Source organism: Streptomyces sp. NPDC049541, assembly GCF_044465725.1.
In the GTDB taxonomy this organism is placed as follows: Bacteria; Actinomycetota; Actinomycetes; order Streptomycetales; family Streptomycetaceae; genus Streptomyces.
Genome location: NZ_JBITLY010000015.1, coordinates 1 through 42,318, shown reverse-complemented (window position 1 = coordinate 42,318; position 42,318 = coordinate 1). Strand labels below are relative to the sequence as shown.

General features: G+C 72.0%; 45 protein-coding genes. 28 read left to right on the top strand and 17 right to left on the bottom strand.

All coding sequences use genetic code 11. From position 1 onward, the window contains the following. Nucleotides 1-16 precede the first annotated feature (16 nt). From ACIBW9_RS37725 to ACIBW9_RS37715, 3 genes are read right to left on the bottom strand one after another with little or no spacing between them, the layout of a single operon-like run. Complete coding sequence (locus ACIBW9_RS37725; protein WP_398961879.1) at nucleotides 17-151, bottom strand: hypothetical protein; 135 nt, start codon at nucleotides 149-151, stop codon at nucleotides 17-19. After that, a complete protein-coding gene (locus ACIBW9_RS37720) occupies nucleotides 151-1,242 on the bottom strand; it encodes an enolase C-terminal domain-like protein (RefSeq protein WP_398961877.1) in 1,092 nt (363 codons plus the stop codon). Before ACIBW9_RS37720 ends, ACIBW9_RS37725 begins: the two co-directional genes overlap by 1 nt. A gap of 10 nt (nucleotides 1,243-1,252) precedes the next feature. Next, the gene (locus ACIBW9_RS37715) at nucleotides 1,253-2,212 is read right to left on the bottom strand and encodes an LLM class F420-dependent oxidoreductase (protein ID WP_398961875.1); all 960 of its coding nucleotides are present in this window, start codon (nucleotides 2,210-2,212) and stop codon (nucleotides 1,253-1,255) included. 151 nt (nucleotides 2,213-2,363) lie between these two features. Here ACIBW9_RS37715 and ACIBW9_RS37710 point away from each other — a divergent pair, with 151 nt between their 5' ends. The 13 genes from ACIBW9_RS37710 to ACIBW9_RS37650 are packed head-to-tail and all read left to right on the top strand — an operon-like array spanning nucleotide 2,364 to nucleotide 12,119. After that, nucleotides 2,364-3,995 (top strand): NAD(P)/FAD-dependent oxidoreductase, encoded by a 1,632-nt coding sequence (locus tag ACIBW9_RS37710; protein WP_398961872.1) that lies wholly within the window; start codon nucleotides 2,364-2,366, stop codon nucleotides 3,993-3,995. After that, the gene (locus ACIBW9_RS37705; protein WP_398961869.1) at nucleotides 3,992-5,848 is read left to right on the top strand and encodes a transketolase; all 1,857 of its coding nucleotides are present in this window, start codon (nucleotides 3,992-3,994) and stop codon (nucleotides 5,846-5,848) included. The genes ACIBW9_RS37710 and ACIBW9_RS37705 overlap by 4 nt, the downstream gene beginning before the upstream one ends. Beyond that, nucleotides 5,845-6,783, top strand: coding sequence for a non-homologous end-joining DNA ligase (ligD, locus tag ACIBW9_RS37700; protein WP_398961866.1), 939 nt, complete (start codon nucleotides 5,845-5,847; stop codon nucleotides 6,781-6,783). Before ACIBW9_RS37705 ends, ligD begins: the two co-directional genes overlap by 4 nt. Nucleotides 6,784-6,828: 45 nt before the next feature. Beyond that, nucleotides 6,829-7,173, top strand: coding sequence for a gas vesicle protein (locus ACIBW9_RS37695; RefSeq protein WP_398961864.1), 345 nt, complete (start codon nucleotides 6,829-6,831; stop codon nucleotides 7,171-7,173). A gap of 44 nt (nucleotides 7,174-7,217) precedes the next feature. After that, a complete protein-coding gene (locus tag ACIBW9_RS37690; RefSeq protein ID WP_115910171.1) occupies nucleotides 7,218-7,652 on the top strand; it encodes a gas vesicle structural protein GvpA in 435 nt (144 codons plus the stop codon). After that, nucleotides 7,649-8,419 (top strand): GvpL/GvpF family gas vesicle protein, encoded by a 771-nt coding sequence (locus ACIBW9_RS37685; protein WP_398961862.1) that lies wholly within the window; start codon nucleotides 7,649-7,651, stop codon nucleotides 8,417-8,419. The genes ACIBW9_RS37690 and ACIBW9_RS37685 overlap by 4 nt, the downstream gene beginning before the upstream one ends. Nucleotides 8,420-8,423: 4 nt before the next feature. Beyond that, entirely contained in the window at nucleotides 8,424-8,687 is a 264-nt protein-coding gene (locus ACIBW9_RS37680) for a gas vesicle protein GvpG (RefSeq protein ID WP_398961859.1), read from the top strand. Next, nucleotides 8,684-9,418 (top strand): DNA primase, encoded by a 735-nt coding sequence (locus ACIBW9_RS37675; protein WP_398961858.1) that lies wholly within the window; start codon nucleotides 8,684-8,686, stop codon nucleotides 9,416-9,418. Before ACIBW9_RS37680 ends, ACIBW9_RS37675 begins: the two co-directional genes overlap by 4 nt. Continuing rightward, entirely contained in the window at nucleotides 9,415-10,542 is a 1,128-nt protein-coding gene (locus tag ACIBW9_RS37670) for an SRPBCC family protein (protein ID WP_398961855.1), read from the top strand. The genes ACIBW9_RS37675 and ACIBW9_RS37670 overlap by 4 nt, the downstream gene beginning before the upstream one ends. Beyond that, nucleotides 10,539-10,889, top strand: coding sequence for a gas vesicle protein (locus ACIBW9_RS37665; RefSeq protein WP_344398070.1), 351 nt, complete (start codon nucleotides 10,539-10,541; stop codon nucleotides 10,887-10,889). The genes ACIBW9_RS37670 and ACIBW9_RS37665 overlap by 4 nt, the downstream gene beginning before the upstream one ends. Beyond that, nucleotides 10,886-11,653 carry a GvpL/GvpF family gas vesicle protein gene (locus ACIBW9_RS37660; protein WP_398961852.1) on the top strand — a complete coding sequence of 256 codons (768 nt, stop codon included), beginning with the start codon at nucleotides 10,886-10,888 and terminating at the stop codon, nucleotides 11,651-11,653. The genes ACIBW9_RS37665 and ACIBW9_RS37660 overlap by 4 nt, the downstream gene beginning before the upstream one ends. Further along, nucleotides 11,650-11,838 carry a gas vesicle protein gene (locus ACIBW9_RS37655; protein ID WP_030936857.1) on the top strand — a complete coding sequence of 63 codons (189 nt, stop codon included), beginning with the start codon at nucleotides 11,650-11,652 and terminating at the stop codon, nucleotides 11,836-11,838. The genes ACIBW9_RS37660 and ACIBW9_RS37655 overlap by 4 nt, the downstream gene beginning before the upstream one ends. Then, nucleotides 11,835-12,119 (top strand): gas vesicle protein K, encoded by a 285-nt coding sequence (locus ACIBW9_RS37650; RefSeq protein ID WP_398961849.1) that lies wholly within the window; start codon nucleotides 11,835-11,837, stop codon nucleotides 12,117-12,119. Before ACIBW9_RS37655 ends, ACIBW9_RS37650 begins: the two co-directional genes overlap by 4 nt. Before the next feature lie 17 nt (nucleotides 12,120-12,136). On the opposite strand, the gene ACIBW9_RS37645 is transcribed toward ACIBW9_RS37650, so the two are convergent. The 3 genes from ACIBW9_RS37645 to ACIBW9_RS37635 form a co-directional block, all read right to left on the bottom strand. Beyond that, entirely contained in the window at nucleotides 12,137-12,307 is a 171-nt protein-coding gene (locus tag ACIBW9_RS37645) for a hydrophobic protein (protein WP_344398073.1), read from the bottom strand. Nucleotides 12,308-12,349: 42 nt separating this feature from the next. After that, a complete protein-coding gene (locus ACIBW9_RS37640) occupies nucleotides 12,350-13,171 on the bottom strand; it encodes a class I SAM-dependent methyltransferase (RefSeq protein ID WP_398961846.1) in 822 nt (273 codons plus the stop codon). A 99-nt stretch (nucleotides 13,172-13,270) separates the two neighbouring features. Further along, a complete protein-coding gene (locus tag ACIBW9_RS37635) occupies nucleotides 13,271-14,764 on the bottom strand; it encodes a bifunctional phosphatase PAP2/diacylglycerol kinase family protein (RefSeq protein ID WP_398961843.1) in 1,494 nt (497 codons plus the stop codon). A 70-nt stretch (nucleotides 14,765-14,834) separates the two neighbouring features. On the opposite strand from ACIBW9_RS37635, the gene ACIBW9_RS37630 reads away from it, so the two are divergent. Both ACIBW9_RS37630 and ACIBW9_RS37625 read left to right on the top strand, forming a co-directional pair. Beyond that, nucleotides 14,835-15,491, top strand: a complete 657-nt coding sequence (locus ACIBW9_RS37630; protein ID WP_398961841.1) for a histidine phosphatase family protein — start codon at nucleotides 14,835-14,837, stop codon at nucleotides 15,489-15,491. 42 nt (nucleotides 15,492-15,533) lie between these two features. Further along, on the top strand, nucleotides 15,534-17,153 hold the full coding sequence (locus tag ACIBW9_RS37625; protein WP_398961839.1) for an ABC-F family ATP-binding cassette domain-containing protein: 1,620 nt from the start codon (nucleotides 15,534-15,536) through the stop codon (nucleotides 17,151-17,153). A 258-nt stretch (nucleotides 17,154-17,411) separates the two neighbouring features. On the opposite strand, the gene ACIBW9_RS37620 is transcribed toward ACIBW9_RS37625, so the two are convergent. Beyond that, nucleotides 17,412-18,527, bottom strand: coding sequence for a Vms1/Ankzf1 family peptidyl-tRNA hydrolase (locus ACIBW9_RS37620; RefSeq protein WP_398961836.1), 1,116 nt, complete (start codon nucleotides 18,525-18,527; stop codon nucleotides 17,412-17,414). A gap of 57 nt (nucleotides 18,528-18,584) precedes the next feature. Here ACIBW9_RS37620 and ACIBW9_RS37615 point away from each other — a divergent pair, with 57 nt between their 5' ends. Further along, on the top strand, nucleotides 18,585-18,857 hold the full coding sequence (locus ACIBW9_RS37615) for a DUF6158 family protein (RefSeq protein WP_115910185.1): 273 nt from the start codon (nucleotides 18,585-18,587) through the stop codon (nucleotides 18,855-18,857). 14 nt (nucleotides 18,858-18,871) lie between these two features. Here the strand turns inward: ACIBW9_RS37615 and ACIBW9_RS37610 are convergent, their stop codons facing one another. The 5 genes from ACIBW9_RS37610 to ACIBW9_RS37590 all read right to left on the bottom strand — a co-directional run bounded on the left by ACIBW9_RS37610 (nucleotide 18,872) and on the right by ACIBW9_RS37590 (nucleotide 23,177). After that, the gene (locus ACIBW9_RS37610; RefSeq protein ID WP_398961833.1) at nucleotides 18,872-20,971 is read right to left on the bottom strand and encodes a catalase; all 2,100 of its coding nucleotides are present in this window, start codon (nucleotides 20,969-20,971) and stop codon (nucleotides 18,872-18,874) included. Next, on the bottom strand, nucleotides 20,971-21,513 hold the full coding sequence (locus ACIBW9_RS37605; protein WP_398961831.1) for a type 1 glutamine amidotransferase domain-containing protein: 543 nt from the start codon (nucleotides 21,511-21,513) through the stop codon (nucleotides 20,971-20,973). Before ACIBW9_RS37605 ends, ACIBW9_RS37610 begins: the two co-directional genes overlap by 1 nt. 6 nt (nucleotides 21,514-21,519) lie before the next feature. Continuing rightward, a complete protein-coding gene (locus tag ACIBW9_RS37600; protein ID WP_398961829.1) occupies nucleotides 21,520-22,209 on the bottom strand; it encodes a diguanylate cyclase in 690 nt (229 codons plus the stop codon). Beyond that, a complete protein-coding gene (locus tag ACIBW9_RS37595) occupies nucleotides 22,206-22,646 on the bottom strand; it encodes a CBS domain-containing protein (protein WP_398961826.1) in 441 nt (146 codons plus the stop codon). Before ACIBW9_RS37595 ends, ACIBW9_RS37600 begins: the two co-directional genes overlap by 4 nt. A gap of 138 nt (nucleotides 22,647-22,784) precedes the next feature. Beyond that, entirely contained in the window at nucleotides 22,785-23,177 is a 393-nt protein-coding gene (locus ACIBW9_RS37590) for a DUF2795 domain-containing protein (protein WP_398961823.1), read from the bottom strand. Nucleotides 23,178-23,305: 128 nt separating this feature from the next. Between ACIBW9_RS37590 and ACIBW9_RS37585 the strand changes: the two genes are divergently transcribed. Continuing rightward, nucleotides 23,306-23,566 carry a hypothetical protein gene (locus ACIBW9_RS37585; protein WP_398961821.1) on the top strand — a complete coding sequence of 87 codons (261 nt, stop codon included), beginning with the start codon at nucleotides 23,306-23,308 and terminating at the stop codon, nucleotides 23,564-23,566. A gap of 3 nt (nucleotides 23,567-23,569) precedes the next feature. Here the strand turns inward: ACIBW9_RS37585 and ACIBW9_RS37580 are convergent, their stop codons facing one another. Together ACIBW9_RS37580 and ACIBW9_RS37575 are read right to left on the bottom strand one after the other, a co-directional pair. Beyond that, on the bottom strand, nucleotides 23,570-24,448 hold the full coding sequence (locus tag ACIBW9_RS37580) for an LLM class flavin-dependent oxidoreductase (protein ID WP_398961817.1): 879 nt from the start codon (nucleotides 24,446-24,448) through the stop codon (nucleotides 23,570-23,572). A 66-nt stretch (nucleotides 24,449-24,514) separates the two neighbouring features. Continuing rightward, on the bottom strand, nucleotides 24,515-26,308 hold the full coding sequence (locus ACIBW9_RS37575; protein WP_398961815.1) for a thiamine pyrophosphate-requiring protein: 1,794 nt from the start codon (nucleotides 26,306-26,308) through the stop codon (nucleotides 24,515-24,517). A gap of 257 nt (nucleotides 26,309-26,565) precedes the next feature. On the opposite strand from ACIBW9_RS37575, the gene ACIBW9_RS37570 reads away from it, so the two are divergent. Then, nucleotides 26,566-27,360: an RNA polymerase sigma factor SigF gene (locus ACIBW9_RS37570; RefSeq protein WP_398961813.1), complete on the top strand. Its 795-nt coding sequence runs from the start codon at nucleotides 26,566-26,568 to the stop codon at nucleotides 27,358-27,360. Here ACIBW9_RS37570 and ACIBW9_RS37565 read toward each other — a convergent pair. Further along, nucleotides 27,341-28,456: a PAS domain-containing protein gene (locus tag ACIBW9_RS37565; RefSeq protein WP_398961811.1), complete on the bottom strand. Its 1,116-nt coding sequence runs from the start codon at nucleotides 28,454-28,456 to the stop codon at nucleotides 27,341-27,343. The two genes, ACIBW9_RS37570 and ACIBW9_RS37565, sit on opposite strands and share 20 nt — an antisense overlap. A gap of 88 nt (nucleotides 28,457-28,544) precedes the next feature. On the opposite strand from ACIBW9_RS37565, the gene ACIBW9_RS37560 reads away from it, so the two are divergent. The 4 genes from ACIBW9_RS37560 to ACIBW9_RS37545 all read left to right on the top strand — a co-directional run bounded on the left by ACIBW9_RS37560 (nucleotide 28,545) and on the right by ACIBW9_RS37545 (nucleotide 32,582). Further along, the gene (locus tag ACIBW9_RS37560; RefSeq protein WP_398961808.1) at nucleotides 28,545-29,264 is read left to right on the top strand and encodes an ANTAR domain-containing response regulator; all 720 of its coding nucleotides are present in this window, start codon (nucleotides 28,545-28,547) and stop codon (nucleotides 29,262-29,264) included. 177 nt (nucleotides 29,265-29,441) lie between these two features. Continuing rightward, the gene (locus ACIBW9_RS37555; RefSeq protein ID WP_398961806.1) at nucleotides 29,442-30,161 is read left to right on the top strand and encodes a hypothetical protein; all 720 of its coding nucleotides are present in this window, start codon (nucleotides 29,442-29,444) and stop codon (nucleotides 30,159-30,161) included. A 106-nt stretch (nucleotides 30,162-30,267) separates the two neighbouring features. Next, entirely contained in the window at nucleotides 30,268-31,515 is a 1,248-nt protein-coding gene (locus ACIBW9_RS37550; protein ID WP_398961804.1) for an aminotransferase class I/II-fold pyridoxal phosphate-dependent enzyme, read from the top strand. Further along, nucleotides 31,512-32,582: an MBL fold metallo-hydrolase gene (locus tag ACIBW9_RS37545; protein ID WP_398961802.1), complete on the top strand. Its 1,071-nt coding sequence runs from the start codon at nucleotides 31,512-31,514 to the stop codon at nucleotides 32,580-32,582. The genes ACIBW9_RS37550 and ACIBW9_RS37545 overlap by 4 nt, the downstream gene beginning before the upstream one ends. A gap of 100 nt (nucleotides 32,583-32,682) precedes the next feature. Here ACIBW9_RS37545 and ACIBW9_RS37540 read toward each other — a convergent pair whose 3' ends face one another. Continuing rightward, nucleotides 32,683-33,303: a DedA family protein gene (locus tag ACIBW9_RS37540; protein ID WP_398961799.1), complete on the bottom strand. Its 621-nt coding sequence runs from the start codon at nucleotides 33,301-33,303 to the stop codon at nucleotides 32,683-32,685. Continuing rightward, complete coding sequence (locus ACIBW9_RS37535) at nucleotides 33,300-34,073, bottom strand: MBL fold metallo-hydrolase (RefSeq protein WP_398961797.1); 774 nt, start codon at nucleotides 34,071-34,073, stop codon at nucleotides 33,300-33,302. Before ACIBW9_RS37535 ends, ACIBW9_RS37540 begins: the two co-directional genes overlap by 4 nt. A gap of 83 nt (nucleotides 34,074-34,156) precedes the next feature. Here ACIBW9_RS37535 and ACIBW9_RS37530 point away from each other — a divergent pair, with 83 nt between their 5' ends. The 6 genes from ACIBW9_RS37530 to dnaK all read left to right on the top strand — a co-directional run bounded on the left by ACIBW9_RS37530 (nucleotide 34,157) and on the right by dnaK (nucleotide 42,163). Further along, complete coding sequence (locus ACIBW9_RS37530; RefSeq protein WP_398961794.1) at nucleotides 34,157-34,558, top strand: hypothetical protein; 402 nt, start codon at nucleotides 34,157-34,159, stop codon at nucleotides 34,556-34,558. A gap of 153 nt (nucleotides 34,559-34,711) precedes the next feature. Continuing rightward, complete coding sequence (locus tag ACIBW9_RS37525; RefSeq protein WP_398962151.1) at nucleotides 34,712-36,718, top strand: alkaline phosphatase family protein; 2,007 nt, start codon at nucleotides 34,712-34,714, stop codon at nucleotides 36,716-36,718. A 78-nt stretch (nucleotides 36,719-36,796) separates the two neighbouring features. Further along, nucleotides 36,797-37,858, top strand: a complete 1,062-nt coding sequence (locus ACIBW9_RS37520) for an ATP-binding protein (RefSeq protein WP_398961791.1) — start codon at nucleotides 36,797-36,799, stop codon at nucleotides 37,856-37,858. A 62-nt stretch (nucleotides 37,859-37,920) separates the two neighbouring features. Then, entirely contained in the window at nucleotides 37,921-39,654 is a 1,734-nt protein-coding gene (locus ACIBW9_RS37515) for a hypothetical protein (RefSeq protein WP_398962147.1), read from the top strand. Between the two features lie 58 nt (nucleotides 39,655-39,712). Then, the gene (locus tag ACIBW9_RS37510; protein WP_099934526.1) at nucleotides 39,713-40,141 is read left to right on the top strand and encodes an OsmC family protein; all 429 of its coding nucleotides are present in this window, start codon (nucleotides 39,713-39,715) and stop codon (nucleotides 40,139-40,141) included. A gap of 156 nt (nucleotides 40,142-40,297) precedes the next feature. Continuing rightward, on the top strand, nucleotides 40,298-42,163 hold the full coding sequence (gene dnaK / locus ACIBW9_RS37505; RefSeq protein WP_398961789.1) for a molecular chaperone DnaK: 1,866 nt from the start codon (nucleotides 40,298-40,300) through the stop codon (nucleotides 42,161-42,163). Nucleotides 42,164-42,318 lie beyond the last annotated feature (155 nt).

The window sequence follows — 42,318 nt, the reverse complement described above, 5'->3', positions numbered from 1 at the left end:
GTGCGCCGTTGGGACATCAGCCGGCCCGGTACTCCTCGACCTCGTCGGTCCGCAGGGTCAGTCCGTGGCCGGGGCCGGACGTCGGGCGCACGGTGCGTCCCTTCGGATCGAGCGTGCCGTCGAAGAACATGTTCGTGCGCCGTTGGGACATCAGCCGGCCCGGTACTCCTCGACCTCGTCGGTCCGCAGGGTCAGTCCGTGGCCGGGGCCGGACGTCGGGCGCACGGTGCCTCCCGTCGGGTCCAGTGCGCCGTCGAAGAACATGTCCTCGATGCGTACGTGGTCGTGGAACCACTCCATGTGGCGGAGGTTGGGGAGCGAGGCGGCCGCCGCGGCGTGGGCGTGGGGGGCGCAGTGGGTGGAGACCTCGAGGCCGTGGGCCTGGGCGAGCGCGGCGGCGCGCAGGAACTCCGTGATGCCGCCGCAGCGCGTCGCGTCGATCTGCAGGCAGTCGACCGCGCCCGCCGCGATCATGCGGGCGAAGTAGGGCAGGTCGTAGCCGTACTCGCCGGCCGTCACATCGCACACCAGCGCGTCACGGACCAGGCGCAGACCCGTCAGGTCGTCCGAGGAGACCGGCTCCTCGAACCAGCCGACGCCGTGATCGGCCAGGGCGCGGCCGACGCGGACGGCCTGCTTGCGGGTGTAGGCGCCGTTCGCGTCGACGTACAACTCGGCCTCAGGACCGATCACTTGGCGTGCCGCGTGGACCCGGGCCAGGTCCCGGGGGACCGCCCGACCCCAGCCCTCCCCGATCTTTATCTTCACGCGAGGGATGTGCTGCCCGTGTACCCAGCCGTTCAGCTGCGCTGCCAGATGCGTGTCGTGGTACGTGGTGAAGCCGCCGCTGCCGTACACCGGGACGCGCTCGTGGCACACGCCGAGCAGCCGGGCCAGCGGGAGTTCGAGGAGGCGGGCCTTGAGGTCCCACAGGGCGATGTCCACCGCGGAGATCGCACCCGCGGCGATCCCGGGGCGGCCCGCGTTGCGGACCGAGCGGCACATCGCCTCGTGCAGGGACGGGACGTCGAGGGCGGAGCGGCCCTCGACCAGCGGGGCGAGCTGGCCGCGCACGAAATCGCCGACCGCCGACGGGCCGTACGTCCAGCCCGTTCCCGTCTCGTCGCCCGTCGTCACCTCGGCGATCACCATGGTCGTGGAGTCCCAGGCCAGCGTGCCGTCGGCCTCGGGGGCGTCGGTCGGCACCGTGTAGACGGAGACGACGGGGCGGTGGAGTTTCATCGCGGATCCCTCAGGACTGCTGCAGCTGCGGCAGCACCTTCGTACGGTAGAAGTCGAAGAACCCGCGCTGGTCGGGCCCGATCTGGTTGACGTAGACCCGGTCGAAGCCCGCGTCGGCGAAGGCCTGCAGGGCCGAGACGTGTTCGTCGACGTCGTCCCCGCACACCGCCTTCTCGCGCACCATCTCCTCGGTGACCAGCGGGGCCAGCTGCTCGAAATGGCTCGGTGAGGGCAGGATCTGGCCCATCTCGCCCGGCAGGAACTGGTTGAACCAGCGCTGGTGCACCGTGCGCACGGCCTCGTCGCGGTCGGTGCCGTAGCAGAGCTTGGCGCCGCCGATCACCGGCTTGCCGCCGCCACCGCCCTTGCGGAACTGCTCGACCATCGAGGCGTCCGGCATCATCGTGATGTAGCCGTCGCCGACCCGTCCCGCGAGCTGCGTCGCCGCCGGGCCGAAGCCGGAGATGTCGATCGGGACGGGCTCGTCCGGGATCGTGTACAGGCGGGCGTTCTCCACCGTGTAGTGGGTGCCGTGGTGGCTGACCTCCTCGCCGGTGAACAGCCGGCGCATGATCTGCACGGCCTCCTCCAGCATCTCCATGCGGATGTGCGCGGGCGGCCAGACGTGCCCGAGGATGTGCTCGTTGAGGGCCTCGCCGGTGCCCACCCCGAGCCGGAAGCGGCCGTTCAGCATCACCGCCGAGGTGGCCGCCGCCTGTGCGACCACCGCCGGGTGGATGCGCACGGTGGGGCAGGTGACCGCCGTCTCGACCGGCAGCGACACCGCCTCCGAGAGCGCGCCGATCACGGACCACACGAACGGGCTCTGGCCCTGCGTGTCGTTCCACGGGTGGTAGTGGTCCGAGATCCACAGCGACCGGAATCCGGCCTGCTCCGCCATCCTCGCCTGTTCGACGAGTTCCGCGGGACCGAACTCCTCGCAGGAGAGGAAGTAGCCGTACTCGGGCATGGGGGACACCTCCGGGAGGCACTGGGTGACGGGTGACCGGTCCGCTCCGGGTACCCGGCGCCCGCGGCGGAAACCGGTGGACGTTTGGGGGCCTTGACCAGGGGGACGCGGAAGGCTCCGCACGACGTACGCGACAGCGCCGGAGGCGAATGTGAGTCGACCCCGCATCGTGATCGTCGGTGCCGGATTCGCCGGGTACCGGACGGCCCGCGTCCTGTCCCGGCTGATGCGGCACAAGGCCGACGTCACCCTGCTGAACCCGACCGACTACTTCCTGTACTTGCCCCTGCTGCCCCAGGTCGCCGCGGGGATCCTGGAACCCCGCCGGGTGTCCGTGTCCCTCTCCGGCACCCTGCCGCACGTCCGGCTGGTGCTCGGCGAGGCCGACTCCGTCGACCTCGACGGGCAGCGCGTGCACTACACCGACCCCGAGGGCGGGGGCGGCACGCTGGAGTACGACCGGCTGGTGCTCGCCGTCGGCAGCGTCAACAAGCTGCTGCCGATCCCGGGCGTGGCCGAGTACGCACACGGCTTCCGGGGACTGCCCGAGGCGCTGTACCTGCGCGATCACGTCACCCGGCAGGTGGAACTCGCCGCCGCCGCGGACGACCCGAAGAGCTGCGCCGCGCGGTGCACCTTCGTGGTGGTGGGCGCCGGATACACCGGCACGGAGGTCGCCGCGCACGGGCAGATGTACACCGACGCACAGGTGCGCAAGCACCCGCTCCGGCAGGGGATACGCCCTCGCTGGATGCTGCTCGACGTCGCGCCGCGCGTCCTGCCCGAGATGGACGAACGGCTCTCGCGGACCGCCGACCGGGTACTGCGGCAGCGAGGGGTCGACGTCCGCATGGGGACCTCCGTGAAGGAGGCCACGCCGGGCGGGGTCCTGCTGACCGACGGCGAGTTCGTCGACACCCGCACGCTGGTGTGGTGCGTGGGCGTACGGCCCGATCCGCTCGTCGAGTCCACCGGGCAGCCGTTGGAACGCGGCCGGCTCCTCGTCGACCCGCACCTCCAAGTGCCGGGCCGGCCCGAGGTGTTCGCGTGCGGTGACGCGGCCGCGGTGCCGGACCTCAACAACCCGGGGTCGTACACGCCGATGACCGCGCAGCACGCCTGGCGGCACGGCAAGGTCGCGGCGCAGAACGTCGCCGCGTCCCTGGGAGTCGGTGAACGGCGCGCCTACCGCCACCGAGACCTGGGCTTCGTCGTCGACCTGGGCGGCACGAAGGCCGCCGCCAACCCGCTCGGCGTCCCCCTGCCCGGCCCGCTGGCGGGCGCCGTCACCCGCGGCTACCACCTCGCCGCGATGCCCGGCAACCGCGTGCGCGTGGCCGCGGACTGGCTCCTGGACGCCGTACTCCCACGCCAGGCGGTCCAGTTGGGCCTCGTCCGCTCCTGGTCGGTCCCCCTGGACACCTCCTCACCGGAACTGGCCCGCGTACCGGGCCGCCCGGAACCCCGTTCGCCGGCCGCGGCCGCCTCGGGGCCGGGCGCGGCCACGGAGGCCGACACGAGCAGTCAAAGCGCGGCGCCCGCGGAGCAGACCACCGAGCCCGCCAAGAACCAGTCGGGCGGTGAACCCGCCAAGAACCAGCCGGGCGGCGAGCCCGCCAAGGGGCAGCCGGGCGGTGAACCCGCCAAGAACCAGCCGGGCGGCGAGCCCGCCAAGGGGCAGGTGGGCTCCGAGTCGGCTGGGGAGCAGACCGGCGGGGGGTCGGCCAAGGCTCCTGGTCCTGTGAAGCGACGTACCGACACCCCCGCGGAAGGAGACTCATGAATACCGACGAACTCGCCGAACTCGCCCAGCAGTTGCGGGTGGACAGTGTGCGTGCAGCCGACGCCGCGGGGTCCGGGCATCCGACGTCCTCGATGTCCGCCGCGGAGCTGATGGCCGTACTGTTCGCGCACCACTTCCGCTACGACTTCGACCGGCCCGCCCACCCCGGCAACGACCGTTTCGTGCTCTCCAAGGGGCACGCCTCGCCGCTTCTCTACGCCGCCTACAAGGCGGCCGGAGCCATCGAGGACGGCGAGCTGCTCACCTTCCGCAAGCTGGGCAGCCGCCTCGAGGGGCATCCGACGCCGCGCAGGCTGCCCTGGGTCGAGACGGCCACCGGGTCGCTCGGCCAGGGGCTGCCCGTCGGCGTCGGCATCGCGCTGGCCGGCAAGCGGCTGGACCGGGGCGGGTACCGGGTGTGGGTGCTGTGCGGGGACAGCGAGCTGGCCGAGGGGTCGATCTGGGAGGCCGCCGAGCAGGCGGCGTACGAGCATCTGGACAACCTCACGGCGATCGTCGACGTGAACCGGCTGGGACAGCGGGGTCCTACCCGGCACGGGCACGACCTCGACGCCTACGCCCGCCGCTTCCAGGCGTTCGGCTGGCACACCATCGAGGTGGACGGGCACGACGTCGATGCCGTCGACCGCGCGTACGGCGAGGCCCTCTCGACCACCGGGCAGCCGACCGTGATCCTCGCCCGCACCCTCAAGGGCAAGGGCGTCAGCGCCGCCCAGGACCGCGAGGGCCTGCACGGCAAGCCGATCAAGGACGCCGAAGAGGCGATCGCCGAACTCGGCGGCCTCCGCGACCTGCGCGTCCACGTCCACGAGCCGACCGCCACCCGCATGCTGCACGCCGTACGCGCCGGGCACCTCGAACTGCCCCGCTGGGAGAAGGGCACCCCCGAGGAGGGGGTCGCCACCCGCGACGCCTACGGGCAGGCGCTCACCGCCCTCGGCACCGGGCGCAGCGACATCGTGGCCCTCGACGGCGAGGTCGGCGACTCCACCCGGACCGAGCTGTTCGCCAAGGAACACCCCGACCGGTACTTCGAGTGCTACATCGCCGAACAGCAGATGGTCGCCGCCGCGGTGGGCCTCGCGTCCCGCGGCTGGGTGCCGTACGCCGGCACCTTCGCGGCCTTCCTGACCCGCGCGTACGACTTCATCCGCATGGCGTCCGTCAGCGGCGCCGGCATCAACCTCGTCGGCTCGCACGCGGGCGTCGCCATCGGCCAGGACGGCCCGTCCCAGATGGGCCTGGAGGACCTGGCGATGATGCGGGCGGTGCACGGCTCGACCGTGCTGTACCCGTGCGACGCCAACCAGACCGCGCAGCTCGTCGCCGCGATGGCCGGCTGCGAGGGCATCCGGTACCTGCGCACCTCGCGCGGCGCGAGCCAGGTGATCTACGGCCCGGACGAGGAGTTCCCCATCGGGGGCAGCAAGGTGCTGCGCTCCTCCCCGCACGACCGGCTGACCCTCGTCGCGGCCGGCGTCACCGTGGCCGAGGCGCTGGCCGCCGCCGACGCGCTGGAGCGGGACGGCATCCAGGCCCGCGTCATCGACCTCTACTCGGTCAAGCCCGTCGACCGGCACACCCTGCGCTGCGCCGCCGAGGACACCGGCTGCCTGGTCACCGTGGAGGACCACCACGAGGAGGGCGGCCTCGGCGACGCCGTCCTGGACGCCTTCCTCGACGGGCGGCCGGTACCGCGGCTGGTGCGTCTGGCCGTCCGTACGATGCCGGGCTCGGCCGCCCCGGACCAGCAGCTGCACGCCGCGGGCATCGACGCCGAGTCGATCGCGGCGGCCGGGAAGCTGCTGGTGGAGGAGGCGGTCGTGCGGTGAGCGACGACGTACGCACCGTGCGCGCAGGGCGCCGCACCGTGGAGGTCCACCGGGCCGACAAGGTGCTGTTCCCCGGCGACCGCGACGGTGACGGCCGTGTGAAGGAGTACACGAAGGGCGATCTCGTCGAGTACTACCGCTCCGCGGCCCCGCTCATGCTGCCCCATCTGCGTGGCCGCCCGCTGATGCTGGAACGGCATCCGGACGGCCTGGACGGCCCGCGCTTCATGCAGAAGAACACCCCGGAGAACTACCCGGAGTGGATCAGCCGCGTCGAGGTGCCCAAGGAGGGCGGCACCGTCTGCCACACCGTGTGCGACGACTCCGCCACCCTCCTCTACCTCGCCGACCAGGCCAGCCTCACCCTGCACCGCTGGCTGTCCCGGGTCGGCCGGCTCGACCGGCCCGACCGGATGGTCTTCGACCTGGACCCGGCCGGTGACGACTTCCCGGCGGTGCGCGCGGCGGCCGTCCTGCTCGGGGAACTCCTCGACGAGCTGGAGCTTCCCTCGGGGCTGATGACCACCGGCTCGCGAGGGCTGCACGTCGTCGTGCCCCTCAATGGCCGGCACGACTTCGACGAGGTCCGCGAGTTCGCCCGCGACGTCGCCGACACCCTCGCCGAAGCCCACCCCGACCGGCTCACCACCGCCGCCCGCAAGAAGGAGCGCGGCGACCGCCTCTACCTCGACGTGGGCCGCAACGCCTACGCCCAGACCGCGGTCGCGCCCCTCACCGTGCGCGCCCGCCCCGGCGCCCCCGTGGCCACCCCCATCACCTGGGACCAGCTGGACGACCCGGACCTGTCCGCCCGCCGCTGGACCATCGCCGACGCCGTCGAGCAGGCCCGCACCGATCCCTGGGCGGGGATCATGAGCCGCGGCCGCGCCCTGGGACCGGCGCGGCGCAGGCTCGACGCGTTGCGTACCTCCTGAAGGTTTGGCCACCGATATTGCGGCCACCCGGTCGCAGAGGTGGCCATGGCTGACACAAAAGACACCAGAGATTCGCAGAGTCCACGGAATACCGACAAAGAGAGTACGGCGGACAAGCGGCCGAACCCCATGGAGGTGCTGCGCCAGGCGCGCACGCAGCTCGCGGAGCTGACCGGCATGTCTGCCGAGAGCGTCTCGTCCTTCGAACAGACGGAGGACGGCTGGTCCCTGGAGGTCGAGGTCCTCGAACTGGCCCGCGTGCCGGACACGATGAGCCTGATGGCGAGCTATCAGGTCGATCTGGACCCCGAGGGACAACTCACCGGCTACCGGCGCGTCCGCCGTTACGAACGCGGGCGGGCCGACGCACACAGGTCCGGCGGCCGCTAGGCCGCCTTCCCGGAACTTACCCAGACAAAGGAGGCGCGGCAGGCATGACCGTTGTCCCGGCACAGCAGAGCGGCGGCGGAGGCGGCTCCAGTGGCCTTTATGACGTTCTGGAGCTCGTCCTCGACAGGGGGCTCGTGATCGACGCGTTCGTACGGGTCTCCCTGGTCGGCATCGAGATCCTCAAGATCGACGTACGTGTCGTCGTGGCGAGCGTCGACACCTATCTGCGCTTCGCCGAGGCGTGCAACCGCCTCGACCTGGAGGCAGGACCGCGCAAGGACCCCGGTCTCCCCGACCTCGTCGGCGAGATCACCGAGTCCGGGGCGCGCGGCAAGTCCAAGGGCGCGCTCTCCGGAGCGGCGGAGACCATCTCCGACGCCTTCCAGCAGGCACGTGGCGAGGGCCGCGAGCGGGAGACCGAGTCCCGGCCGCGCGCCCGCAAGGCCACGTCCTCGCGCAGGAAGGAGGAACAGGAGTGAGCACCTACGTCTACGGCATCACCGCGAGTTCGCATCCCGCGCTCCCCGAGGGCCTGACCGGCGTCGGCGACCCGCCCCGCCCGGTGCGCGTCCTGAAGGAGGGCGATCTGGCGGCCGTCGTGAGCGACGCCCCCGAGGGGTTGCGGCCCAAGCGCAAGGACCTGCTCGCCCACCAGAGCGTGCTCGCCGAGGCGGGCGCGGCGGGCCCGGTGCTGCCCATGCGGTTCGGCAGTGTGGCCCCGGACGACGACACGGTCACCGGCGTGCTCGCCGAACGCGCCGACCACTACAAGGAGCGGCTGCGCGCCCTGGAGGGCAAGGTCGAGTACAACGTCAAGGCCACCCACCAGGAAGAGGCCGTCCTGCACCGCGTGATGTCCGAGAACGCGGAGCTCCGCGCCATGGCCGAGGCCAACCGGCAGGCGGGCGGCGGCAGCTACGAAGAGCGGCTGCGGCTCGGCGAGATGGTCGCCGCCGCGGTCAAGGCCCGGGAGGCCGAGGACGCGGCCCAGCTGCAGAGGGCCCTGGAACCGGCCGCCGCCGCCGTCAGCGCGGGCCCCGAGTCCACCGGCTGGCTGCTCAACGTCTCGTACCTCGTGGAGCGTGACTCCGCCGAGTCGTTCCTGGCGGAGGTGGAGCAGGTCCGCAAGAGCCATCCGCACATCGAGCTGCGCGTCAACGGCCCGCTGCCGCCGTACAGCTTCGTCGAGCCCGGCCCCGCAGAGCACGCGGGCAGCTCCGCCGGCCCGGGCAGCGCTCAGGAGTGAGGCCGTGGGACTGATCAAGGAGCTGGTCCTGTTGCCCTTCGCCCCGGTACGCGGCAGTGCGTGGGTGATCGGACAGGTGCTGCACGAGGCGGAACGGATCTACTACGACCCCGTCACGGTCAGGGCGGAACTCGCCCGGCTCGAGGAGCGACTGGAGGCGGGCGAGATCGACGAGGAGGAGTTCGACCGACAGGAGGACGAACTTCTGGACCGGCTGGACATCGGTCTGCGCGGCGGCGCGGCCACGGGCAAGGGGACGGCAGGATGAATCGAGTGGGACTCGGCCTCGCGGTAGGGGCCGGATACGTCCTCGGACGTACGAAGAAGATGAAAATGGCCTTCGCCGTCGGCAGCCTGGTGGCCGGCAAGCGGATGCATCTGAGCCCGCGGGCGCTCGCGGATCTGGTGTCCCAGCAGCTGCAGAACAATCCGCAGCTCAAGGAGATCGGTGACCAGCTGCGCGAGGACCTGCGCGGCGTCGGCAAGGCGGCCTCGGGCGCCATGGTGGAGCGGCAGATCGACGCCCTCGCCGACCGCCTCCACGGACGTACCGCCCAGGTCCGCGACCAGCTCTCGGGTGCGACGGACCGGGCGAAGGGTCTCGTCGACGACGAGGAGGACGAGACTCAGGAGGACGAGAACGAGGAGTCCGCAGAGGCTGAGGGGGAGGACTCGCGGGACGAGTACGACGACGAGGAGCCGGCGGACGAGGAGCGGGACGTCGACGAACCGGAGGGCGAGGAGGAGCCCGGGTCCGAGGAGGCCGAAGGCGGTCCGGCGCGGAAGACCGCGAAGAAGGCCGCCAAGAAGGCCCCGGCCAAGAGGACGGCCGCGAAGAGGTCTCCGGCGAAGAAGGCGCCGGCCAAGAAGGCCGCGTCGAAGCAGGCGACGGCGAAGAAGTCCGCCGCCAAGAGGACGGCCGCCCGCAAGACGGCCTCCGCAAGGGGCGGATCCGGCGACACCCGGGCCCGCCGGCCGAAGGGAGGCGGTGAGCGATGACCGAGACACTCGGCTCCGCGACCTCCGCCGCGCGCGGTGCGAAGGACGCGACCGGCCCACTGACCGACGTGGCCCACAGCGAGGCCGCCGACCGGCTCAAGGCCGAAGTGCAGGAGTACGTGGCCGCACAGGCCACCCGGCTGCTGACCGGCTTCGGCCGCAAGCTCGGCGAGACCACCGTCAAGCTGAACGACATCGCCGAGGGGAACAGCCCCGGTTTCGCCAAGCTCGCGCTCGACGGCGGCCGCAAGCTCGCCGAGGGCAAGGGCCCCCTGCGCGCCGCGCTGGAGACCGGCGCCGGCCGGGCCAAGGACAACGTGGTCGAGGCCTTCAAGAACCTCGGCGGCGGCAAGGGGAAGCGCAAGGGCGGGGCCGGCAACAAGCCGACGGTCATCATCGAGTCCGTCGACGTCGGCGTCTCCAAGCGCACCGCCTACGACCAGTGGACCCAGTACCAGGACTTCAGCACCTTCGCGAAGGGCGTCAAGAGCGCGAACCGCGCCGACGACACCGAGTCCGACTGGCAGCTCAAGGTCTTCTGGTCCAACCGCAGCTGGAAGGCGAAGACCACCGAGCAGGTGCCGGACGAGAAGATCTCCTGGACCTCGGAGGGCGGCAAGGGCACCACCAAGGGCGTCGTCTCCTTCCACCGGCTCGACGACAACCTCACGCGCGTCCTGCTGGTCATCGAGTACTACCCCAAGGGCCTGTTCGAGAAGACCGGCAACCTCTGGCGCGCCCAGGGCCGCAGGGCCCGGCTCGACCTCAAGAACTTCGTCCGGTTCATCACCCTCAAGGGCGAGGCCGAGGACGGCTGGCGCGGCGAGATCAGCGACGGCGAGGTCGTCCGCAGCCACGAGGACGCGATCGCCGAGGAGGAGAACGGCGAGGAGCAGAACGGCGGGGAGGAGAACGACGAGGAGACCGGCGAGTACGAGGAAGAGGACGAGCCCCGAGGGGAGGAAGAGGAGTTCGACGAGGAGGAAGAGGAAGAAGGCGAAGAAGAGCCCGAGGACGAGTACGAGGACGAAGAGCCCGAGGACGAAGAGGACGAGGGCGAGGACGAGTACGAGGAAGAGCCGGAACCCGAGTACGAGCCCGCCCACAGCGGGAGCCGTCGATGACCATGGCCGGCCGGCTGCCCGAGCCCTACGGATCCAACGGCGGGGCGAACCTCGCCGACATCCTCGAGCGCGTGCTCGACAAGGGCATCGTGATCGCCGGTGACATCCGCATCAACCTGCTCGACATCGAACTCCTCACCGTCAAACTCCGTCTGATCGTGGCCTCGGTCGACAAGGCGAAGGAGATGGGCATCGACTGGTGGGAGGACGACCCCGCGTTGTCCTCCGGTGCCCGCCGCAAGGAACTCGCGCGGGAGAACGCCGAGTTGCGCGAGCGCCTCGCTCAACTGGAGAACGGCCGCCTCGAAGAGGGCCGTGCCGTGCGCGAAGAGGAGGAGGCCCCATGACCGGACTGCGGTACGTCTACGCCGTCTGCCGTCCCTTCGGCGCTCCGTTGCAGTCCCAGCTGAAAGGCGTGGCGGGTGATCCGCCCAGAGTGCTCACCCACCACGGCCTGATCGCCGTGGTCAGTCATGTGCCGGAGCGGGACTTCGCGGAGGAGCCGCTCCGCAGGCGTCTGGAGGACCTGGACTGGCTGACGGAGACGGCGCGGGCCCACCAGAGCGTGATCGACGCGCTCACCGTCGTCACCACCCCGCTGCCGCTGCGGCTCGGGACCGTCTTCCGGGACGACAGCGGTGTCCGGGTGATGATGGAGGCGCGTGAGGACGACTTCCGGCGCACCCTCGACCGGCTGGAGGGGCGGGTGGAATGGGGCGTCAAGGTGTACGCCGAACCCCAGCCGGAGGAATCCGCCGCGCCCGCGCAGAAGGCGCTCTCGGGCCGGGACTATCTGCGACAGCGGCGCATGAGCGTCCGTGCGAGCGAGGACATGTGGAAGCAGACGGAGGAGTTCGCCGAGCACCTGCACGCGGCGCTTTCCGCGTATGCCGATGACTCCCGATTGCATGCTCCGCAGAATCCCGCCCTGTCCGGAGCCTCCGGCCGGAATGTTCTCAACGCGGCCTATCTGGTGTCCCGCCGCGATTCCGAGGAATTCGTGGAGCTGGTGGACCGGAGCAAGGACGAAACAAAGCTGAGCAGCCCTGCGATACGAGTCGAACTCACCGGGCCGTGGGCTGCCTATTCCTTTGCGGGGGAAGAGTCGTGACGGTTGTCGAACGTCGTGAGATCGCCCTGGTGGACCTGCTGGACCGGCTGCTCGCCGGCGGGGTCGTCATCACCGGGGACATCACCCTGCGCATCGCGGACGTCGACCTGGTGCGCATCGACCTGAACGCGCTGATCAGCTCGGTCAACGAGCAGGTTCCGTCACCCTGGGGGGAGCTCACATGACCCAGCACCGCAACCGGCTGGACCTGGAACCCGACACCGTCGAGCGCGACCTCGTCAAACTCGTGCTGACCGTGGTCGAGCTGCTGCGCCAGCTCATGGAGCGGCAGGCGCTGCGCCGCTTCGACACCGGGGACCTCAGCGAGGAGCAGGAGGAGCGGATCGGGCTCACGCTCATGCTGCTCGACGACCGTATGACCGAGCTGCGTGAGCGCTACGGACTGCGGCCCGAGGACCTTAATCTGGACCTCGGGCCGCTCGGACCGTTGCTTCCCAGGAACTGACTACCAGCTGGAGCTGACTACCAGCGGTACCAGCGACCCCTGCCCCCGGCCGCTGTCGTGCCGCGCACCAGGAATCCCAGCAGCCACAGCACGATAACCGCCAGTGCAACCCACCACAGTACCTTCAGGGCAAATCCCGCGCCGAAAAGAATCAGTGCGAGAAGCAGTACGAGCAGAACAGCAACCATAATTCGAACCTCCTGTGTTCCGGGTATCCCGAAAAAGGAGATTCAGGCGCCTTTTCGGCACAGAATCTCTCCGTGCAGCACACTGAACCAGCCGTCCTCCTGTGCGCCCCACTCCCGCCAGGCCTCCGATACGGCCCGCAGTTGCTCGCTGGTGGCGTGCCCGCCCTCGGTGGCCCGCTCGGCGTAGGCCGAGGCGAGGGTCCGGTCCGCCCACAGTCCGCTCCACCAGGCCCGCTCCTGCGGTGTGGAGAACGTCCACGTGCCGGCGGTGGTGGTGACGTCGGTCAGGCCCGCCCGCAGCGCCCAGGACTTCAGCCGCCGCCCGGCGTCCGGCTCACCGCCGTTGGCGCGGGCCACCCTGCGGTACAGGTCCAGCCAGTCGTCCATGCCCTGGGACGCGGGATACCAGGCCATGGCCGCGTAGTCCGAATCGCGGACGGCGATCAGCCCACCCGGCTTCGTCACCCGCACCATCTCGCGCAGCGCCTGCACCGGGTCGCCGACGTGCTGCAGCACCTGGTGCGCGTGGACCACGCAGAACGTGTCGTCGGGGTGGTCCAGGGCGTGTACGTCCGCGACCGTGAAGTCGACGTTCGTCAGGCCCCGTTCGGCGGCCGTGGCCCGGGCCTGCTCCAGGATCCCCGGCGCATGGTCGACGCCGGTGACATGCCCGTCGGGGACCAGGGCCGCCAGGTCGGCGGTGATCGTGCCCGGGCCGCAGCCGATGTCCAGGATCTTCATGTGGGGCTTCAGCGACCCGAGCAGGTAGGCCGCGGAGTTGGCGGCGGTCCGCCAGGTGTGGGAGCGCAGCACCGACTCGTGGTGCCCGTGCGTGTAGACGGCGGTCTCCTGCGGCTTCGACATGGCTGAACTCCCCTGTTCGACGGCTTGCCGGTACGCATCACCGTACGCGCGCATGTCGAATAATGAGACCCGCGTTTTGCCATATGGACTGACTGGGGGTCAGTTGTCGGTGAGGGGGCGGTACACGGTGAGCGCCTCGGGGAGCTTCTCCAGCGTCACTTCGCCCTCCGCCTCGGTGACTTCGCCGTCATGCGCGAGGAGCGTGCCGGGGGCGACGCCCTTCAGGTGCAGCCGGCCCACCTGGACCGCCGCGTGGACGGGGGAGCGGGTCAACGGGCCCGCCAGGGCCGCCGCGAGCAGCCGCAGCGCGGGACGGCGGCCGCCGTGCACCACCCGTACGTCGAGCTGACCGTCCGCGAGGTCGAGCCGGCGGCCGGGCGCCAGGCCCATCCGGTGGTAGGTGCCGTTGCCCGCGAACAGCAGCCACAGCGGGCGTGTCTGGCCGCCGAACTCGGCCTCCAGCGGGTGCCGGCCCGTGCGCAGGACGCGCAGGGCCGCGAGCACCCCGGCCGGCCAGCCGCCGATCCGGCCCGACCAGCGGTCCCGTACCCGCACCAGCTCCGGGTAGACGCCCAGGCTGCAGGTGTTGAGGAAGACGCCCTGCTGCCCGCCGCAGACGAACCGGCCCACGTCCACGCGCACCCCCTCGCCCTGCTGGACGGCCCGGCTCAGATCGCGGATGTCCTCCACCCCCAGGTCGTAGGCGAAGTGGTTCAGGGTGCCGCCGGGCAGCACCGCGAGGGGCAGGTCGTGGCGCAGGGCGACCTCGGCGGCCGCGTTGACCGTGCCGTCTCCGCCGCACACGCCGAGCACCCGGGCGTGGGCCGCGGCCTTCTCCAACTCGGCGCGCAGGTCGGCCGGCCGGCACTCGACGACCTCGGCGGCCGGCAGGCTGTCTCGCAGGGCGCGCACCCGGTCGGCGGTGCCCGAGCCGTTGTTGGCCACCACCACCAGGCCCTCGCCGTCGGGCAGCGCCGGGACCTCGGCGCGGGGCCGGGCGGGCGGGACGAGCTGGGCGCGGGTCGGCACCAGACCCCGTACGGCGTAGGCGGCGCCCACGCCCAGGACGGCTCCCGCGAGCACGTCGCTCGGGAAGTGCACCCCCGTGTACACGCGGGAGAGCGCCACGGACCAGGCGACCGGGGCCACCGCCGCACCCCAGGCCGGTGACTCCAGTGCGACGCCGGCCGCGAACGCCGCCGCCGACGCGGAGTGCCCGGAGGGGAACGAGGTCGTGATCGGCTGGCGCTTCAGCTGCCGCACCAGCGGCACCGGATCCAGCACCGGCCGGGGGCGGCGCACCGAGCGCTTGCCGAGCGTGTTGATGGTCAGGGAGGCGAGGCTGAGCGAGGCGAGGCCGCGCGCGGCGGCCCGGCGGGCCCGCGGGGTACGGCTCGCCGCCATGGCGGCCGCCGCCGCGAACCACAGCACACCGTGGTTCGCGCTCCGGCTCAGCCGGGGCAGCACACGCTCGGCGGCAGGCCAGTTCCGCTCGGCGGCGAACTCGAAGAGACGGCAGTCGAGGGCGAGAAGCCGGCTGCGCAGCGGGTGCGGGCCGGGCTTCGGGACGGTGAGGTCGACGTCGGGGCTCATGGAGTGCCGGGTACCCTGAAGTGCCCGTTCCTTGTCCCACGGGCGGTGATCGACACCCGGAGGGCCCTGTATGCGTCTGCTCCTCATACGCCACGGCCAGACCCCCTCGAACGTCGGGTTCCTGCTCGACACCGCCGTACCGGGCCCGGGTCTGACCGCACTCGGCGAGCAGCAGGCCGCCGCCCTTCCCGAGGCGCTCGCCGACGAGGACATCGAGGCCCTGTACGCCTCCACCCTGGTTCGTACGCAGCTCACCGCCGCCCCGCTGGCCGCCGCCCGCGGCCTCGACGTCCTGGTCCGCGACGGCATCCGGGAGCTGACCGCGGGCGACCTGGAGATGCTGCCCGGCGACACCGAACAGGGCGCGCTCTACATGAAGACCGTGTTCGCGTGGGCGGCCGGGGACACCGAGCTGCGGATGCCCGGCGGCGAGAGCGGCGCCGAGGCGCTCGCCCGGTACGACGCCGTCGTCGCCGAGGCCGCACGCAGCGGCGCCGCGACGGTCGCCATGGTCAGCCACGGCGCGGCGATCCGCATGTGGACCGCGGCCCGCGCCGACAACGTCGACGTCCCCTTCGCCGCCGCCCGCCCCCTCGACAACACCGGTGTGGTGATCCTGGAGGGTTCGCCCACCGACGGCTGGAAGGCCCTGTCGTGGGCGGGCGCCGTGGTGGCCCCGTCGGGCGAGGGGGGACCCGCGGGCCGTCCGCTCGACGACACCGCATAAGCGTTTGCCGGACGCCCGGCCCGGCCCGCAGAATGCCTCCTCATGGGACATCTGGAAGCCGCGCACCTCGAGTACTACCTCCCCGACGGGAGGGCGCTGCTCGGCGATGTGTCCTTCCGGGTGGGGGAAGGGGCCGTCGTGGCCCTCGTCGGACCGAACGGCGCCGGCAAGACCACCCTGCTGCGGCTGATCTCCGGCGAGCTGAAACCACACGGCGGGAGCGTCACCGTCAGCGGCGGCCTCGGCGTGATGCGGCAGTTCGTGGGGTCCGTTCGGGACGAGACGACCGTACGGGACCTGCTGGTGTCCGTGGCGCCGCCCCGGATCCGGGAGGCCGCGCAGGCCGTCGACAGGGCCGAGCACGGCATCATGACCGTCGACGACGAGGCGGCCCAGTTGCAGTACGCCCAGGCCCTCGCCGACTGGGCGGAGGCGCGCGGGTACGAGGCGGAGACGCTGTGGGACATGTGCACCACGGCCGCGCTCGGGGTGCCGTACGAGAAGGCGCAGTTCCGGCAGGTGCGCACGCTGTCCGGCGGTGAGCAGAAGCGGCTCGTCCTTGAGGCGCTGCTGCGCGGCACCGACGAGGTGCTGCTGCTCGACGAGCCCGACAACTACCTCGACGTGCCCGGCAAGCGCTGGCTGGAGGAGCGGCTGAAGGAGACCCGAAAGACGGTCCTCTTCGTCTCCCACGACCGTGAGCTCCTCGCCCGCGCCGCGGAGAAGATCGTGTCGGTGGAGCCCTCGCCCGCGGGCGCCGACGCCTGGGTGCACGGCGGCGGCTTCGCCACCTACCACGACGCCCGGCGCGAACGCTTCGCCCGCTTCGAGGAGCTTCGCCGCCGCTGGGACGAGAAGCACGCCCAGCTGAAGAAGCTGGTGCTGAGCCTCCGTCAGGCGGCGTCCATCAGCCACGAGTTGGCGTCCCGCTACCAGGCGGCGCAGACCCGCCTGCGCAAGTTCGAGGAGGCGGGCCCGCCGCCGGAGCCGCCGCGTGAGCAGGACATCACGATGCGCCTCAAGGGCGGCCGCACCGGCGTAAGGGCCGTCACCTGCAAGGGACTCGAGCTGACCGGTCTGATGAAGCCCTTCGACCTGGAGGTCTTCTACGGCGAGCGGGTCGCCGTCCTCGGCTCCAACGGCTCCGGCAAGTCGCACTTCCTGCGGCTGCTGGCCGGCGAGGAGGTGGCGCACACGGGGGAGTGGAAGCTCGGGGCGCGGGTCGTGCCCGGGCACTTCGCCCAGACGCACGCCCACCCCGAGCTGCAGGGCCGCAAGCTGCTGGACATCCTGTGGGAGGAGCACTCCCAGGACCGGGGCGCCGCGATGTCACGCCTGCGGCGCTACGAGCTGACGGGCCAGGCCGAGCAGACGTTCGACCGCCTGTCCGGTGGGCAGCAGGCCCGGTTCCAGATCCTGCTGCTCGAACTGGAGGGCGTCACGGCTCTGCTGCTGGACGAGCCGACCGACAACCTGGACCTGGAGTCCGCCGAGGCGCTGCAGGAGGGGCTGGAGGCCTTCGACGGTACGGTGCTTTCGGTCACGCATGACCGCTGGTTCGCCCGGTCCTTCGACCGGTATCTCGTCTTCGGCAGCGACGGTCGTGTGCGGGAGACCGCCGAGCCGGTGTGGGACGAGCGGCGTGTGGAGCGGGCTCGGTAGTTCGTGGCCGGGGGTGGGGGGGGGGGGGGGGGGGGGGGGGGGGGGGCGGGGCGCCGGCGCCGGGGGCGGGGGGCGGGGGGGGGGGGGGGGGCGGGGGGGGGGGGGGGGCGGGGGGGGGGGGGCGGGGGCGCGGCGCCCCCCCCCCCCCCCCCCCCCCCCCCCCCCCCCCCCCCCCCCCCACCCCCGTTCGGCCCTCAAGGGGCCTTGTCCTCAAACGCCGGACGGGCTGGTTGTGCCGGCCGGGGCTGAGAAGTGCTCCTACGTCCAGCGCAGCAGCGCGCCCAAGCCTCCCGCCGGGATCTGGCCCCCCGTCGCCTCCGCCGCCGGGGCCACCGACAGGGCCGGGGCGCCCGTCGTCACCGCCGAGCGGATCAGGGCGTCGTCCGCGCGGGCCGGCCAGGAGTGCTGTTCGCCGAGGGTCTTCAGGTCCGTGCGGCGGACCGCCAGCTGGTCGGGATCCTCACCGATCCACACCTCGCGGTGCGCGTCGGGGCCGTCGGGACGGATCAGCAGCTCGTCGATGCGGTGCTCGCGGGCGGCCTCGACCAGGGCGGGCACGCCCTCCACGGCCCCGGAGCGCCCCTCGGGGCCCGGTTCGCGAGCCGCCAGGAACCGTTCCAGCTCCCGTTCGGCCCGCTGCCGTACATGCTCGGTGCGGGCCTGCTCGACATCCTCGTCGAGCAGCCTGCTCCCGGCGCCGTGCGGGGCTTCGACGACCATGTCCTGAAGCCGCCGGGGCAGCCGGTCGTGCACCGCCCGCTTCTCCCGCTCCTCACCCACGAGAACCAGCAGGTCGGCGCGGGTCTCCTCCTGGCACACGACGAGCGCGTCGGCGATCTCGGCCGCGTTGTGCTCCCAGGTGTTCTCCACCTTCAGCTGGAAGTGCCGCACCGACCAGTCACCCGTGCTCGTACGGTGGACCGGCCACTGCCGCCCGCTGACCGTGCCGGCCTCCTGTTCGCCCAGCGAGGTGCGCAGCTCGAAGTCCGCGCCCTTGCGGTCGATGTACGCCACCACACAGGCCGGGTCCTCACCGGCCAGCTCCAGCAGGGGCGCGGCGTGCGGCAGCGGCGCCCAGTGCGCGCTGTCCCGCTGCGGGGGCCGGGCCAGCGGCGGGTCCAGCACCACCTCGCCCTCGCGGGCGAACAGGGCTCGCCCGTGGGGCTCGGAGGAGTGCTGCAGCCCGTCGAGTGCCTCCTGGACGGCCTGGCACGTCGCCTGGTCCGCCCCCTGCCGATCGAGGTCGCGGGCCAGTGCCACGGCCGTGAGATGTCGTTCGTGGGGCGTGTCCTCCGTGTGCCGGGAAGTGTCGACGTACACGGAGGCCCAGGGGCCCGGATGTTCGTAGAGTGGATGCAGAAAAGCGAGATCCATGATTCCCTCCCGGATGCCGCTTGGGACTGGTGCTGACCGGGCGGGTACCCGGACCGCATGGACGAACACGACGAGCGGGGTGCCACCATGACCGGAGTCGACCCCAGCCGGCTGGACGACCAGCAGCTCATGAAGGAGCTGGAGACGATCCACCGCACGCGCCACGACACGCTGCTGTACGGCTCGACGGACGCGCTGCGGGCCCACAACGATCGCATGGCCCAGCTGGAGGGCGAGTACCTGCGCCGCAACCCGCGGCGCATGGTGGCCGCGGGCCGCACCCGTGAAGGCGCACGGGACCGCCGGTGCGGGGAGTCGGCGACCCCCTGAAGCACGGCGCGTCCTCAGTGGCGTACCGGTGGCCGGTCCCAATGCCGGTGCGCCGCTATCGCCTCGACGAACGCCTGTACGAACTCGGTGTCCGGGGTGCCCGGTGACGTGTCCGTCACCACGCCCCGGTCGGACACCGTGCGCCGGTCCCCGGTGGCCAGCCGCAGGCCCTCGGGTCCCAGGGCGGACAGGACGTCCACGCCCGAGCCGAGCGCGCCCACGGGCTTGCCGTGCCGGTAGGCGTCCCGCACGAAGCGCAGCGCGTCCGGATCCGTGGGCGGTGCCCCGTTCGATCCGCCGGGCAGCAGGACCGCGTCGTACAGCACGGAGGCCACGGTCGGCAGCGCACGGTCGACCACGTACGACCCGCCGTCGGCGCCCCTGACCGTGCCGCCCGTCGGCGCGAGCGCCTCGACGACCGCGCCCTCGGCGGCCAGCGCCTCCCGTACGGAGGTCACCTGCTCGGCGGCCACGCCGTCGGTGACCAGGACCGCGATCTGCCGGGTGCGGATCGAGCCGTCGCCGCGCAGCGACTCGAGGCTGAGCGCGGGTGAGGCGAGCTTGTACGCCCCCGGTTCGGCGCCGTCCGGCTCCGGCACCCCGATGCCGCGCGCCACCTCGCGGGCCAGCTCGCCGTCCACCTTGGCCAGTTCCTCGACGGTCCGGGCCCGGACGGTCATCGCGTCGACCTTGCCCAGCTCGAACCGGAAGGCCGCCACGATGTGCTGCTTCTCCCAGTCCGTCATGCTGTGGAAGAACATCGCGGGCTGGCTGTAGTGGTCCTTGAAGCTCTCGCTGCGCTTACGGATCTTGGCGCCGTCGACACGCTCCGCATGGTGCGTGTAGGCGTTGGCGTCCACCCCGGCATGGGCGGGGCAGCCGCCGCCGAGGGAGTTCGGGAAGTAGTTCGTGCCCCGGTGGATCGCGCTCTGGTGGTAGCCGTCGCGCTGGTTGGTGCGCACGGGCGCCACCGGCCGGTTGACCGGGAGCAGCGCGAAGTTGGGGCCGCCCAGGCGGATCAACTGCGTGTCCAGATAGGAGAAGTTGCGGGCCTGCAGCAGAGGGTCGTTGGTGAAGTCGATGCCCGGGACGACATTCGCCGTGTGGAAGGCGACCTGCTCGGTCTCCGCGAAGAAGTTCTCCGGGTTGCGGTTGAGGACCATCCGGCCGATCGGCCGGACCGGCACCTGCTCCTCCGGGATGAGCTTCGTGGCGTCCAGCAGGTCGAAGTCGAAGGCGAACTCGTCTTCCTCCGGCACCAGTTGGACACCCAGTTCCCACTCCGGGTACTCGCCGGCCTCGATCGCGTCCCACAGGTCGCCCCGGTTGAAGTCCGGGTTGCGGCCCTGGCACTCCTGCGCCTCGTCCCACACCAGCGAGTGCACGCCGAGCTTCGGCTTCCAGTGGAACTTCACGAAGGTGCCGCGCCCCTCGGCGTTCACGAACCGGAAGGTGTGCACGCCGAAGCCCTGCATCATGCGGTAGCTGCGCGGGATCGCCCGGTCCGACATCAGCCACATGATCGCGTGCAGCGTCTCGGGCTGCAGCGACACGAAGTCCCAGAGCGTGTCATGGGCGGAGGCGCCCGTCGGGATGTCGTTGTGCGGCTCCGGCTTCACCGCGTGCACGAAGTCGGGGAACTTGATGCCGTCCTGGATGAAGAAGACCGGGAAGTTGTTCCCGACCAGGTCGTAGTTGCCCTCCGACGTGTAGAACTTGGTCGCGAAGCCACGCACGTCCCGCACGGTGTCCGCCGAGCCACGCGGCCCCTGCACGGTCGAGAACCGCACGAAGACCGGTGTCCGCACGGAGGGGTCCTGCAGAAAGGCCGCGCGGGTGAACTCCGCGCAGGACTCGTACGGCTCGAAGTAGCCGTACGCGCCCGCGCCCCGCGCGTGCACGACCCGTTCGGGGATGCGCTCGTGGTCGAAGTGGGTCAGCTTCTCCCGGAAGTGGAAGTCCTCCATCAGCGTCGGACCGCGCTCGCCGGCGGCCAGCGAGTCGTCGGTGTGGTCGACCTGGACTCCCTGGTCGGTGGTGAGCGGACCGCCCGCCGGGTCGTCGGCGTGGAAGGAGGCGCGCTGCTCCTGCTTCCGGTCGGCGGGGGAGCCCATCAGCCGGCCCCCTCGGCGAACACATGCAGGAAGGCGTCGCAGAACGCCTTCAGGTCGTCCGGCTTGCGACTGGTCACCAGCTTGCCGGCGCCGTTGTCGTCGATCTTCACCTGCTCGTCGACCCAGGTGCCGCCCGCGTTGCGGATGTCGGTCTTCAGGCTCGGCCACGAGGTCAGCTCACGGCCCCGTACGACGTCCGCCTCGACCAGCGTCCACGGGGCATGGCAGATCGCGGCCACGGGCCGGCCCTGCTCGAAGAAGTCCCGCACGAACGCTACGGCCTTCTCGTCGATGCGCAGGAAGTCGGGGTTGGCCACACCGCCCGGCAGGACCAGTGCGCCGAAGGAGGCGGCCGAGGTCTCGCCCACCACCTCGTCCACGGGGAAGGTGTCCGCCTTGTCGAGGTGGTCGAAGGCCTGGACACGGCCGGACCTGGTCGACACCAGCACGGGCTCGTGGCCCGCGTCCTTCGCCGCCTGCCACGGATCGGTGAGCTCGATCTGCTCGACACCCTCGGGTGCGGTCAGGAATGCGATACGCATGATGGTTCAACGTCCTTTCCCAGCACGCCAGCCGGCCTCGTCGGAGATGGCGCGCTTCTTGTTGCGGCGGCCCGCGCGCACACAGCGCACGAGCTCCTCGGCGTACGGCAGCACCACACAGGTGCCGATCGCGGCGGCGATGCCCGCGAGGTAGCCGCGGGACAGCGGGCGGCGGCGCGGCACCAGACGCCAGGCGTCGGCGCGGCCCGCCCCGCCGCGCAGCAGTGCCTTGACCTGGTCGGCATGCAGACACATCAGCGCGGACAGCGCGCCGTACGGCAGCGACTCCAGGAAGCTGTGGATGTGCTGCTCCAGCGGGGTGACCTCACGGTCGCTCTTCACCGCCGTACGCACGTCCCACAGCGCGGTCGCCTCATGTATCGCGGCGCCGCCCAACTGCACCGTCAGCAGCAGCGGGTTGACCTCGAAGCGCAAGGTCAGCGCGATGGGGATGCCGACCTCCGCCATCATCAGCGTGGGGGCACCTCCCACGCCCTTAAGGCAGTGGGGGAGGATCAACGACTCCTTGGTGCCCGCCGTGTCCTCGATGCGGCTGCGCCGGTGCATCACCCAGCCGGCGAGACCGGGCACGAACCAGCCGGGCAGCAGCCCGTACAGCAGATAGCGGGTGGTCACGTCACCGACGTCGACGGTGACTCCGGTGGCGCTGATCTCGGCGGCCTGGTCCCGGCTCATGCGCTGCCCCGGCCGTCCGGCACGGCAAGGCTGATCTCGGCGAGCGCCGAGTCCGGGTCCTGCACCGCGGCCAGATCACCGAGGCTCACCATCCCGACCGGCAGCCCGTCCTCCACGACCGGCAGCCGGCGGACGGCGTGCGCGCGCATGAGCGCCACCGCGGCCGAGACGGGATCGTCCGGGCCGACCAGCACCGGATCGGGGGTGCACACGGACTGGGCGCTCACCGTCAGCGGATCGACGCCGTCCGCCACCGCCCGCACCGTGATGTCACGATCGGTGAGGACTCCTACGACCTGCTGCCCGTCGGCCACCAGCACATCTCCGATGCCCTGCGACCGCATCAGCTGCGCCGCCTCGACGAGTGACGCGTCCGGGCGGACGGCGACCACGCCCGGTGTCATGACCTCCCTGACGAAATCCGCGCTCGCTGCCATCACTGTGGGTCCTTCCTCCGTTCCCGGCCCGGGGCCGTCGTCGGGGTGACGCCGCCCGCAGTACCCCTGGGCCCGGGGCCTATGCGCCGTGGCGGACCCTCGTACTCGGGCGACCGCAGGATCCGGCCGCGTGCGGGTCTACGCCCGTCGCTCGCGGCCCTCCCCGGCGAGGGCCTCCGCCAGCTCCTGGACGGTGCCGTAGCGCGCCGAGCGGGGCAGCCGCTCCACGGGCTCGATCAGGGCGTCGGGCGCGTACGCACGGCGCAGCGCCCGGACGAGTTCGCGGGGGCCCGCGGGGAACACGTGGCGGTTCAGGTGCCGGGCCAGTTCCGTGCGGACCGCGGCCAGGGACGCGCGGGAGCGTCCCGGCGCGATCGGACCGCCCGCGACCTCCGGGTCGTCGTCGGCGGTGGGCTCCGGGTCGTGCCATTCCTCGGTCCGCGTGGGGTGCCCGGACCGGAGCAGACCCTGGAGTTCGTGTTTCATCTCTTCGTCGCGGTGGACGCTCAGCCGGTCACTGCCTCGCTGCATGACTCCCTCCAGATCTTCGGGGGTGGGCTCCGCGTACCCGAAGACCGGCGGCCGACACAGGGTTTGCGGCCTGAAAGCCGGGAACCCGACACCCGCCCTCCACGCACATCCTCGGGGAGGAATCGGCCATGGCACTCCTTGCCGTGATCATCCCGCTTCTCATGCTCGGCATGGTGCTTGCACTCGGCCGTTACGAGGAGTTCCTGCTGCCCGTGAAGAAGGCCGACCCGCGCGATGACGCGCCGGTCGGCCCACTGGGTGCGACGGTGCCACTCCCGGTCCTGCAGGTCCCGCGACGTCCGGTCCGAGTGGTTGCTTCAGGAACGAGTGCACTCAGGACCGCGCGCCGCAAGCGCCGCCGCCACCCTTCCCCGCACTCTCCTCGCTGACCCTCAGCCCCGCCGTCCGGCCGCCTCCAGGAGGGCCTCCAGCTGCCGCAGCGGCTCCGCGCCGGCGATCCGCAGCACGACCGTGTCCGCGCCGGCCGCCGCAAGCTCGCCGATCCGTTCGGCGGCCTGCGAGGCGGTACCCGCGACGGTGAACACCTCGTCCCGAGGGCGGCCGAGCCAGTCGGCGTGCCCCTCGATGTGCGGCTGCAGGGCACGGGCCACCTCGTCGGCGTCGTCGCCGACGGAGGCGAAGGCGAGGACCGTCAGGGTGTGGTCGGGCGCCGCGCCGCCCTTGGCGATCAGCGCGCGGGCGTTCTCCAGGTCACCGGGTCCATGGCCCTCGGTGATCACGGTGCCGTCCGCGACCCGGCCGGACAGTTCGAGGGATCGGGGCCGTACGACACCGGCGACCACCGGAGGCACCTCGGCCGGCGGATGCACCAACTCGACGCCCTCCAGGCGGACCTCACGTCCAGCCAGCTCCACCCGCTGCCCGCGCAACAGCGTGCGCACCGAGGTGATCGTCTCCTCCAGCAGGGCGAGCGGCGAGCGCGGCGCGACGCCCACCTGGGCCATCCACTCCCGCACCCCGTGCCCGATCCCGGCCACCAGCCGCCCCGGGAACACCCGTGCCAGCGTGGCCAGTTCCATCGCCAGCAGGGCCGGGTTGCGCAGCGGGGCGGGCGCGATGCCGAGGCCCACCCGGATGCGCTCCGTCGCTCCGAGGGCGACCGCCGCCGCCGACACTCCGCCGTTCCACCCGAGGTCCTCGACCACCCACAGGTCGTCCACCCCGAGAGCCTCGGCCCGCCGCGCGAACCCGGGCAGCTCTTCCGGCGCCCAGGCGCGGTCGTACATCACACCGATCCGTACATTCGTCATGCCCGGAACCTATGTGCCGGTGACATGGCGATCAACGGCGTTCCCCAGCAGCGGAGTCCGACGGGGCTACTGCTTGTCCTTCCCCGGCAGGAACTCCTGCACCTTCGCCTTCAGACCCTGCTTGATCATGGAGCCGCGGTCCGCGTCCCCCTTCAGGATCGAGGCGGCCGTGGCCTCCATCTGCTCCCAGGTGGCGTGCGGCGGGATCGGCGGGACCGCCGGGTCGGTCAGGAACTCGATCACCGCGGGGCGGTCCGCCTCCAGGCCGGCCCGCCAGCCCGCCTCGACGTCCTCGGGCTTCTCCACCCGGATGCCGGTCAGACCCAGCGAACGGGCGAACGCGGCGTACTGCACGTCCGGGATCTCCTGCGAGGGCAGGAAGGACGGAGCGCCCTCCATGGCCCGCATCTCCCAGGTCACCTGGTTGAGGTCGTGGTTGTTGAACACGGCCACGACCAGCCGCGGGTCCTCCCACAGGTCGCGGTACTTGGCCGCCGTGATCAGCTCCGCCATGCCGTTCATCTGCATCGCACCGTCCCCGACCAGCGCGATCGCGGGCCGGTCCGGGTGTGCGAACTTCGCGCCGATCGCATACGGCACCCCGCAGCCCATCGTCGCGAGCGTGCCGGACAGCGAGGAGCGCATGCCCGGCTTCATCGTCAGATGGCGTGCGTACCAGTTGGCCGCCGAGCCCGAGTCGGAGCTGACGATCGCGTCGGCGGGCAGCAGCGGGTCCAGCGCATGGGCGACGTACTCCGGGTTGATCGGATCGGCCGACAGCTCCGCCCGCCGTGCCATCACCTCACGCCAGCGCGTCACGTTCGCGCACACCTGGTCGTACCACTCGCTCCCGCGGTCCTCACTCAGCAGCGGGATCAGCGCCTGCAGGGTCGCCTTCGCGTCGCCGACGAGATTCACCTCGTACGGATAACGCATGCCGACCATGTGCGGGTCGATGTCGATCTGCACTCCGCGCGCCTTGCCGAACTCTGGCATGAACTGCGTGTACGGGAAGGAGGAACCGATGGTCAGCAGGGTGTCGCAGTCCCGCATCAGCTCGTACGAGGGGCGGGTGCCGAGCAGGCCGATCGAGCCGGTGACATAAGGGAGTTCGTCGCTGAGGACGTCCTTGCCGAGCAGTGCCTTGGCCACGCCCGCCTTCAGAAGTCCGGCGATCCGCTCGACCTCGGCGCGTGCCCCGGCGGCGCCCTGGCCGACCAGGATCGCCACCTTGTCACCGGAGTTGAGGATCTCGGCCGCCTGCTGGACCGATTCCTCGGACGGAACCGACGTCCAGGAGCTGCGGCCCAGGCTGGAGGGCACCATCTTGAACTCGTGCGTGGGCGCGGAGTAGTCCAGCTCCTGGACGTCGCCGGGAATGATGATCGCCGTGGGGGCGCGGCGCGCGTACGCGGTGCGGATCGCGCGGTCGATCACGTTCGGGAGCTGCTCGGGGACCGTCACCGTCTCCACGAAGTCCGAGGCGACGTCCTTGAACAGGGTGTGCAGGTCGACCTCCTGCTGGTACGAGCCTCCCATCGCCGTGCGGTGCGTCTGGCCGACGATGGCAAGGACCGGTACATGGTCCAGCTTGGCGTCGTAGAGGCCGTTGAGCAGGTGGATCGCACCGGGTCCCGAGGTCGCCGCGCACACTCCGAGACGGCCGCTGAACTTGGCGTAGCCGACCGCCTCGAACGCGGACATCTCCTCGTGCCGGGACTGGACGAAACGCGGCTTGTTCTCGGCCCGGCCCCAGGCGGCCAGCAGGCCGTTGATGCCGTCGCCCGGGTAGCCGAAGACATGGTCCACGCCCCACTCGCGCAGTCGTTGCAGGACGTGGTCGGAGACCTTGGTGCTCATGTGTCGACCTCCCGGGTCGTGACGTGATCGGACAGCTGTCGTCTGCGGGCCGAGTCACCCGGTGGGCCTCCGGAAAACATACGGCGGTGTTTGCGGCCGGGGGCGGGGGGCAGGCGCAGTCCAGTGCTTCGGACAGGAGGCACGTCCGTGGGGGAACGGCCCCTGAGCCGCCCAGGTCGCGCCTGTCTCGAACGTGCGGCCGCACTCCCACGGTGACCGTCCACCCCAGAGCACCTTCAAGGGAGTTGCGACGCACCATGCCCACCAAAGTGAGCGCGAAGCACCACCCGCACGACGACGCCCCCGACACCGCCGACGCCTTCCGCAAGCTCGCCAAGCTCCCCCCGGGCCAGCAGCGCGACACGCTGCGCGAGCAGGTCGTCGAGGCCTGGCTGCCGATGGCCGAACGTCTCGCCGGACGCTTCCGCAGCCGCGGCGAGAGCTTCGAGGACCTGCGTCAGGTCGCCGCCCTCGGCCTGGTCAAGGCCGTCGACCGGTACAACCCGGAACTCGGCAACGCCTTCGAGAGCTACGCCGTGCCCACCATCACCGGTGAGATCAAGCGGCACTTCCGCGACCACATGTGGACCCTGCACGTACCGCGCCGGGTCCAGGACCTGCGCAACCGCGTCCGGTTCGCCAGCCAGGACCTCTCCCAGACCATCTCGGGCCGCAGGCCCACGGTCGCGGAGATCGCCGAGCACGCCAACATGAGCGAGGAGGACGTCCTGGTCGGACTGGAGGCGCTGGAGAGCTTCACCGCGCTCTCCCTCGACGCCGAACTGCCCGGCAGCGAGGACGGCTACTCGTTGAGCGACGCCCTCGGCTCGCCCGACCCCGCGCTGGACACGGTCGTGGACCGCGAGTCCGTGAAGCCGCGGCTGGCCGCGCTGCCCGAGCGGGAGCGGGCCATCCTGTACATGCGGTTCTTCGGCGACATGACGCAGAGCCGGATCGCCGAGCAGCTCGGCATCTCCCAGATGCATGTGTCACGGCTGATCAGCCGCTGCTGCACCCGGATGCGGGACCAGATCATGCACGAGGCCGCATAGCCAGTGCCAGATGGCGCGCCATCAGGTCCATCGCCTGTGCCTCCGCCATCGAGAACGCCAGCCGGGGCCCGCACCGGAACAACGTGAGCACGCCCCGCACGGTGTCCCCGTCCTTCAGCGGCACGCACAGCAGAGAAGTGGCGTTCGCTGCTACGAGGACGGGGGCGCCGGTCGCGGTCCTGCCGAACGCATCCGGGTCCGGAGGGCGGATCTGCAGGGCCGGGGACCCGGTCCTGGCGGTCTCGACGACCAGGGGGCAGTCGGCCGGATCCTGCCCCTGGAGCGCGGCCGCGTCCCCGTCCGGCGGGGCCAGTACGGCAGTGCGCGACAGGCCGTCCGCCTCCGCGTCGGCGATCACCCAGTCGGCGAACCTGCCGTGCAGGACCCGCGCCGCCGCCTGCAGGGCGCCCTGCCGGTCGGTGGTGAGCAGCGCCGTGGTCATCGCGTCCAGGAGGTCCATCACGGCCGCGTGCCGGGTCGTCTCGTCGAGGTCCGGCAGCTGTCGCACGGGCAGGTCCGCCGGTGCGGCCGGGGCGCCGGGTCCGCCGGGCTGCAGGACCACCAGGACCGTCGTGCGGGGCTCGCCGCTCGGGCGTACCGCCACCAGCGTGGCATGCACCGGGACGGACGGCTGCTGCTGGAGGCGGACGGTGAGACTGCGGTCGCCCTCGCCGCGGGCCACCGCCGCGGCCTGCGAACGGAACGCGACCCGGTCGGCGTGAACCAGGAAACCGGTCAGCGGGCGGCCGGTGGCATAACCGGCCCGCACACCGGTGAAGGCGGTCGCCGCGCCGTTCAGCCGCCGTACCACCGTCTCCTTGTCGACCAGCGCGACCGGCAGCGGGAGGCGCTGGAACACGGTGCGCAGCAGCTGCTGCTCCTGACGGTCCGCCGAGGCGCGGGTGCGGACCGGTCCTGCTTCCGAGAGCCGCTCGTACCGGGGCCACAACTGGCCGACCACATGGTCCAGTTCGAAGATGGCCGCGTCCAGCACCGTGGGCAGGTCCCCACTCGACACGGACCGCGCCGTCTTCAGCTCCGCGACGCGGCGCACAAAATCCGCAAGGTCTTCACCGAACTCGTCCGTCTGCGTCATGCGACGAAATTAGCGCGACTCCCGTTCGGGGCCACCGTTTTCGGACCGGGCGAGGGGGAAGGCGGGCGGGGGAGAGGAGGAGTGCACCATGCCGGACACCGGGCCTCACACCCGTCGTTGGGGAACGGAGGCGACCGAACCCGCCCTTCCCGGGCGGCGGCTGTCGCAACTGGTCGAGGAGGCCGCACGCTGCACCGTCGAGTGCTGTGGAGCGAGCGGAATGGTGGTCGAGGGCGGCAACGAGCGTCCCGCGGCCGTCACCCATCCCGACCTCGCCCCGCTCGTCGCCGTGCAGCTGCGCTCCGGGGACGGGCCCATCCCGGCCGCCCTGGAACGCGGGGAGCCCGCCCGCTGCTCCGATCTGCTGCGCGAGGACCGCTGGCCCGACTACCGGGCCCTCGCGCTCGACTCCGGGGTGCGCTCCAGCGTGACACTGCCCTTCCGGCGCTCCGGCCTTTCGGTGACGCTGAGCCTCTACAGCTTCCGGCCCGGCGCCCTGGAGGACGCCCCGCACGGGCCCGCCCGGGCGCTCGGCGACCTCGCCACGACCTGTCTGGTCCGCGACCGCTCCTACCGCGCCGCGCTCACGGAACTCGACCAGCTCGGCACCGCCCTGCGCTCCCGTCCCCTCGTCGACCAGGCCTGCGGCATCGTCATGCACGTACTGGGCTGCGACGCCGACGCCGCGTTCGGGGTGCTGCGCCGCCTCTCACAGGGCAGCAACCGCAAGCTGTCCGACGTGGCGGCGGCGGTGGTCGAACGGCGGGGGCGGGGGCTGGAGAGGGAGCTGGCCGCGCTGCTGAACTGAGTCCCGTGCACCGGGCTCCTGGGCCCTGGGCGAGGCGGCGGGCCGTGTCACCCGCTCGGCCGTCCCTGTAGCGCGAATGGGGCTCGGCCGCGCGCGCCTGGCCGCCGCACGGGCTGTGATGGGCTATGGGGCACGACTCCGTGCTCCTGAGAAGTCACCGTCGAAGGAGCCCTCCCCATGCCTCGCACCGCCCGTGTCCTGTCCGTCGCAGCCCTGGCCGGTGCCACCCTCGGCTTCGCCTCGGCCGCCTACGCGGACTCGGCCGCAGAGGCCGGCCCGAGAAGCGTCTCCCCGGGCGGCAGCGTCACCGTCTCGGTCGCCTGCGAAGCCACCGGCGGACGGCCGCCCGCCACCCTCGACGCCGTCTCACAGACCCACGCCAGGAGCGGGAACCCCGCGAGGGTCGACGGCACCTGCGCGGCGGCGCCCGGGACCAAGGGCAAGACATGGAGCGACGCTTCCCGTGTGCACCGCGGCGACGGCAGCGACGGTGCCGTGCCCGGTGACAGCGGGAGCGACGGCGGTGCGGCCGGCGACAGCGGCGGCGGGCGCGGTGACGACGGCGGAGGTGGCGGCGGACGCGGGGACAACGGCGGCGGTGAGGGCGCCGATCTCGGCGGCGGTGCTGTCGGCGGCGGCGATGTCGGGGACGGCGGCGGCCATGACCAAGGCAAGCCCTGCACCGAGCCGAACTCCGACGCCTGCGGCGGCGCGGGCCTGCAGAACGGGCGCGAGCACGACCCGCAGAACGGCTTGCAGCACGGGGTGGAGGCCGGTGCGGGCGGCACCTTCTCCGACTCCGTGCCCGCCCTCGTCGCCGGCGGCCTCCTGATCGCCTGCGCACTGGGCGCCGCCACCTACCGGTTGTGGCCGAAGGACTCCGTCTGGGACCGCTGACCCGCCGGGCGCCCGACGTAACCCGTGCGCACTGGGATGCGACAGCGGCACTCTGGGTACTCGGAGCACGGCGACGGACACGGCACAGGACTGCGCGGAGGCACGCATGCGGCGGACGGACCCGGAAGGCCACGGCCCCGTCCGCTACGGGCCGCCGCTGCCCGAGGACGGGCTGCCCGTGCCGCCCGAGCTCACCGCCGTGCTCGCCGCGGCCGCCGCACGGGCCGACGGGGAGCCGGTCGGTGGCGGACCCGAGCTGATCGAGGCCGCGTGCGGCTACTGGGAGCGGCGCGGCCTGTCCGGCGCCCCCGACCGCGTGGCCGCAGGCCCCGGCGCCCCCGCCCTGCTGCTGGCGCTGACCGCCGCACTCGGCGGTGACGTCCTGGTGCCGAGGCCCTGCGCGGCCTGGTGGGCGCCGTACGCACGCCTGTTGGGCAGGCCCGTCTTCCATGTGGCGACGCCCGCCGAGTGCGGTGGCGTCCCGGATCCGTACGCTCTCCTGGAGACCGTGCGCAGGGTGCGCGCCGAGGGCGGTGACCCGCGGCTGCTCGTGCTGTCGGTCGCCGACGACCCGACGGCCACGGTCGCCCCGCCCGAGTTCCTGCACGAGTGCGTGGAGGCCGCCGCCGGGGAGGGACTGCACCTGGTCAGCGACGAGACCTGGCGCGACACCCTGCACGCTCGGCACGAGACCGTGCTGCTCAGCCCCGCCGAGATGCTGCCCGACCGGGTCACCGTCGTCACCGACCTGGCGGGCGCGCTGCTGCCGCCCGGCTGGCCGGCCGCGGTGGCCCGCTTCCCGGAGGGCGAAACGGGCGGTGACCTCCACGCGCGCGTGCTCGACGTGCTCACCGCGCTCGGCGCCCGCATCGCCGGCCCCCTCGCCGCCCCGGCCGCCTACGCGCTCGGGGAGCCGGAGCCGGTCACCGCGCGCGTGGCGGCAGCCGTGCGCCTGCACGCGCGCGTGGCCGCCGCCCTGCACGCGGCGGTCGTCGCGGCGGGCGCCCTGTCCCGCCCCCCGCAGGCCGGCCGCCACCTCTACGCCGACCTCGGCCCGCTGCGCTCCGCACTCTCCGAGCACGGCGTCGGCGACGCACAGGAACTGGAGGACTTCCTCGCCGCCCGGCTCGGCATGCCCGCACCGGGCGGCCACCGCTTCGGCGACGAACTCGGCGCCCTGCGCGTCCGTCTGTCCACCGGCCCGCTGCTGGGCCGCACGGACGAGGAACGCGCGGAATGTCTCACATCACCCACGCCGTTGGAACTGCCACATGTGCAACGCGCGTTGAGCCATGTGAAGTCGGTCTTCGACGATCTCCGCGACGACGCTCAGCGATGGGAGCCTCCTCGATGACGCAACAGTCCGAGTCGACCACCACCACGAGCACGAGCACGACCACCCGGGAAGTCGACGGGACGGCGTCCGGGCCAAGGTTGGCCCCTGCCCTTCCGCCGCTCGCCGAACCCCGCCCGCTGGGCGAGCGCCGGGTGTGGCCGCGCACCTTCCACGACCGCCTGACCGCCCCGCTGCCCGGCCTGAAAGCCATGGCACGCTTCGCCCGGGAGGGCTCCATCCGCCCTGGGCGCGAGGGCCTGGCCGACATCCCCCGGCTCCCCTTCGAACCCGCTCCGCTGCCCCGCGTCGACGCCCGTACCGTCGCCGTCTCCTGGGCGGGACACGCCAGTTGGGTCATCCGGATCGGCGGTCTGACCGTCCTCACCGACCCCGTATGGTCCCGCCGCATCCTCGGCACGCCCGCCCGTATCACCCCGGTCGGAGTCCCCTGGGAGTCCCTGCCGCCCGTCGACGCGGTCGTCATCAGCCACAACCACTACGACCACCTGGACGCCCCCACCCTGCGCCGACTCCCGCGCACCACCCCGGTGTTCGTCCCGGCAGGCCTCGCCCGCTGGTTCCACCGCCGCCGCTTCACCAACGTCACCGAACTGGACTGGTGGGAGGCGGCCGAACTCGGCGGCGTCCGCTTCGACTTCGTCCCCGCCCACCACTGGTCTAAGCGCACCCTCACCGACGCCTGCCACTCCCTGTGGGGCGGCTGGGTCCTGACGGCCCCCGACGGCCGGCGCGTCTACTTCGCGGGCGACACGGGATACGGCCACTGGTTCTCCCGGATCGGCGAACGCCACCCGGGCATCGACCTCGCCCTCCTCCCCATCGGCGCCTACGACCCCCGCTGGTGGCTCAGCGACGTCCACTGCGACCCGGAGGAGGCGGTACGGGCGGCCCAGGACCTGGGAGCACAGAGGATGGCCCCCATGCACTGGGGCACGTTCGTACTGTCGGCGGAGCCGGTACTCGAGCCGCTCACGCGGGTGCGAACGGCTTGGGAGAAGGCAGGCTTGGCCCGCGAGAACCTGTGGGATCTGCCGGTAGGGGGAGCGCGGGTACTGACCGACTAGGGGTGCCCGGAGCTACCCAGGGGCGCGGGGCCGTATCGATATGCGGCTCCGCCGCGTGAGCGCGACAAGCCACAATCAACCCGCGCCCCGCAACGTACCCTCACCCGGCAGACCGAACCCGTTTCCACACACTCGGCACCACACTGATCACCACGGTCAACACAACCGCCGCCACCACGCCTTCCCAAGGCTCCGGGAACAGGGACCCACCCAGAATCCCAATCACTTGGTACGTCGCAGCCCAAGCCAGGCACGCCGGCAAGTTGCCCCGCGCAAACCGCCGCAACGGCCACTCGGCCACCAGACAGGCCAACATCACCGGAATCCGCCCGGCCGGCACCAGCCGGGAAAGCACCAGCACCGCAACCCCGTGCTCCGCCAACTTCGACTGCGCCTGCGCAAGCCGCTCCTCCGGCGCCCGCGACCGAATCGCCTTCAGCCACCGCGACCCGTTCTTCGACCGCATCCCGCGCCGCCCGAGCCAGTACAGCGCCGCATCCCCGAGGAACGCCGCCAGCGACGCCGTCACGAACACCAGCGCCAACGCGAACGGCGCCGTCTGGTGAAAGGCCACTACGGCCGCCGAACTCACCAGCGCCCCCGTGGGAATCACCGGCACCAGCGCCCCGAACAGCACCAGCAGAAACAGCGACGGATAGCCGATCGCCCGCTGGGTCGACTCCGGAGGCACGATCGCCGCCGTAGCGGCAAGCCAGGTCACCGAGCGACCTCCAGGCGCACGCTCTCCCCGTGCCCGAGCCGGTGCACCTCGACATCCGGCGCGTGCTCCGCCGCGAGGCGCACGAACTCGTCCCCGGGCGCGTGGAATTCATGGGGGCGCACGGCGTCCATCCCGATCGGCCAGTACGTGCCGTAGTGCACCGGCACCGCGCTGCGCGGGGCCAGCCGGGCCAGCGCCTGGGCCGCCCGGCCCGCATCCAGATGGCCGGTGCCGAGGTAGGGCCCCCAGCCGCCCACCGGCAACAGCGCCACGTCGACCGGCCCGACCTCCTGCTCCATCGCGTCGAACAGCCCCGTGTCCCCGGCGAAGTACGTCCGCGCCTCGCCCTCGATCACATAGCCCAGAGCGGGCGAGCGATGCGGCCCGAGCGGCAGCCGCCGCCCGTCGTGCCATGCGGGAACGGCCCGTACGACCACGTCACCGAACGTCACCCGGTCCCCGGGCGCCACCTCGCTCACCGTGAGATGGCTGAGCCGGCGCAGTCCCGGCACGGCCCGGGGCGCGCCCCGGGGCACCAGCAGGCGGGTACCCTCGGCGAGCCGCTCCAGCGACGGAACATGCAGGTGGTCGGCGTGCAGATGGGACACCAGCGCCACATCCGCACGCCAGGCGCCGGGCGGCGGCAGCGCCCCGCGACGGCGGCGGAGATGGGCGAGACGGCGCGCGAACAGCGGGTCCGTGAGCAGCCGTACGCCCGAGTCCGCGACCGTACAGGTCGCGTGACCCCACCAGGTGATCTCCACCGGCACCTCATTGCCTCCTTCGCGCGACTCCCCGAAGCCTACGGGCAGGAGTAGGGTCGGCGCCGAAACCCGGAGGTGAGGGGGACGCCATGGGACCGGTGCGGGTCACGGCGATCGCGAGTCTGACGCCGCTGCAGGAGCTGGACGACGATCCCTTCCTGGTGGACTCGCGCAGCCAGCACGCGATGTGCGCACGCTGGGCCGCCGAGCGGGGCTACATCGTCAGCCGGGAGCTGCTGGTGCGGGGACTGCGGCCCGACCACAGTGTGCTGTGGGACGGCGTCCGGCCGGGGACGGACCTGTTCGTGGCGCCCAGCCGCCGGGTGCTGGAGAGCGCGCTGTCGTCCGCCGAGGAGTTCACCGCGGAGTGCGCCCGGCGCGGGGTGCGGGTGGAGACGGTCGGGTTCGAGGAGCCCTGCTACGACGCTCAGATGAAGGCCCGGGTGCACCGGCGGCTGTCGATGCCGACGGCCGGCTACGACGGGCGCTGAGCCTCCGCTCCCGGTGACGGACCGCATTGTCCGACCCGTGTGACAGTCTGAAGTACAGGCCCGCACCGACGACGGGTCCGGACGTGAGGTGGGCTGGGCGTGCGTGGCGGGCGATGGCGGCGGGCCGCCAGTCAGACGGGGCGGAGCGTCGCGGTGTGGGCGGTCTCCACGGTCACCATGCTCGTGCTCGCGGGGATCCTGCCGGACTTCCGCCTGCAGTCCGCCGACGGCGAGAGCGCCACCCACATCGCCGTCACCGCCGCGTTCGGCGCCGGCGCGTTCGGTGTGCTGTCCGCCCTGGTCTGGCCGCTGCTGGTGCGGCTGTTGCTGCTCGTGCCGGCGCTGGTGCTGGGAGTGCTCGTCTTCGTCCTGAACGGGTCGCTGCTGCTGGTCGCCCTGCGGCTCAATCCGGCCAGCAGCGCCGAGGCGGCCCCGGAGACGGCCGTGGTGGTGGCCGCCGTGATGTCCGCCGTGGCCTCCGCGACCGGCGCCGCCCTGGCCGTGCGCGACGACGACGCCTACCGGCGGCGCCTCTACCGCCTCGCCGACCGCCGCCGCAGACGTCTGCCGCCCGGCCCGTCCGCCCCCGGCACGGTCTTCCTGCAACTCGACGGCGTCGGCCACGACGTCCTGCTGGCCGCGGTCGGCAAGGGCGTGATGCCCACCGTCGCCCAGTGGCTGGGGACCACCCACCGGCTCACGCCCTGGCGCACCGACTGGTCCAGCCAGACCGGCGCCAGCCAGCTCGGCATCCTGCACGGCAGCAACCACGACGTCCCGGCGTTCCGCTGGTACGAGAAGGACACCCGCGAGGTGATGGTCTGCAACCGGCCGACCAGCGCCGCCGAACTCCAGCGCCGGGCCGTCGAGCGCACCGGCGACGGCGGCCTGCTCACCGCCGACGGCGCGAGCCGCGGCAACCTCTTCGGCGGCGGCGCCGACGAGCAGGCCCTGGTGCTGTCGATCGCCACCCGCCGCCGCGGCCGGGAGAACCGGTCCAGGGCCGGCTACTTCGCGTACTTCTCCGACCCGGCCAACGCCGTGCGCACCGCCATGTCCTTCGTCGCCGAAGTCGGCCGCGAGATGGGCGAGTCCACCCGGGCCCGGATCAGGAGGCAGCGCCCGCGCGTCTCACGCGGCGGCCTCTACCCCTTCGTCCGCGCCTTCGCGACCGTGGTCGAACGCGACGTCGTCGTCGCCGCGGTGATGGGCGACATGCTCGCCGGACGCACCGCCGTCTACGCCGACCTGGTGGCGTACGACGAAGTGGCGCACCACTCCGGGCCGACGAGCCGCGACGCGGAGAAGGTCCTCGAACGCCTGGACCGAGCCCTCGCGCTGATCGCGAACGTCGCCGAGCACGCCCCGCGGCCGTACCGCATCGTCGTCCTGTCCGACCACGGCCAGAGCCCCGGCGAGACCTTCCGCGCCCGCTACGGCCTCGGTCTCGGCGATCTGGTGCGGGCGGGCTGCGGGCTGCCCGTGCCGCGCAGGGCGCAGCGCACCCACAGCGGGGCCGAGGCCCGCGCCGCCGTGCGTGCCGCGCTGCGCAGACCCGTGGAGGAAGGCGGCGAGCGGCACCGCCCCTCCCGCCGCTCGGAGCCGCTCGTACTGGCCTCCGGCAACCTCGGCCTGGTCTCCTTCCCGGACGTGCCGCACCGGATGAGCAAGGAGGAGATCGACGCCCGCCACCCCGCCCTGCTGACCACGCTCGCCAACCATCCGGGCGTCGGCTTCCTGCTCGTCCGCAGCGAGGAGCACGGCGGGGTGGTGCTGGGCGCGTACGGCGCGGAGATACCCCTCGGCCAACTCGACGACAGACCGGGCCCGTTGGAGGCGTTCGGCCCCGGTGCCGCCGACGCCGTGCGCCGCACCCACTCCTTCCCGCACACCGCCGACATCATGGTCAACTCCTTCCACGACCCGGCCGACGGCGAGGTCCTCGCCTTCGAGGAACAGATCGGCTCGCACGGCGGGCTGGGCGGCGCGCAGAGCAGACCGTTCCTGCTGTCCCCGCTCGTCTTCTCGGCGCCCCTCGAGGACGGCGAGGAGCTGACCGGCGCCGAGCAGGTCCACCGGGTACTGCGCCGCTGGCTGCGCGAGACGGACGGCCCTCAGGTGCCGGTCACCGACGAGGACGAGGCAGAGCGGGCCGCCTGAAATTCGGCTGCGCCGCCGGGGCCGTACGCACACACTGTTCGAGTCGCAAACCGCTCGAACACCCCGAAGGGACGCCTCTTGCAGGCTGCCGTGTCCGTCACTCCCGCCCGTATCCCCGAACTGCTTCTCGGCCTCGCCACCGTTCGGCCGGTCTTCATCTGGGGCGCCCCCGGCATCGGAAAGTCCTCCCTGGTGCGGGACTTCGCCGGGTCGCTGGGTCTGGAGTGCGTGAGCCTGCTCGGCACCCAGCTCGCGCCGGAGGACCTGATCGGCGTTCCGCAGATCCGCGACGGACGGTCGGTGTTCTGCCCGCCGGAGGCGATCGCCCGCGACGAGCCGTACTGCCTGTTCCTGGACGAGCTCAACGCGGCCACCCCGGACGTCCAGAAGGCCTTCTACTCCCTGATCCTCGACCGCCGGATCGGCAACTACGAGCTGCCGAAGGGATCGATCGTCATCGGCGCCGGCAACCGGGCCACCGACAACGCGCTCGCCCGGCCCGTCGCCTCCGCCCTCGTCAACCGTCTCGCCCACGTCCATCTGGAGGCCTCCGCCAAGGACTGGCTGACCTGGGCGGCGAACAACGACATCCACCCGTGGATCCTCGACCACCTCACCGACCGGCCCGACCACCTGTGGTCCAGGCCGCCGAAGACCGAGGAGCCCTTCTCCACGCCCCGCTCCTGGCACATGCTCTCCGACGCGCTGCACTCCTTCGGCCAGGGCCTCGACGAGGAGACGCTGAAGGTCCTCGCGCACGGCACGCTGACGCCCGCGCACGCCATGGCCTTCTGCGGCTACGTCAAGATCGTGCGCAGCCAGTTCGGCATCGAGGCGATCATCAAGGGCGACGCCCGCTGGCCGAACCGCATCGAGGACCGCGACCTGCTCTACTACCTCGCCGAGTCCTTCCGCGGCCGCCTGATCAAGGAACTCCCGGTCAGCAAGGAGCACATGTCGGCGAACGGCCGGCAGACCGCGTACCGCGCCAAGTCGCTGCTGGTGCAGCTCGCCGAGATCTCCGTCGAGGTCGCCCAGACCGTCATCGCCTCCGACACCGACGGCAACCCCGTCCTGCCCTCGTGGTTCCTCATCGAGGCCGCCCGGGACATGCCCCGGCTGGTGGAGGCGCGGCGGTGAGCCGTACCAGGGGCAAGGGGCAGAAGAAGCGGGACCTCGCGGCCGAGGCGTTCGCCGAGGGGATGGCGCTGGTGAAGGCGAACCCGGCCCTCGCGGCCGTGGAGTTCGACGTCTGCCGCGACGAGGAGTGCAAGATCGCGCCCCGCGACGGGCTCGTGGTCGTCGACTCCGACGCCGACCTGCACGTCCATCCGCACCGGCTCGCCGAACCCGCCGCCTGGGCCTGGGCCCTCGCCCACGCCGTCCTGCACCTCGGCTTCGGACACGTCCCGGCGGCCAAGGGCGAGCGCACCCAGCCGGACCGCCACGAGCTCGCCGCACGCTGCGTCGTCGTCAACCGCTTCCTGCTGAACTTCACCATCGGCGAGACCCCCGAGGGCCTGCCCGCCTCCTACCCCGACGGCGACGAGGAGCAACTCGCCGCGCGCTGGCGGCGGGACGGGCTCCCGCCCGCGTACGAGCGCTGCGGCACGGCCGGCGGCGAGCCCGACCAGCTGCTCCTGACCTGGCACGGATATTACAGCCGGCCCCCGGACCACCAGCTGGCGTTCGCCACCGCCCTGACCCGGACCGTGTCCGCAGCGATGGACATGGCCGGTGGTCGCCGCGACTCCCTCAGCGGGGAAGTCACCCCGCAGCGCCCCTGGGAGCGGGCCCTGAGCTGGTTCATCTCCTCCTACCCGCTGCTCGGCGGCATCGCGGCAGGCATCACCCTCGTCGCCGACGCCGAACTCGCCCGCGCGCACGGCATCTCCGTGGCCGCGGTGAACGCCGACGCCGGCGAGATCTACATCAACCCGCTGCGCCGCTTCGACGACGAGGAATGGCGGTTCATCCTGGCCCACGAGATGCTGCACGCCGCCCTGCGCCACGGCGACCGCTGCGGCACCCGCGACCACTACCTCTTCAACATCGCCTGCGACTACGTGATCAACGGCTGGCTGCAGGAGATGCAGGTCGGCACCATGCCGGAGGGCCTTCTGCACGACCCGGCCCTCACCGGCCTGTCCTCCGAGGAGGTCTACGACCGTCTCGCCGGCGACCTGCGCCGCATGCGCCGTCTGTCCACCCTGCGCGGCAAGGGCAGCGGCGACATGCTCGGCGGCCCGCTGGGCCCGCCCGGCGCGTACGTCGACCTCGACGAGTTCTACCGCCGGGGCCTGAGCCAGGGCCTGGACCTGCACCAGCAGCAGGGGCGCGGTTTCCTCCCCGGCGGCCTGGTCGAGGAGATCCGCACCCTCAGCCACCCGCCCCTGCCCTGGGACGCCCGACTGGCCCGCTGGTTCGACGAGTTCGTGCCGAGCCCACAGCCCGTACGGACCTACGCGCGCCCTTCGCGCCGCCAGTCCTCGACCCCCGACATCCCGCGCGCCGGCCGCTACTTCCCGCCCGAGGAGATCGCCCGGTGCACCTTCGGCGTCGTCCTGGACACCTCCGGATCCATGGACCGCACCCTCCTCGGCAAGGCCCTCGGCGCCATCGCCTCCTACGCCGAGGCCCGCGACGTCCCGGCCGCCCGTGTGATCTTCTGCGACACGGCCCCGCACGACGCGGGCTTCGTGCCGGTCACGGAGATCGCCGGCCGGGTCCGCGTCCACGGCCGCGGCGGTACGGTCCTGCAGCTCGGGATCGACCTCCTGCACCGCGCGGACGACTTCCCGCCGGGCGCGCCCGTCCTCGTCATCACGGACGGCTGGTGCGACGTCCTGCGGGTGCGGCGCGAGCACGCGTATCTGATCCCGCAGGGGGCGCGGCTGCCGTTCACCGCGCGTGGGCCGGTGTTCCGGGTGCAGTGAGCCGGAATGTGATCGGATGGTCTCGTAAAGGAACAGCCAGAATTCGAAGGGATTCATCGTGGCAACCACGCGCTCCGCACACACCGTCTGGGAAGGCAACCTGCTCGAGGGCAACGGTGTCGTCTCCTTCGACTCCTCCGGTGCCATCGCCGAGCAGCCCGTCACCTGGGCCTCGCGCTCCCAGGACGCGAACGGGAAGACCAGCCCGGAGGAGCTGATCGCCGCCGCCCACTCCAGCTGCTTCTCCATGGCGCTGTCGCACGCCCTGGCCGGCGCCGGCACCCCGCCCACCAAGCTGATCACCTCGGCCGACGTGAATTTCCAGCCGGGTGAGGGGATCACCGGCATCCACCTGACCGTCGAGGGCACGGTCCCCGGCATCGACAACGACGCCTTCGTCGCCGCCGCCGAGGACGCCAAGAAGAACTGCCCGGTCAGCCAGGCCCTCACCGGCACGACGATCACCCTGTCGGCCAAGCTGGCCTGACACCCACCCGCGTCCCTGACGTCGTTCGGTGCCGCGCCCCCGGGACAGGGGGCGCGGCACCGTCGTTTCCGGGTACCCGAAGTACGCGGCATTGACAACAGAGCACTCAAGTTTTGTGCTGGTGTGTGAGGAGTGCCCTGGCGGAAGGGGACGGAGATGGCACGTGCGGTCGGGATCGATCTGGGGACCACGAACTCGGTGGTGGCCGTGCTGGAGGGCGGCGAACCCACCGTCGTCGCGAATGCGGAGGGGGCCAGGACCACACCGTCGGTCGTGGCCTTCGCCAAGAACGGCGAGGTGCTCGTCGGGGAGGTCGCGAAACGGCAGGCCGTGACCAACGTGGAGCGGACCGCCCGCTCCGTGAAGCGGCACATGGGCGACGCGAGCTGGCGCTTTCCCGAGCAGGGCTCCGTGGACGGCACCCGCTACCGGGCGCAGGAACTGTCCGCGCGGGTGCTGCAGAAGCTGAAGCGGGACGCGGAGTCCTACCTCGGCGAGGACGTCACGGACGCGGTGATCACCGTACCGGCGTACTTCGACGACTCCCAGCGGCAGGCCACCAAGGAAGCCGGGGAGATCGCCGGCCTGAAGGTCCTGCGGATCATCAACGAGCCCACGGCCGCCGCCCTCGCCTACGGCCTCGACCGCGGCGAGGAGCAGACCGTGCTGGTCTTCGACCTCGGCGGCGGCACCTTCGACGTGTCGCTCCTGGAGATCGGCGACGGCGTCATCGAGGTCAAGGCGACCAACGGCGACACCCACCTGGGTGGCGACGACTGGGACCAGCGGATCGTCGAGCACCTGGTGAAGAAGTTCAAGGGGCAGTACGGCATCGACCTCGCGGGCGACAAGATGGCCGTGCAGCGGCTGCGAGAGGGCGCCGAGAAGGCCAAGATCGAGCTGTCCAGCTCGTCCGAGACGACGATCAACCTCCCCTACATCACCGCCTCCGCCGAGGGGCCGCTGCACCTCGACGAGAAGATGACCCGCGCCCAGTTCCAGGAGCTCACCGCCGACCTCCTCGACCGCTGCAAGACCCCCTTCCACCAGGCGGTCAAGGACGCCGGCATCAAACTGTCCGCGGTCGACCACGTCATCCTCGTCGGCGGCTCCACCCGGATGCCCGCGGTCACCGACCTGGTCAAGGAACTCACCGGCAAGGACCCGCACAAGGGCGTCAACCCCGACGAGGTCGTGGCCGTCGGCGCGGCCCTCCAGGCGGGCGTCATCCGCGGCGACGTCAAGGACGTCCTGCTCCTCGACGTCACCCCGCTGTCCCTCGGCATCGAGACCAAGGGCGGCATCATGACGAAGCTCATCGAGCGCAACACGACGATCCCGACCCGGCGTTCGGAGATCTTCACCACCGCCACCGACAACCAGCCCTCGGTGGGCATCCAGGTCTACCAGGGCGAACGCGAGATCGCCGCATACAACAAGAAGCTGGGCGTCTTCGATCTCACGGGGCTGCCCCCGGCCCCGCGCGGCGTCCCGCAGATCGAGGTCGCCTTCGACATCGACGCCAACGGCATCATGCATGTCTCGGCCAAGGACCTCGCCACCGGACGCGAACAGAAGATGACCGTCACCGGCGGCTCCGCGCTCCCCAAGGACGACATCGACCGCATGATGCGGGAGGCCGAGCAGTACGCCGAGGAGGACCGCAAGCGCCGCGAGGCCGCCGAGACCCGCAACCAGGCCGAACAACTCGTCTACCAGACCGAGAAGTTCATCCGGGAGAACGAGGAGCGGATCCCCGCCGACACCAAGTCGGAGGTGGAGACGGCGGCCACGGAACTCAAGGGCCTGCTGGAACGCAACGCGGACACCAACGAGCTGCGCACCGGCGTCGAGAAACTCGCCACCGTCAGCCAGAAGATGGGCCAGGCCATGTACGCCCAGGCCGACCAGGGCGCCTCCGCCGGCGGCACCGAACAGCACACCTCACCGCAGGACGAGGAGGGCGTGGTCGACGCCGAGATCGTCGACGAGGACCGCGACACCAAGGGCGGCGCGGCCTAGGTGTATTGACCCGCAGCGGCGTTGTCGTCACTCTCCCCCACTCTCGAATTCGCTCGAGCGGGAGGGGCCCCCATCGCTCCGCGTCGCCCGCCGCGGCCGCGGCTGATGTCACAGCCTCCTCCGCCTTGCAGCTGCACGCTCCCCCACTCTCGGCT

Coding starts and splice junctions, on each gene's coding strand:
- ACIBW9_RS37725 (WP_398961879.1), bottom strand. CDS start 151: ATGTCCCAACGGCGCACGAACATGTTCTTCGACGGCACGCTCGATCCG.
- ACIBW9_RS37720 (WP_398961877.1), bottom strand. CDS start 1,242: ATGAAACTCCACCGCCCCGTCGTCTCCGTCTACACGGTGCCGACCGAC.
- ACIBW9_RS37715 (WP_398961875.1), bottom strand. CDS start 2,212: ATGCCCGAGTACGGCTACTTCCTCTCCTGCGAGGAGTTCGGTCCCGCG.
- ACIBW9_RS37705 (WP_398961869.1), top strand. CDS start 3,992: ATGAATACCGACGAACTCGCCGAACTCGCCCAGCAGTTGCGGGTGGAC.
- ACIBW9_RS37695 (WP_398961864.1), top strand. CDS start 6,829: ATGGCTGACACAAAAGACACCAGAGATTCGCAGAGTCCACGGAATACC.
- ACIBW9_RS37690 (WP_115910171.1), top strand. CDS start 7,218: ATGACCGTTGTCCCGGCACAGCAGAGCGGCGGCGGAGGCGGCTCCAGT.
- ACIBW9_RS37675 (WP_398961858.1), top strand. CDS start 8,684: ATGAATCGAGTGGGACTCGGCCTCGCGGTAGGGGCCGGATACGTCCTC.
- ACIBW9_RS37670 (WP_398961855.1), top strand. CDS start 9,415: ATGACCGAGACACTCGGCTCCGCGACCTCCGCCGCGCGCGGTGCGAAG.
- ACIBW9_RS37665 (WP_344398070.1), top strand. CDS start 10,539: ATGACCATGGCCGGCCGGCTGCCCGAGCCCTACGGATCCAACGGCGGG.
- ACIBW9_RS37660 (WP_398961852.1), top strand. CDS start 10,886: ATGACCGGACTGCGGTACGTCTACGCCGTCTGCCGTCCCTTCGGCGCT.
- ACIBW9_RS37650 (WP_398961849.1), top strand. CDS start 11,835: ATGACCCAGCACCGCAACCGGCTGGACCTGGAACCCGACACCGTCGAG.
- ACIBW9_RS37645 (WP_344398073.1), bottom strand. CDS start 12,307: ATGGTTGCTGTTCTGCTCGTACTGCTTCTCGCACTGATTCTTTTCGGC.
- ACIBW9_RS37640 (WP_398961846.1), bottom strand. CDS start 13,171: ATGTCGAAGCCGCAGGAGACCGCCGTCTACACGCACGGGCACCACGAG.
- ACIBW9_RS37635 (WP_398961843.1), bottom strand. CDS start 14,764: ATGAGCCCCGACGTCGACCTCACCGTCCCGAAGCCCGGCCCGCACCCG.
- ACIBW9_RS37630 (WP_398961841.1), top strand. CDS start 14,835: ATGCGTCTGCTCCTCATACGCCACGGCCAGACCCCCTCGAACGTCGGG.
- ACIBW9_RS37625 (WP_398961839.1), top strand. CDS start 15,534: ATGGGACATCTGGAAGCCGCGCACCTCGAGTACTACCTCCCCGACGGG.
- ACIBW9_RS37620 (WP_398961836.1), bottom strand. CDS start 18,527: ATGGATCTCGCTTTTCTGCATCCACTCTACGAACATCCGGGCCCCTGG.
- ACIBW9_RS37615 (WP_115910185.1), top strand. CDS start 18,585: ATGGACGAACACGACGAGCGGGGTGCCACCATGACCGGAGTCGACCCC.
- ACIBW9_RS37610 (WP_398961833.1), bottom strand. CDS start 20,971: ATGGGCTCCCCCGCCGACCGGAAGCAGGAGCAGCGCGCCTCCTTCCAC.
- ACIBW9_RS37605 (WP_398961831.1), bottom strand. CDS start 21,513: ATGCGTATCGCATTCCTGACCGCACCCGAGGGTGTCGAGCAGATCGAG.
- ACIBW9_RS37600 (WP_398961829.1), bottom strand. CDS start 22,209: ATGAGCCGGGACCAGGCCGCCGAGATCAGCGCCACCGGAGTCACCGTC.
- ACIBW9_RS37595 (WP_398961826.1), bottom strand. CDS start 22,646: ATGGCAGCGAGCGCGGATTTCGTCAGGGAGGTCATGACACCGGGCGTG.
- ACIBW9_RS37590 (WP_398961823.1), bottom strand. CDS start 23,177: ATGCAGCGAGGCAGTGACCGGCTGAGCGTCCACCGCGACGAAGAGATG.
- ACIBW9_RS37585 (WP_398961821.1), top strand. CDS start 23,306: ATGGCACTCCTTGCCGTGATCATCCCGCTTCTCATGCTCGGCATGGTG.
- ACIBW9_RS37580 (WP_398961817.1), bottom strand. CDS start 24,448: ATGACGAATGTACGGATCGGTGTGATGTACGACCGCGCCTGGGCGCCG.
- ACIBW9_RS37575 (WP_398961815.1), bottom strand. CDS start 26,308: ATGAGCACCAAGGTCTCCGACCACGTCCTGCAACGACTGCGCGAGTGG.
- ACIBW9_RS37570 (WP_398961813.1), top strand. CDS start 26,566: ATGCCCACCAAAGTGAGCGCGAAGCACCACCCGCACGACGACGCCCCC.
- ACIBW9_RS37565 (WP_398961811.1), bottom strand. CDS start 28,456: ATGACGCAGACGGACGAGTTCGGTGAAGACCTTGCGGATTTTGTGCGC.
- ACIBW9_RS37560 (WP_398961808.1), top strand. CDS start 28,545: ATGCCGGACACCGGGCCTCACACCCGTCGTTGGGGAACGGAGGCGACC.
- ACIBW9_RS37555 (WP_398961806.1), top strand. CDS start 29,442: ATGCCTCGCACCGCCCGTGTCCTGTCCGTCGCAGCCCTGGCCGGTGCC.
- ACIBW9_RS37550 (WP_398961804.1), top strand. CDS start 30,268: ATGCGGCGGACGGACCCGGAAGGCCACGGCCCCGTCCGCTACGGGCCG.
- ACIBW9_RS37545 (WP_398961802.1), top strand. CDS start 31,512: ATGACGCAACAGTCCGAGTCGACCACCACCACGAGCACGAGCACGACC.
- ACIBW9_RS37530 (WP_398961794.1), top strand. CDS start 34,157: ATGGGACCGGTGCGGGTCACGGCGATCGCGAGTCTGACGCCGCTGCAG.
- ACIBW9_RS37515 (WP_398962147.1), top strand. CDS start 37,921: ATGGCGCTGGTGAAGGCGAACCCGGCCCTCGCGGCCGTGGAGTTCGAC.
- dnaK (WP_398961789.1), top strand. CDS start 40,298: ATGGCACGTGCGGTCGGGATCGATCTGGGGACCACGAACTCGGTGGTG.